The 56,621-nt window shown below is 51.2% G+C and carries 55 protein-coding genes, 2 tRNA genes, 4 other RNA genes, 1 pseudogene and 1 other annotated feature (1 of these 63 running past the window's edge); of the genes and pseudogenes, 25 read left to right on the top strand and 37 right to left on the bottom strand.

Going from position 1 to position 56,621, the window contains the following annotated elements; genetic code table 11:
* The 5 genes in view from sufS to sufA are tightly spaced (at most 16 nt apart) and all read right to left on the bottom strand, a layout consistent with a single transcriptional unit that may run on beyond the window.
* Window positions 1-1,135, bottom strand: the 5' portion of a protein-coding gene (sufS, locus tag FN082_RS05330; RefSeq protein ID WP_139537518.1) for a cysteine desulfurase SufS. 86 nt of this gene lie to the left of the window's left edge; the window shows 1,135 of its 1,221 coding nt (coding positions 1-1,135); its start codon is at window positions 1,133-1,135; the stop codon falls past the left edge of the window.
* A complete protein-coding gene (gene sufD, locus FN082_RS05325; protein ID WP_142981241.1) occupies window positions 1,132-2,406 on the bottom strand; it encodes a Fe-S cluster assembly protein SufD in 1,275 nt (424 codons plus the stop codon). Before sufD ends, sufS begins: the two co-directional genes overlap by 4 nt.
* Complete coding sequence (sufC, locus tag FN082_RS05320; protein WP_142981240.1) at window positions 2,381-3,127, bottom strand: Fe-S cluster assembly ATPase SufC; 747 nt, start codon at window positions 3,125-3,127, stop codon at window positions 2,381-2,383. Before sufC ends, sufD begins: the two co-directional genes overlap by 26 nt.
* A 16-nt stretch (window positions 3,128-3,143) precedes the next feature.
* Window positions 3,144-4,631 carry a Fe-S cluster assembly protein SufB gene (gene sufB / locus FN082_RS05315; RefSeq protein WP_142981239.1) on the bottom strand — a complete coding sequence of 496 codons (1,488 nt, stop codon included), beginning with the start codon at window positions 4,629-4,631 and terminating at the stop codon, window positions 3,144-3,146.
* Between the two features lie 2 nt (window positions 4,632-4,633).
* Entirely contained in the window at window positions 4,634-5,011 is a 378-nt protein-coding gene (gene sufA, locus FN082_RS05310; protein ID WP_112213424.1) for a Fe-S cluster assembly scaffold SufA, read from the bottom strand.
* Window positions 5,012-5,904: 893 nt separating this feature from the next.
* Here sufA and FN082_RS05300 point away from each other — a divergent pair.
* Window positions 5,905-6,222, top strand: coding sequence for a hypothetical protein (locus FN082_RS05300; protein ID WP_142981238.1), 318 nt, complete (start codon window positions 5,905-5,907; stop codon window positions 6,220-6,222).
* Window positions 6,223-6,350: 128 nt separating this feature from the next.
* On the opposite strand, the gene FN082_RS05295 is transcribed toward FN082_RS05300, so the two are convergent.
* Entirely contained in the window at window positions 6,351-6,599 is a 249-nt protein-coding gene (locus tag FN082_RS05295; protein WP_004851762.1) for a GlsB/YeaQ/YmgE family stress response membrane protein, read from the bottom strand.
* A gap of 166 nt (window positions 6,600-6,765) precedes the next feature.
* On the opposite strand from FN082_RS05295, the gene FN082_RS05290 reads away from it, so the two are divergent.
* Entirely contained in the window at window positions 6,766-6,954 is a 189-nt protein-coding gene (locus FN082_RS05290; protein WP_139537522.1) for a YegP family protein, read from the top strand.
* Window positions 6,955-6,987: 33 nt separating this feature from the next.
* On the opposite strand, the gene menI is transcribed toward FN082_RS05290, so the two are convergent.
* Entirely contained in the window at window positions 6,988-7,398 is a 411-nt protein-coding gene (menI, locus tag FN082_RS05285; protein ID WP_139537523.1) for a 1,4-dihydroxy-2-naphthoyl-CoA hydrolase, read from the bottom strand.
* Window positions 7,395-10,451 (bottom strand): D-2-hydroxyglutarate dehydrogenase YdiJ, encoded by a 3,057-nt coding sequence (ydiJ, locus tag FN082_RS05280; protein ID WP_142981237.1) that lies wholly within the window; start codon window positions 10,449-10,451, stop codon window positions 7,395-7,397. The genes menI and ydiJ overlap by 4 nt, the downstream gene beginning before the upstream one ends.
* A 203-nt stretch (window positions 10,452-10,654) precedes the next feature.
* On the opposite strand from ydiJ, the gene ydiK reads away from it, so the two are divergent.
* Together ydiK and rprA are read left to right on the top strand one after the other, a co-directional pair.
* Window positions 10,655-11,776 carry an AI-2E family transporter YdiK gene (ydiK, locus tag FN082_RS05275; RefSeq protein ID WP_139537525.1) on the top strand — a complete coding sequence of 374 codons (1,122 nt, stop codon included), beginning with the start codon at window positions 10,655-10,657 and terminating at the stop codon, window positions 11,774-11,776.
* Window positions 11,777-11,975: 199 nt separating this feature from the next.
* An RNA gene (gene rprA, locus FN082_RS05270) (antisense sRNA RprA) lies at window positions 11,976-12,083 on the top strand.
* Window positions 12,084-12,154: 71 nt separating this feature from the next.
* Here the strand turns inward: rprA and ppsA are convergent.
* Window positions 12,155-14,533: a phosphoenolpyruvate synthase gene (gene ppsA / locus FN082_RS05265; protein WP_139537526.1), complete on the bottom strand. Its 2,379-nt coding sequence runs from the start codon at window positions 14,531-14,533 to the stop codon at window positions 12,155-12,157.
* A gap of 76 nt (window positions 14,534-14,609) precedes the next feature.
* On the opposite strand from ppsA, the pseudogene FN082_RS30460 reads away from it, so the two are divergent.
* The 4 genes and pseudogenes from FN082_RS30460 (at window position 14,610) to hemP (ending at window position 17,252) form a co-directional block, all read left to right on the top strand.
* Window positions 14,610-14,720, top strand: a pseudogene (locus FN082_RS30460) (hypothetical protein).
* Between the two features lie 155 nt (window positions 14,721-14,875).
* Window positions 14,876-15,709: a posphoenolpyruvate synthetase regulatory kinase/phosphorylase PpsR gene (gene ppsR, locus FN082_RS05260; protein WP_139537527.1), complete on the top strand. Its 834-nt coding sequence runs from the start codon at window positions 14,876-14,878 to the stop codon at window positions 15,707-15,709.
* 154 nt (window positions 15,710-15,863) lie between these two features.
* Window positions 15,864-16,910, top strand: coding sequence for a 3-deoxy-7-phosphoheptulonate synthase AroH (aroH, locus tag FN082_RS05255; RefSeq protein WP_142465257.1), 1,047 nt, complete (start codon window positions 15,864-15,866; stop codon window positions 16,908-16,910).
* A gap of 162 nt (window positions 16,911-17,072) precedes the next feature.
* Window positions 17,073-17,252, top strand: a complete 180-nt coding sequence (gene hemP / locus FN082_RS05250) for a hemin uptake protein HemP (protein ID WP_180349524.1) — start codon at window positions 17,073-17,075, stop codon at window positions 17,250-17,252.
* A gap of 34 nt (window positions 17,253-17,286) precedes the next feature.
* Here hemP and selO read toward each other — a convergent pair whose 3' ends face one another.
* The 4 genes from selO to FN082_RS05230 form a co-directional block, all read right to left on the bottom strand.
* Window positions 17,287-18,729 (bottom strand): protein adenylyltransferase SelO, encoded by a 1,443-nt coding sequence (gene selO / locus FN082_RS05245; RefSeq protein WP_142981236.1) that lies wholly within the window; start codon window positions 18,727-18,729, stop codon window positions 17,287-17,289.
* A gap of 175 nt (window positions 18,730-18,904) precedes the next feature.
* Window positions 18,905-19,369 carry an NlpC/P60 family protein gene (locus FN082_RS05240; protein WP_112213414.1) on the bottom strand — a complete coding sequence of 155 codons (465 nt, stop codon included), beginning with the start codon at window positions 19,367-19,369 and terminating at the stop codon, window positions 18,905-18,907.
* Between the two features lie 81 nt (window positions 19,370-19,450).
* Window positions 19,451-20,200: a vitamin B12 ABC transporter ATP-binding protein BtuD gene (gene btuD, locus FN082_RS05235; protein ID WP_139537531.1), complete on the bottom strand. Its 750-nt coding sequence runs from the start codon at window positions 20,198-20,200 to the stop codon at window positions 19,451-19,453.
* Window positions 20,200-20,751, bottom strand: a complete 552-nt coding sequence (locus FN082_RS05230) for a glutathione peroxidase (RefSeq protein WP_139537532.1) — start codon at window positions 20,749-20,751, stop codon at window positions 20,200-20,202. The genes btuD and FN082_RS05230 overlap by 1 nt, the downstream gene beginning before the upstream one ends.
* 225 nt (window positions 20,752-20,976) lie before the next feature.
* Here FN082_RS05230 and FN082_RS05225 point away from each other — a divergent pair, with 225 nt between their 5' ends.
* Window positions 20,977-21,777: a MetQ/NlpA family ABC transporter substrate-binding protein gene (locus FN082_RS05225; protein WP_139537533.1), complete on the top strand. Its 801-nt coding sequence runs from the start codon at window positions 20,977-20,979 to the stop codon at window positions 21,775-21,777.
* A 57-nt stretch (window positions 21,778-21,834) separates the two neighbouring features.
* Here the strand turns inward: FN082_RS05225 and btuC are convergent, their stop codons facing one another.
* From btuC to thrS, 9 genes are all read right to left on the bottom strand, one after another.
* Complete coding sequence (gene btuC / locus FN082_RS05220; RefSeq protein ID WP_142981235.1) at window positions 21,835-22,821, bottom strand: vitamin B12 ABC transporter permease BtuC; 987 nt, start codon at window positions 22,819-22,821, stop codon at window positions 21,835-21,837.
* Between the two features lie 96 nt (window positions 22,822-22,917).
* Complete coding sequence (gene ihfA, locus FN082_RS05215; protein WP_004102960.1) at window positions 22,918-23,217, bottom strand: integration host factor subunit alpha; 300 nt, start codon at window positions 23,215-23,217, stop codon at window positions 22,918-22,920.
* Between the two features lie 4 nt (window positions 23,218-23,221).
* Window positions 23,222-25,609, bottom strand: coding sequence for a phenylalanine--tRNA ligase subunit beta (pheT, locus tag FN082_RS05210; RefSeq protein ID WP_142462958.1), 2,388 nt, complete (start codon window positions 25,607-25,609; stop codon window positions 23,222-23,224).
* A 15-nt stretch (window positions 25,610-25,624) separates the two neighbouring features.
* Window positions 25,625-26,608: a phenylalanine--tRNA ligase subunit alpha gene (pheS, locus tag FN082_RS05205; RefSeq protein WP_142465261.1), complete on the bottom strand. Its 984-nt coding sequence runs from the start codon at window positions 26,606-26,608 to the stop codon at window positions 25,625-25,627.
* 165 nt (window positions 26,609-26,773) lie between these two features.
* Window positions 26,774-26,898 (bottom strand) — a sequence feature (Phe leader region).
* On the bottom strand, window positions 26,849-26,893 hold the full coding sequence (gene pheM, locus FN082_RS29945) for a pheST operon leader peptide PheM (protein WP_001386830.1): 45 nt from the start codon (window positions 26,891-26,893) through the stop codon (window positions 26,849-26,851). It overlaps the preceding feature by 45 nt.
* 118 nt (window positions 26,899-27,016) lie before the next feature.
* Window positions 27,017-27,373 carry a 50S ribosomal protein L20 gene (gene rplT, locus FN082_RS05190; protein WP_004102963.1) on the bottom strand — a complete coding sequence of 119 codons (357 nt, stop codon included), beginning with the start codon at window positions 27,371-27,373 and terminating at the stop codon, window positions 27,017-27,019.
* 50 nt (window positions 27,374-27,423) lie between these two features.
* Window positions 27,424-27,621, bottom strand: coding sequence for a 50S ribosomal protein L35 (gene rpmI / locus FN082_RS05185; RefSeq protein WP_001124225.1), 198 nt, complete (start codon window positions 27,619-27,621; stop codon window positions 27,424-27,426).
* Window positions 27,622-27,717: 96 nt separating this feature from the next.
* The gene (gene infC / locus FN082_RS05180; protein WP_052746887.1) at window positions 27,718-28,260 is read right to left on the bottom strand and encodes a translation initiation factor IF-3; all 543 of its coding nucleotides are present in this window, start codon (window positions 28,258-28,260) and stop codon (window positions 27,718-27,720) included.
* Window positions 28,261-28,263: 3 nt separating this feature from the next.
* Window positions 28,264-30,192 carry a threonine--tRNA ligase gene (gene thrS / locus FN082_RS05175; protein WP_139537541.1) on the bottom strand — a complete coding sequence of 643 codons (1,929 nt, stop codon included), beginning with the start codon at window positions 30,190-30,192 and terminating at the stop codon, window positions 28,264-28,266.
* Between the two features lie 215 nt (window positions 30,193-30,407).
* Between thrS and FN082_RS29940 the strand changes: the two genes are divergently transcribed.
* On the top strand, window positions 30,408-30,554 hold the full coding sequence (locus tag FN082_RS29940) for a hypothetical protein (protein WP_185932106.1): 147 nt from the start codon (window positions 30,408-30,410) through the stop codon (window positions 30,552-30,554).
* Between the two features lie 91 nt (window positions 30,555-30,645).
* Here the strand turns inward: FN082_RS29940 and FN082_RS05170 are convergent, their stop codons facing one another.
* Both FN082_RS05170 and FN082_RS05165 read right to left on the bottom strand, forming a co-directional pair.
* Complete coding sequence (locus FN082_RS05170) at window positions 30,646-30,879, bottom strand: hypothetical protein (protein WP_139537542.1); 234 nt, start codon at window positions 30,877-30,879, stop codon at window positions 30,646-30,648.
* Between the two features lie 271 nt (window positions 30,880-31,150).
* Window positions 31,151-31,909, bottom strand: a complete 759-nt coding sequence (locus FN082_RS05165) for a DUF481 domain-containing protein (protein WP_139537543.1) — start codon at window positions 31,907-31,909, stop codon at window positions 31,151-31,153.
* A gap of 291 nt (window positions 31,910-32,200) precedes the next feature.
* Between FN082_RS05165 and pfkB the strand changes: the two genes are divergently transcribed.
* The 3 genes from pfkB to FN082_RS05150 all read left to right on the top strand — a co-directional run bounded on the left by pfkB (window position 32,201) and on the right by FN082_RS05150 (window position 34,486).
* The gene (gene pfkB, locus FN082_RS05160; RefSeq protein WP_139537544.1) at window positions 32,201-33,133 is read left to right on the top strand and encodes a 6-phosphofructokinase II; all 933 of its coding nucleotides are present in this window, start codon (window positions 32,201-32,203) and stop codon (window positions 33,131-33,133) included.
* Window positions 33,134-33,223: 90 nt separating this feature from the next.
* A complete protein-coding gene (ghoS, locus tag FN082_RS05155; protein ID WP_142981234.1) occupies window positions 33,224-33,508 on the top strand; it encodes a type V toxin-antitoxin system endoribonuclease antitoxin GhoS in 285 nt (94 codons plus the stop codon).
* 105 nt (window positions 33,509-33,613) lie between these two features.
* Window positions 33,614-34,486 carry a fructosamine kinase family protein gene (locus FN082_RS05150; protein WP_142462963.1) on the top strand — a complete coding sequence of 291 codons (873 nt, stop codon included), beginning with the start codon at window positions 33,614-33,616 and terminating at the stop codon, window positions 34,484-34,486.
* A gap of 19 nt (window positions 34,487-34,505) precedes the next feature.
* Here the strand turns inward: FN082_RS05150 and tonB are convergent, their stop codons facing one another.
* A complete protein-coding gene (tonB, locus tag FN082_RS05145; RefSeq protein ID WP_139537547.1) occupies window positions 34,506-35,231 on the bottom strand; it encodes a TonB system transport protein TonB in 726 nt (241 codons plus the stop codon).
* 211 nt (window positions 35,232-35,442) lie between these two features.
* Here tonB and FN082_RS05140 point away from each other — a divergent pair, with 211 nt between their 5' ends.
* Window positions 35,443-35,739 (top strand): YciI family protein, encoded by a 297-nt coding sequence (locus tag FN082_RS05140; RefSeq protein WP_142462964.1) that lies wholly within the window; start codon window positions 35,443-35,445, stop codon window positions 35,737-35,739.
* Between the two features lie 57 nt (window positions 35,740-35,796).
* Here the strand turns inward: FN082_RS05140 and FN082_RS05135 are convergent, their stop codons facing one another.
* Window positions 35,797-35,970: a YciY family protein gene (locus tag FN082_RS05135; RefSeq protein WP_004103093.1), complete on the bottom strand. Its 174-nt coding sequence runs from the start codon at window positions 35,968-35,970 to the stop codon at window positions 35,797-35,799.
* Window positions 35,971-36,113: 143 nt separating this feature from the next.
* Between FN082_RS05135 and cls the strand changes: the two genes are divergently transcribed.
* Window positions 36,114-37,574, top strand: coding sequence for a cardiolipin synthase (cls, locus tag FN082_RS05130; protein ID WP_139537549.1), 1,461 nt, complete (start codon window positions 36,114-36,116; stop codon window positions 37,572-37,574).
* A 34-nt stretch (window positions 37,575-37,608) separates the two neighbouring features.
* Entirely contained in the window at window positions 37,609-37,938 is a 330-nt protein-coding gene (locus FN082_RS05125; protein ID WP_004103097.1) for an HI1450 family dsDNA-mimic protein, read from the top strand.
* A gap of 65 nt (window positions 37,939-38,003) precedes the next feature.
* On the opposite strand, the gene FN082_RS05120 is transcribed toward FN082_RS05125, so the two are convergent.
* The 7 genes from FN082_RS05120 to FN082_RS05090 all read right to left on the bottom strand — a co-directional run bounded on the left by FN082_RS05120 (window position 38,004) and on the right by FN082_RS05090 (window position 45,871).
* Complete coding sequence (locus tag FN082_RS05120) at window positions 38,004-38,840, bottom strand: ion transporter (RefSeq protein ID WP_142981233.1); 837 nt, start codon at window positions 38,838-38,840, stop codon at window positions 38,004-38,006.
* 44 nt (window positions 38,841-38,884) lie between these two features.
* Window positions 38,885-39,889: a murein tripeptide/oligopeptide ABC transporter ATP-binding protein OppF gene (gene oppF, locus FN082_RS05115; RefSeq protein WP_139537552.1), complete on the bottom strand. Its 1,005-nt coding sequence runs from the start codon at window positions 39,887-39,889 to the stop codon at window positions 38,885-38,887.
* The gene (oppD, locus tag FN082_RS05110) at window positions 39,886-40,899 is read right to left on the bottom strand and encodes an ABC transporter ATP-binding protein (protein ID WP_139537553.1); all 1,014 of its coding nucleotides are present in this window, start codon (window positions 40,897-40,899) and stop codon (window positions 39,886-39,888) included. The genes oppF and oppD overlap by 4 nt, the downstream gene beginning before the upstream one ends.
* A gap of 11 nt (window positions 40,900-40,910) precedes the next feature.
* Window positions 40,911-41,819: an oligopeptide ABC transporter permease OppC gene (oppC, locus tag FN082_RS05105; protein WP_139537554.1), complete on the bottom strand. Its 909-nt coding sequence runs from the start codon at window positions 41,817-41,819 to the stop codon at window positions 40,911-40,913.
* 14 nt (window positions 41,820-41,833) lie between these two features.
* Window positions 41,834-42,754: an oligopeptide ABC transporter permease OppB gene (gene oppB / locus FN082_RS05100; RefSeq protein WP_139537556.1), complete on the bottom strand. Its 921-nt coding sequence runs from the start codon at window positions 42,752-42,754 to the stop codon at window positions 41,834-41,836.
* Window positions 42,755-42,841: 87 nt separating this feature from the next.
* A complete protein-coding gene (oppA, locus tag FN082_RS05095; protein WP_139537557.1) occupies window positions 42,842-44,473 on the bottom strand; it encodes an oligopeptide ABC transporter substrate-binding protein OppA in 1,632 nt (543 codons plus the stop codon).
* A gap of 750 nt (window positions 44,474-45,223) precedes the next feature.
* The gene (locus FN082_RS05090) at window positions 45,224-45,871 is read right to left on the bottom strand and encodes a YchE family NAAT transporter (RefSeq protein ID WP_139537559.1); all 648 of its coding nucleotides are present in this window, start codon (window positions 45,869-45,871) and stop codon (window positions 45,224-45,226) included.
* A gap of 478 nt (window positions 45,872-46,349) precedes the next feature.
* On the opposite strand from FN082_RS05090, the gene adhE reads away from it, so the two are divergent.
* Window positions 46,350-49,025, top strand: coding sequence for a bifunctional acetaldehyde-CoA/alcohol dehydrogenase (gene adhE, locus FN082_RS05085; RefSeq protein ID WP_139537561.1), 2,676 nt, complete (start codon window positions 46,350-46,352; stop codon window positions 49,023-49,025).
* 191 nt (window positions 49,026-49,216) lie between these two features.
* On the opposite strand, the gene tdk is transcribed toward adhE, so the two are convergent.
* Window positions 49,217-49,822, bottom strand: a complete 606-nt coding sequence (gene tdk / locus FN082_RS05080) for a thymidine kinase (protein ID WP_139537563.1) — start codon at window positions 49,820-49,822, stop codon at window positions 49,217-49,219.
* 673 nt (window positions 49,823-50,495) lie between these two features.
* Here tdk and hns point away from each other — a divergent pair.
* On the top strand, window positions 50,496-50,903 hold the full coding sequence (hns, locus tag FN082_RS05070; protein ID WP_041146073.1) for a histone-like nucleoid-structuring protein H-NS: 408 nt from the start codon (window positions 50,496-50,498) through the stop codon (window positions 50,901-50,903).
* 134 nt (window positions 50,904-51,037) lie between these two features.
* On the opposite strand, the gene galU is transcribed toward hns, so the two are convergent.
* The 3 genes from galU to rssA all read right to left on the bottom strand — a co-directional run bounded on the left by galU (window position 51,038) and on the right by rssA (window position 54,140).
* Complete coding sequence (gene galU, locus FN082_RS05065; protein WP_139537564.1) at window positions 51,038-51,940, bottom strand: UTP--glucose-1-phosphate uridylyltransferase GalU; 903 nt, start codon at window positions 51,938-51,940, stop codon at window positions 51,038-51,040.
* 197 nt (window positions 51,941-52,137) lie between these two features.
* Complete coding sequence (gene rssB / locus FN082_RS05060) at window positions 52,138-53,151, bottom strand: two-component system response regulator RssB (RefSeq protein ID WP_139537566.1); 1,014 nt, start codon at window positions 53,149-53,151, stop codon at window positions 52,138-52,140.
* 89 nt (window positions 53,152-53,240) lie between these two features.
* A complete protein-coding gene (rssA, locus tag FN082_RS05055) occupies window positions 53,241-54,140 on the bottom strand; it encodes a patatin-like phospholipase RssA (RefSeq protein WP_139537567.1) in 900 nt (299 codons plus the stop codon).
* A 112-nt stretch (window positions 54,141-54,252) separates the two neighbouring features.
* Here rssA and FN082_RS05050 point away from each other — a divergent pair, with 112 nt between their 5' ends.
* The 7 genes from FN082_RS05050 to FN082_RS05020 all read left to right on the top strand — a co-directional run bounded on the left by FN082_RS05050 (window position 54,253) and on the right by FN082_RS05020 (window position 56,484).
* Window positions 54,253-54,711 (top strand): YchJ family protein, encoded by a 459-nt coding sequence (locus FN082_RS05050; protein WP_139537569.1) that lies wholly within the window; start codon window positions 54,253-54,255, stop codon window positions 54,709-54,711.
* 42 nt (window positions 54,712-54,753) lie between these two features.
* A complete protein-coding gene (gene purU, locus FN082_RS05045) occupies window positions 54,754-55,596 on the top strand; it encodes a formyltetrahydrofolate deformylase (protein WP_139537571.1) in 843 nt (280 codons plus the stop codon).
* Between the two features lie 159 nt (window positions 55,597-55,755).
* Window positions 55,756-55,840 (top strand) — tRNA-Tyr (locus FN082_RS05040).
* Between the two features lie 43 nt (window positions 55,841-55,883).
* Window positions 55,884-56,015, top strand: a non-coding RNA gene (locus FN082_RS05035) — RtT sRNA.
* 34 nt (window positions 56,016-56,049) lie between these two features.
* Window positions 56,050-56,134 (top strand) — tRNA-Tyr (locus tag FN082_RS05030).
* A gap of 46 nt (window positions 56,135-56,180) precedes the next feature.
* Window positions 56,181-56,311: non-coding RNA, RtT sRNA (locus FN082_RS05025), on the top strand.
* Window positions 56,312-56,357: 46 nt separating this feature from the next.
* Window positions 56,358-56,484, top strand: a non-coding RNA gene (locus tag FN082_RS05020) — RtT sRNA.
* Window positions 56,485-56,621: the final 137 nt, after the last annotated feature.

Raw genomic sequence — 56,621 nt, 5'->3', positions numbered from 1 at the left:
GACACATGGCCGGAACCCCGTAAAATTCCATCAACGGCATCGCGCAATGGTGGCCAGTCCGCACCGCAATCCCATAGTTATCGAGGAAACTGCCGACGTCGTAGGCGTGATGTTTACCGAGATTAAAAGCAATTACCCCCAGACGGTTTTGCGGGCCATAAAGCGTTAAATCCGGTACGTTATCCAGAGCCTGCAACGCGTAGCGCATCAGGGTTTGTTCATATTCAGCTATATGCATCAGACCCAGCGCGCTGACATAATCGAGAGCCGCCCCAAAGCCAATAATACCGCCAGTGTTTGGCGTTCCCGCCTCGAAGCGCCATGGCGCTTTTGCCCAGGTGGTGCCTTCTGTCAGGCTCACGGTGGCGATCATCGAACCGCCGCCTTCCCACGGCGGCATCTCCTGCAATATGTCCTGCTTAACATAGAGCACGCCTATCCCGGTTGGACCGTACAGCTTGTGCGCGGAAAACGCGTAGAAATCGCAGTCAAGAACCTGTACGTCCACCGAATGATGCATCACTGCCTGTGCGCCATCGACCAGCACTTTTGCGCCATGCTGATGGGCTAGAGTGATCAGCGCTGAGACCGGGTTTTCTGTCCCCAGCACATTGGAAACCTGGGTGATAGCCAGCAGGCGGGTCCGCTCATCAAACAGACCCGGGATCGCATCCAGTTGCAGAGTACCGTCCTGGTTCAGCGGGATCACCCGCAGCTCTGCCCCAACTCTGGCGCACAACATTTGCCACGGGACGATATTGGCGTGGTGTTCCATGGCGCTGACGATGATATTGTCGCCAGCGCCAACGTTGGCACTCCCCCAACTGTTCGCCACCAGGTTAATCCCTTCCGTCGTGCCGCGGACAAACACCAGTTCTTCCGCCGAGCGGGCATGCAGGAAGGTTGCTGCCTGCTGGCGCACCTGCTCCATGCGCGCCGTGGCTTCCGCACTGAGGGTGTGAATGCCGCGATGTACCGCCGCATAGCCGTGGCGGTAAAATTCCGCCTCGGCATTAATCACCGCTTCCGGTTTCTGCGCGCTGGCGGCGCTATCGAGATAGGCCAAAGGCTGGCCATTAACCTCGCGATTGAGCAGCGGAAAATCCGCGCGTACGCGTTCCACAGAAAATGTCATGCATTACCTCCCGGCAAACGCTGGCCAATACGCGCCAGGATCTGTTGCCTGAGCGCCTCATCACCGATAGCTTCCGTAAGCTCCGCGGCAAAGGCATAAAGAATCATCTGCTGCGCCGCCTGCTGCGTAATGCCGCGCGAGCGCAGATAAAACAGCTGTTCATCATCGATCCGTCCGATAGTCGCGCCGTGGCTGCACTTAACGTCATCGGCGTAAATCTCCAGCTGCGGTTTAGTATCAACTTCGGATAAACGCCCGAGCAGCAGGTTGTTATTGGTCATCTGACCATCGGTTTTAATGGCATGCTGCGCAACATTAATCAGGCCATTAAACACCGCGCGTCCTTTGTCGTTGACGATGGTTTTATGCAGTTGGCGGCTATTACAGTATCCGACTTTGTGATCGAGCCAGGTGCGGCTATCGCAGACTTCATTGTTGACCGGCATCGCCAGCGAATTAATGCGCAGATTACTGTTTTCACCGTTCAACTGCGTGCTGGTGTGGTGGCGTAGCACCGAACCACCGAGCAGGAAACTGCTGCTAAAAGCAGAGGCATCGCGCCCCAGCGCCAGATCGTTATGGGCAAAGTGGTAGCCCTGCGCATTTTCAAACGCCAGCTTGATATGTTGCAGGTGCGCGTTGTCTGCCACCGTCATCGTCAATCTTGCGCCGGTAAAGTGGCGTTCGTCGTTCAGGCTCAGGTAGTGTTCGATGATCGTCGCTTCCGCCCCGCTTTCCAGTTCCAGATGGTGGCGATAGTGAGCGGTATTCATTTCATCCCCCGCCAGCCCGCGCGTCAGGTGCATAATGAGCAGCGGTTTTTCCGGGCGCTGGTTGCGTTTAACGCGAATGTGGGTGACGGTCGCTGCCAGGCTTTCGGTCAGATGCAAAAACACTTCAGGCTGCGCGGCCTCGGGCAGTGCCTGGCGGTCATTGTTCACCTGTACCTCGAAGCCGCTGGCGGCCAGGTCGTCGCTAAGCTTTTCGCTAAATTGACCGTCGACAAAAACCAGGCGCCAGGCATCAATCGTCAGCGCCAGCGCATCGCGTTGTGCCGCCGTCAGCGTCTGCGGCTGCGCGCTGACAAAGGTTTGGTTGAGCAAAGCGTCCAGCGGCGTATATTTCCAGTTCTCATGTTTACGCGTCGGTAGCCCCAACCGCAGCAGTTGCTGCAGATGTTGATGCGCCTGCGGGCTGCGCTGTTCGCTCTGCGCTTCAAACAGATGATGCCACTGCTGCAGCGCGTTACTGCTGTTCGGTAAGCCAGCCATAGCCCTGCTCCTCCAGTTGTTTGACCAGAGTAAAATCGCCGGATTTCACAATCCGTCCCTGGTACAGCACGTGGACGTAATCAGGTTTGATATAGTCGAGAATGCGCTGATAGTGGGTGACGATAATGAACGAACGCTTGCCGTCGCGCAGGGAGTTAACGCCGTCGGAAACAATCTTCAGGGCATCAATGTCCAGCCCGGAGTCAGACTCATCCAGAATGCACAGTTCAGGTTCCAGCACCGCCATTTGCAGGATATCGTTGCGCTTTTTCTCGCCGCCGGAGAAGCCGACGTTAACCGAGCGGGTCAGCAGATCTTCCGGCATCTTCAGCAGCTTAATTTTGTCTTCCATCAGATCCTGGAAGTCAAAACGATCAAGCTGCTCCTGCCCGCGATAGCTGCGTACGGCGTTAAGCGCGGTTTGCAGGAAGAATTGATTACTGACGCCGGGAATTTCCACCGGATACTGAAAGGCCATGAAGATGCCTTCGCCCGCGCGATCTTCAGGAGCAAGCTCCAGCAGATCTTTGCCTTTAAACTCCACTCTGCCACCAGTGACTTCATAGTCTTCACGTCCAGCGAGGGTCGCCGAGAGCGTACTTTTACCGGAACCGTTCGGGCCCATAATGGCATGCACTTCGCCAGGGCGAACGTCCAGATTCAGTCCGCGCAGGATCTCTTTATCTTCAACGGCGACCTGCAAATTTTTAATACTTAACATCTTATTTCCTTTGTTATCAGCCGACGCTGTGTTCAAGACTAATCGCCAGCAATTTCTGCGCTTCAACGGCAAATTCCAGCGGTAGCTCTGAGAAGACGTCCTTACAGAAACCATTGACGATCATTGAAATCGCATCGTCTTCGCTGATCCCGCGCTGTAGACAGTAGAACAGCTGGTCTTCACCAATACGCGACGTGGTGGCTTCATGCTCTAACTGAGCGCTGTTGTTGCGACATTCCACATACGGGAAAGTATGCGCCCCGCTATCCGGACCAATCAGCATGGAGTCGCATTGGGTAAAGTTGCGCGCGTTGGTCGCCGTCGGCATGATTTTCACCAGGCCGCGATAACTATTCTGACTATGACCGGCGGAAATCCCCTTCGAGATAATCGTCGAACGCGTGTTTTTGCCGATATGGATCATTTTGGTGCCGGTATCCGCTTGCTGGTGACCGCTGGTCAGCGCTACCGAGAAGAATTCACCGATGGAGTTGTCACCGCGCAGAATGCAGCTCGGGTACTTCCAGGTGATCGCCGAGCCGGTTTCCGACTGGGTCCAGGACATTTTGCTGTTTTCGCCTTCGCACAAGGCACGCTTGGTGACGAAGTTAAGGATCCCGCCAGTGTTGTTGTCGCCGGGGAACCAGTTTTGCACCGTGGAGTATTTCACTTCGGCGTTTTTATGAATAATCACCTCAACCACCGCCGCGTGAAGCTGGTAGCTATCGCGTACCGGTGCAGAGCATCCCTCTATATAGCTGACGTAGCTGCCTTCGTCGGCGACCAGAATCGTACGCTCAAACTGCCCGGTTTTTTCGGCGTTAATGCGGAAATAGGTCGACAGTTCCATCGGGCAGCGCACGCCTTTCGGCACATAGATAAAGGTGCCATCGGAAGCGACCGCCGCGTTGAGGGCGGCAAAGAAATTATCATTGCCTGGCACCACGGTGCCGAGATACTTTTTCACCAGCTCAGGGTGATCGTGGATCGCCTCACCGAACGAACAGAAAATAATCCCCTGCTCCGCCAGCTTTTCGCGATAGGTGGTCGCCACGGAAACCGAGTCAAAAATGGCGTCGACGGCCACTTCTCGCCCTTCACGTACCGGCACGCCGAGCAGGTTAAACGCCTCTTCCACTTCATTGGTCAGAAATGCGCTGGGACCGGTTTGTTGCTGAGCCCCGGGTTCAGATGCGCAGGTGTCATCGCAGTTGCCGCAGGATGGCGCTGAGTAATAGCTGTAATCCTGATAATTTAGTTTATCGTAATGCGCTTTTAGCCAGTGCGGCTCTTCCATTGCCTGCCAGGCCTTAAACGCATTGAGACGAAACTCCAGCATCCATTCAGGTTCATTGCGGCGTGCAGAAATCGCCCGAACCACCTCTTCATTTATGCCTTTCGCCAGCTCATCGGTCTGTAGCTGGGTGAAAAAGCCTTCTTTATAGTTGAGTGGCCCGCCGCTCCAGGTTTTGACATCGTCAGTTGCTTCAGTATTACGAGACATAGTTACTCCGCCTGAACGCCAAAACTTTCACCGCAGCCGCATTCGTGCTGGGCTTTTGGGTTATGGAATTTAAAGATCTGATTTAGGCCTTCGCGAACGTAATCAAGCTCGGTGCCATCGATAAACGGCATAGCCTGCAACGGCGCCCACAGCTTCGCACCGTCACGCTCAAACAACAGGTCGTCTTTCGCTGGTTCGGCGATCAATTCGAGGACGTAACCAAAACCGGCGCAGCCGCTGGTTTTGACGCCAAGACGCAATCCCTGCATCTCAGGTTGCTTGCGGACCAGATCGCAAATATGGGCGGCGGCGGCCGGGGTCATCTCCAGCCCGCGCCAGCTAAAATCGTCGGGATTAAAAGTTCCTGCTTGTAAGTCCATCGCTCTACCTCATAGGTTGACGCCATCAGGGCATACCCGCTATGTTAGTGATAATGATTATCACTTCAACCCATCCAGAGAAGGGGTATTCCCCTATCAGGCTCTTTTTTTGCGCTTTTTATAAGCATAGACCCTGCATGCTGCCTTTTCAGCACATCATTTTTTGTTTTAATAGATTGAAAAATAATAAGTTATTTACAGCGGAAGTGATGGGTCAGGCGCAATGGAAAAGATGTATCGAAAATACCGATTTTTGAAATAGAAAAAGTACCGTTCAGCAGATTACCATGGCGAGTCAAATCAGCAGGTTAGTCCACTCGGCCCCCCTGAGTGAGAGAAATGAACGATTTGTCCTCACCTTCAGACAAATACATTCATGTAATAAATTTTATTCGTTTTCATTATAAGTATTGTCATTTCACAGAAATAAAGATTTATTCGCTGCAGGCTGGCTCATGTAGAATACGCTGCTAAATTTTCTTCATCTTTGAATGCAATGTCGCAACGCCGACTTATCAGGAACATGTGTATACCCAAAATAATTCGAGTTGCAGGAAGGCGGCGACGCAGTGAATCCCCAGGAGCTTACTCTGGTAAGTGACTGGGGTGAGCGAGGAAAGCCAACGCACAAGCAACTTGAAGTATGAAGGGTATCGTACTGAATTATGGATATAGAAACAGATGTAATGTCGATGTGTATGGCCGTATTGTTAATTATAAGCATTTTGCTCGATTAACTTCTCCCCCTACAAAATCCATGAGCCTTGCCATCATTGGCCAGGCCTTCACATTCGTTATGAAATAAGGAGATTCATAGGATTCACCCGCCGTGGGATTGTTTGCTAAAAGCGTAGCCTTTAAGCTTTTATTCACAAACTCACGAGGTAACAAAAATGAAAAAAGCTATCATTACACTATTCGCAATTGTTTCGATTACAGCCGCCAGCGCGTTTGCCGCAGATAAAACCGAGGCACCGACCCCGACGGTCGATAATACCGGCCATCCCCCCTTTGAACTGATGCAAAATCACGGACCAATGCCGTTCTCACCGATGCCACCGAAAAAGCCGGTCATTTTCTCCGCCACCGTAGCGACGGATAACCCGGTCGAAACGATAAACAAACTGACCCCACTTATTCCCGCAAGCCAGGCAAAACATTATGAAGTTCACGTTGAAGTCGTACCGGTACCTGATATGCCTGGCCTCTAAGCCCATAGCTTCATGATGGGTTTAGATATACTGAATTAGCCCGTTCGGGTTATTTGAGGTGATTAAAAAGGCTGCCGACAATAGCGGCAGCCTCTTCGTTTTATGACTCAGGTCGTGTGCAGGAAGGATTAGCTCTTAATTTTCCGGTAAATAAACAGCACTACCAGCGCGCCAATCACCGCCACGACAAAGCTACCGAAGTTAAACCCGTCCACTCTGCCAAAGCCGAAGAAGGTACTAATCCATCCCCCAACGACTGCACCGATGACACCAAGAATAACGGTAACGATGAACCCACCGCCGTCTTTCCCCGGCATAATCCATTTGGCTAAAATACCCGCAATAAGACCAAAAATGATCCATGAAATGATACCCATGATTAACTCCGTCCTCTTTGTTACCTTGTAAATCTTTGGTACTTAAAATATTAGCATAAATATTGCGAATGATTTGTGAATTTATATTTATCATGCAAATACTTGCCATAGAAGAAATGATGGTCTAGAGATCATGACGAGGCTAAATCAACAGAGGGAGTAAAGCGTGGGTTATTACGTTATTAAAAAATCAGAAAAAAGCGTCTCACAACCGTGGTATTTCGTGCTAAAGGCGGATAACCACGAAACTATCGCTAGTAGTGAAATGTATTCATCAAAAGAGGCGGCGAAAAAGGGTATTGCCTCAGTACAGAAGAATGGGCCAAGCGAGACGATTAAAGATGAGACGCAGTAAAGAATAAGGGGGATAATTCCCCCCTTAATCAGTTTAGATCACCGCTGTCGTCAGCCGTGACGAACAGCAAAGACGCCCTTGCTCATCAGAAATTTCGATTTGCCAGACCTGGTGACGAGAGCCAGTGTGCAGCGCCCGGCACACACCGCGAACTCTGCCGCTACGCACCGAGCGAATGTGATTGGCATTGACCTCCAGCCCCACCACCTTCTGCTCGCCTTCGCTGCACAAATAGCCCGCCACCGAGCCTAACGTTTCCGCCAATACCACCGACGCGCCGCCGTGCAGTAGCCCAAATGGCTGATGGGTGCGACCGTCTACCGGCATCGTTGCCTCGAGCGAGTCATCGGTAATGGCCTCAAACTGAATATCCAGCAGGCCTACCATATTACCCTCACCCATAGCGTTCAGCTGTTCCAGCGTGCTGTGACGTTTCCAAATCATCCAATAATCTCCAGTAGCGCCTGCAGCGGATGACGCACGCCGCTGCCTTCAATACGCTTCACCTGGCTACGGCAGGAGTAGCCGGTCACCAGACAGCGGTTGCGCGGTAAGCGCTGCATCGCCTGCTGCCACGAGAGCGCGTAGATAGCCAGCGAGTTGGCGTGATTTTTCACTTCATGACCGTAGGTCCCGGCCATACCGCAGCAGCCCACGTTGACGTTCTCCAGCTTAGCGCCAAAACGCGCGAAGATATCCGCCCATTGTTTGGTCGAAGCGGGAAGCGCCGTCACCTCAGTACAGTGACCAAACAGATACCACGCCTCACCGCCGCTATCCTGCACAGAGGTTTCCGCCAGCGCCTGCGGCAGCCATTCATGTACCAGCATCACGCGAAAATCACCGCGTTTATCACCCAAAACCTGGTTATATTCATCACGATAGCAGAGGACCAGGGCAGGGTCGACACCCACCATCGGCATACCGAGCTGGGCCACGCGGTTGAGGAAATCTGCGGTTTTCTGCGCGGTGCGCGCAAATCGCGTCAGGAATCCTTTTATGTGCTGTGCCTTACCATTTGGTGAGAACGGCAGCAGTACCGGTTGGTATCCAACCTTTTCGACCAGGCGCACAAAATCGGCTACCACTTGGGCATCGTAATAGCTGGTAAACGGATCCTGGACCACCAGCACCATCTTCGCTTTCTGCTCGGCGCTCAGTCCTTCCAACTGCTCCAGAGTGGTATTTGCTGAACGATGACCGACCATCTGCTGTTTCAGCGATGGTGTAGAGAGCAGCGGCAAATCAACCATGCCGATATGCTTTTCCGACAGCTTGCGTATCCACGGCTGATTAATAAAAAAGTTGAAGGTCTTTGGCGCATGCGCCATCAGCGGCGCATAAGATTCAACCGTCGCCACCAGGTGATCGCGAACCGGGCGCAGATAGCGGCTGTGGTAAAGCTGCAGGAAGCGCGAACGGAACTCCGGAACGTCGATTTTAATCGGGCACTGTGTCGAACAGGCTTTACAGGCCAGACAGCCGGACATTGCCTCCTTGACCTCATGGGAGAAATCGTACTCCCCTTTGCGTGCATGCCAGCTATTACGAGTACGTTCCACCAGCGTACGCAGACTGGCGCGCTTTTCCGGCAGATCTTTTTCTAACTGATTAGGATCGATGCCACGATCCGCCAGCAGGCGTAACCATTCGCGCACCAGCGTGGCCCGACCTTTCGGCGAGTGAATACGGTGATTGCTGACTTTCATTGAAGGGCACATCGGGCTTTTGGCATCAAAGTTGAAGCACAGACCGTTGCCGTTGCACTCCATCGCGCCACGCCATGAGCTGCGCACCGCAATAGGGATCTGCCTGTCGAAAGTCCCGCGTTTAACCGCGTCCACTTTCATCATTGGCGCATCAACGCCTTCCGGTGGGCAAATTTTCCCTGGGTTCAGGCGGTTGTCCGGGTCAAACGCAGCTTTAATCTTACGTAACTCACCAAACAGCTCCTCGCCGAAGAACGCCGGGCTGTATTCGGCGCGGAAACCTTTGCCGTGTTCACCCCATAGCAGGCCGCCGTACTTAGCGGTTAACGCCACGACATCATCCGAGATCCGTTTCATCAGCATCTCCTGCTGCGGATCGCACATGTCCAGCGCCGGGCGTACGTGCAACACCCCGGCATCGACATGGCCAAACATACCGTAGCTCAGGCCGTGGCCATCAAGCAGCGCTCGGAACTCAACAATATAGTCTGCAAGGTGTTCCGGCGGCACGCAGGTATCTTCGGCGAAAGGTATCGGTTTAGCGGCCCCTTTGGCATTACCCAGCAGCCCGACGGCTTTTTTACGCATCGCGTAAATACGCTCAACGCCGTCCAGTTCATGACAAACCTGCCAGCCGATAACGCCCGCTTCGTTGCGCGACATCAGCTCATCCAGACGCTGACACAACGTCGTCACCTGGCGGTCAATCAGCTCGACATCATCCCCGGCAAACTCGACGATGTTCAGTCCCAACATCTCTTTATCCGGCACGTCGGTAATAAGCTCGCAGACCGAATGCCAGACAATATCTTCCCGCGCCAGATTCAGCACTTTCGAATCGACGGTTTCGACCGATAGCGCCTTCGCTTCAACCATAAACGGCGCGTTGCGCAGCGCGGAATTAAAAGAATCGTACTTAATATTCACCAGTCGGCGCACTTTCGGCAGACGGGTAATATCCAGCCGCGCTTCGGTAATAAATGCCAGCGTTCCTTCCGAGCCTGTCAAAATGCGGGTCAGATCGAATTCGCTCATCTCATCGTTAAAGACGTGGCGCAGATCGTAGCCGGTCAGGAAACGGTTAAGTTTCGGGAACTTGTCGATAACCAGCTGCCGCTGCGCTTTGCAGCGCTGATAGACCGTACGATAAATACGCCCGATCGCCGACTGTTCAGCACTGAGCGTTTCCGCAAGGGAGACCGGGATTGGCTGAGTATCCAGAATGTCGCCGCCAATCAGCACCGAGCGCACGCCCAGGACATGATCGGAGGTTTTACCGTAGACCAGCGAGCCCTGCCCGGAGGCGTCGGTGTTGATCATCCCGCCGAGCGTGGCGCGGTTGCTGGTCGACAGCTCCGGCGCAAAAAAGTAACCATAAGGCTTAAGAAATTGATTGAGCTGGTCTTTAATGACCCCGGCTTCCACCCGCACCCACCCCTCTTCCGGGTTGATTTCAATAATGCGGTTCATATAGCGGGACATATCGACAATGATGCCAGCGTTCAGCGCCTGGCCATTAGTTCCGGTGCCGCCGCCGCGCGGGGTAAAAATAAGCGTTTTAAAACGCTCTTCCGCCGCCAGTCTCGCCAGCAGAGCGACGTCTGCCGTCGAGCGGGGGAATAAAATCGCATCCGGCAACAGTTGATATACACTGTTATCAGTCGCCATCGTTAGCCTGTCGGCGTAGCTGGTGGCGGTATCGCCGGTAAAACCTTGTTGCTCCAGTACCTGCAAAAAATTCAGCACCAGTTGAACGACACCTGGCGCTTGAGAAATCTGTGGGATCATGACGCTCGACCCTGCCTGACTATGTTGTGTTGTAAGTGATTAAACGTTTGCGTTGTGCACTCAACTTTTTATCACATTTTTTTCATATGCGCCCGCCAGAATTAAGCGCAAAATCAGGCGCGCGAACTTATTGATATTATTATCAGTACATGGAATTACGCTGCGTCAGCCTTTTGACGCGACTGCAAAGGTAAAATTTCACTATGATTAACCCCAATCAGCCCCGGGACATACCGCAAGTTCTGCTATCGGTGCTGTTTTTGTCCCTGATTATTATTTCCTGCCTGTGGGTTGTGCAGCCATTTATCCTGTCATTTGCCTGGGCCGGTACCGTGGTCATCGCGACCTGGCCGGTACTATTGCGCCTGCAGCGCCTGCTTTTTGGCAAACGTTCTCTGGCCGTACTGGTCATGACGCTACTGCTCTTTTTGCTGTTCGTCATCCCTATCGCACTGCTGGTCAACAGCCTGGTGGATAACAGCGCGCCGCTTATTAAAGTGGTCACCAGCGGCAACTTTACCCCGCCGGATCTGGCGTGGTTGAACAGTGTTCCGCTGATTGGCGATAAGCTGTACACCGGCTGGCATAATTTGCTGGAAATGGGGGGGACGGCGATTATGACCAAAATTCGCCCGTACCTCGGCACCACTACAACCTGGTTTGTTGGTCAGGCGGCGCATATCGGCAAGCTGCTGGTCTACTGCGGGCTGATGCTGCTATTTAGCGCCCTGCTGTACTGGCGCGGTGAACAGGTGGCCTATGGATTCCGCCACTTTGCTACTCGTCTGGCGGCGAAACGCGGCGATGCTGCGGTGATCCTTGCCGGTCAGGCGATTCGCGCCGTCGCGCTGGGGGTGGTCGTCACGGCCCTGGCTCAGGCGGTACTCGGCGGTATTGGTCTCGCGGTCAGCGGCGTGCCTTACGCGGCGTTGCTCACCGTAGTGATGATCTTCACCTGCCTGGTGCAGCTGGGGCCTTTGCTGGTTCTGGTGCCATCAATTATTTGGTTGTACTGGACCGGTGATACCACCTGGGGCACCGTACTGCTGGTATGGAGCTGCGTGGTGGGCACCATGGATAACTTTATCCGCCCGCTGCTCATTCGCATGGGCGCAGACCTGCCGATGATTCTCATCCTGTCCGGCGTTATCGGTGGTCTGGTGGCGTTTGGTATGATTGGCCTGTTTATTGGCCCGGTGTTGCTGGCCGTCTCCTGGCGTCTGTACGATGCATGGGTCAACGAAGCACCGCCTCCACCGAAAGATCCCGACCTGGTTCTGGAAGAACTCAGCGAACTTAATACGCGAGCCGCGCAGGACAAATAAACGAAAAGGCGGGGAAACCCGCCTTTCGCTATTATGCAGGTGAAACAATCAAAAAACTTAAGAAAAACTGATGTATCTGCTACAGATCCCCTCTTCCATCAGACCCGTAGCCACATTTACCTCGCAGATTCTTTACCTCAATTTAACTATTGAGAGGAATCCGATCGACGCAAAAAGCTGCAATGCCTAGTATTAGCTCACGGTTATAAATCAACATCTTGATTTATAAGCATGGAAATCCCCTGAGTGAAACAACGAATTGCTGTGTGTAGTCTTTGCCCATCTCCCACGATGGGCTTTTTTTTGTCCGAAGACTTACACCCCAAAAACAAAAAATCCCCGCCATTGCTGACGAGGATTGCGTATTTTAGCGAAAACTTACTTATTCAGTTCAGCCAGGCCAAGCCAGGTTTGCACCACGGTATCCGGGTTCAGGGAAAGGCTATCAATCCCCTCTTCCATCAGCCAGGCAGCAAAGTCTTCGTGGTCAGACGGGCCCTGCCCGCAGATACCCACGTATTTACCCTGTTTCTTCGCTGCGCGAATCGCCATCGACAGCAGCGCTTTCACCGCGTCGTTACGCTCATCGAACAGTTCTGAGACCACGCCGGAGTCGCGGTCCAGTCCCAGCGCCAGCTGCGTCATATCGTTGGAACCGATAGAGAAGCCGTCAAAGTATTCAAGGAACTGGTCAGCCAGCAACGCATTCGATGGGATTTCACACATCATAATCAGCTTCAGGCCGTTCTCGCCGCGCTTGAGGCCCTGGCGTTCCAGCTCTTCAACCACCGCTTTTGCCTGCGCAACGGTACGGACAAAGGGCACCATAATCTCAACGTTAGTCAGGCCCATGTCGTTACGCACCCGTTTAACCGCTTCACACTCCAGGGCAAAGCAATCGCGGAAGCTTTCCGAAACATAGCGACCGGCACCGCGGAAGCCCAGCATCGGGTTCTCCTCTTCCGGCTCATAACGCTCACCGCCGACCAGGTTGGCGTATTCGTTAGATTTAAAGTCGGAGAGGCGCACAATCACCCTTTTCGGGAAGAATGCCGCGCCCAGCGTCGAGATCCCTTCCGTCAGGCGACCGACGTAAAACTCTCTCGGCGAGTCATAGCCTTTCATCAATTCACGAATTTCATTCTGCAAGCCCGGCTCCTGGTCATCAAACTCCAGCAGCGCGCGCGGGTGCACGCCAATCATGCGGTTAATGATGAACTCCAGACGCGCTAAACCCACACCTTCGTTCGGCAGACAAGCAAAGTCAAAAGCCCTGTCAGGGTTACCAACGTTCATCATGATCTTCAGCGGCAGATCCGGCATATCGCCGACGCTTGAACTCTTGATGCTGAAGTCGAGAATTTCGGCATAGACGTAGCCGGTATCGCCTTCCGCACAGGAGACGGTCACGTTCTGGTTTTCCTGGATACGATCGGTTGCATTGCCGCAACCCACCACCGCCGGGATCCCCAGCTCACGGGCGATAATTGCCGCATGACAAGTACGTCCGCCCCGGTTAGTCACAATCGCCGCCGCTTTCTTCATGATCGGTTCCCAATCCGGGTCGGTCATGTCGGTAACCAGTACGTCGCCGGGCTCGATGCGGTTCATTTCACTAATATCATGAATGACTTTTACCGGACCCGCGCCGATGCGATGGCCGATAGCGCGCCCTTCAGAAATAATCTGCCCTTGCGCATGGAGGGTATAACGCTCCATCACCTGGCCGCGTGAACGTACGGTTTCCGGACGCGCCTGCACGATAAATAGCTTACCGGTGTGGCCATCTTTCGCCCATTCGATATCCATCGGCCGGTTGTAGTGTTTCTCGATTTGTACCGCCTGCTTCGCCAGCTCCTGCACTTCCTCGTCGGTCAACGAGAAAATATCGCGCTGAGCCTGCGGAACATCTTCGATACGCACCTGTTTTCCGTGTTCCTGGGTCGGGGCGTAAATCATGCGGATCTTTTTCGACCCCATGGTGCGACGCACGATAGCCGGGCGACCCGCTTCCAGCGTCGGCTTATGCACATAGAATTCATCCGGGTTCACCGCGCCCTGTACGACCATTTCGCCGAGGCCCCAGGCGGAGGTGATAAACACCACCTGATCAAAGCCGGACTCGGTATCAATGGAGAACATCACGCCGGAGGAGGCGAGATCGGAACGCACCATCCTCTGTACCCCGGCGGAGAGCGCTACGCCTCGATGATCGTAACCCTGATGCACGCGGTAGGAAATGGCGCGATCGTTAAACAGCGAAGCAAACACGTGCTTCACCGCGACGAGCACGGCGTCAAAGCCCTGCACGTTAAGGAATGTCTCTTGCTGACCGGCGAAGGAAGCATCCGGCATATCTTCCGCCGTCGCAGAGGAACGCACAGCAAAAGAGGCCTCAGCATCATCGGCGGAGAGCTGGGTATACGCGTCGCGAATCGCATTTTCCAGTTCGCTCTGGAACGGCGTATCAATGATCCACTGACGGATCTGTGCGCCCGCTTTCGCTAATGCGGAAACGTCGTCAATGTCGGTTTCATCCAGCAGCTCATAAATGCGCTGGTTAACACCGCTTTGGTCCAAAAACTGATTAAAAGCATCAGCGGTGGTGGCGAACCCGTTCGGTACGGAAACGCCCATACCCGACAGATTCGTAATCATTTCACCAAGGGAGGCATTTTTGCCCCCAACCCTGTCTACATCATTCATGCCGAGTTGGTTATACCAAAGCACCAGCGGTGACGAGCCATTGTTGGACATCGAGACAATCCTTTTGTGATTTAATACCAGTGATAAATAATTCACGATCGACTACAGGATTTATCCTGACATATTTATGCGCCTGAAAAAAACGGTGAATCGTTCAAGCAAATTATTTTTTCGTTTTTAGGATTCTTTTCCAGATATAGCTAAGCTAATGATTCTTCTGAAATCTGATGAAATTTGATACAAAAGATACGCAGTTGCGAAAAATGAACTCACCTTTTCATTAAAAATAAAAATAGCGTTTCACTTTTTAAATTTGAGACAAAGCCTGGAGCGATATGCTTAAATTTAATATCAGCTTTCAGACAATTAAACTCATTATACCGGATGGTCAAAATGGAAAGTGCTGTAGATCGCCATGTGTTTTATATTTCCGACGGTACCGCTATTACGGCAGAAGTTCTGGGGCACGCAGTCATGTCGCAATTCCCGGTCGCCACCAGCAGCGTAACTCTGCCGTTTGTCGAAAATATCAGCCGCGCGCGTGCCGTAAAGGAACAAATCGATGCGATTTTCCAGCAAACCGGTATCCGCCCGCTGGTCTTTTACTCCATCGTTATTCCTGAGATCCGCGATATCATCGTGCAAAGCGAAGGCTTTTGTCAGGATATCGTCCAGGCGCTGGTGGCTCCTCTGCAGCAGGAATTACGCCTTGATCCATCGCCAATCGCTCATCGTACCCACGGCCTGACGCCGGGCAACCTGAACAAATACGATGCGCGCATCGCCGCTATTGATTACACCCTTGCCCACGATGATGGGATCTCGCTGCGTAATCTCGATCAGGCCCAGGTCATCCTTCTTGGCGTGTCGCGCTGCGGGAAAACCCCCACTAGCCTGTACCTGGCGATGCAGTATGGTATCCGCGCCGCCAACTACCCATTTATCGCCGATGATATGGACAATCTTATTCTTCCTGCATCGCTAAAACCGCTCCAGCACAAACTATTCGGCTTAACTATCAATCCAGAGCGTCTGGCGGCCATCCGCGAAGAGCGACGGGAAAATAGCCGCTATGCATCCATGCGCCAATGCCGTATGGAAGTGACCGAAGTTGAAGCGCTTTACCGCAAAAATAAGATACCTTGCCTGAACAGTACTAATTATTCTGTGGAAGAGATCGCCACCAAAATTATGGATATTATGGGGCTAAGCCGCAGGATGTACTAACACACTAGTGCATTATCAAAAATTTGTTTATGCTATCACCCGTGGCCTATACAGGATCATGCCCTGCTCTTGCAATAAGCAGGGATTGGTTTATCGTGATGCGCATCACTTCCCGGCATTTTCGCCGCGGAAGAAACAGATTTTTGAGACCCCAATGAATAAAACAGACGAATTGCGTACCGCGCGCATTGAAAGCCTGGTAACGCCCGCGGAACTGGCGCAACGGCACCCTGTGTCTGCCGATGTTGCAGCACACGTCTCCGCCTCACGCCGCCGAATTGAGAAAATCCTCAATGGTGAAGATCGCCGCCTGCTGGTGGTGATCGGTCCATGTTCCATTCACGATACTGATGCGGCAATGGAATATGCGCGTCGCCTGCAAGGCATGCGCGAACGCTATCAACCGCAGCTGGAAATCGTGATGCGCACCTACTTTGAGAAACCGCGTACCGTAGTCGGCTGGAAAGGTCTGATCTCCGATCCGGACCTGAACGGCAGCTATCGGGTTAATCATGGTATTGAACTGGCGCGAAGCCTGCTGTTGCAGGTGAACGAGCTGGGCGTACCGACCGCTACCGAGTTCCTCGATATGGTGACCGGGCAGTTTATTGCCGACCTCATAAGCTGGGGCGCTATCGGCGCGCGCACCACCGAAAGCCAAATTCACCGCGAAATGGCCTCCGCGCTCTCCTGTCCGGTTGGTTTTAAGAACGGAACGGACGGCAATACCCGTATCGCTGTCGACGCTATCCGCGCTTCTCGCGCCAGCCATATGTTCCTGTCGCCGGACAAACAGGGACAAATGACCATCTACCAGACCAGCGGTAATCCGTATGGCCATATCATCATGCGCGGTGGCAAAAGGCCGAATTACCATGCTGCTGACATTACCGCCGCCGGGGAAGCGCTGGCTGAATTCGACCTGCCGGAACAGCTGGTGGTTGATTTTAGCCACGGCAATTGTCAGAAACAGCATCGCCGTCAGCTGGAAGTTTGCGCCGATATTTGCCAGCAGATCCGTGCAGGATCAACCGCTATCGCCGGGATCATGGCCGAGAGTTTCCTTCAGGAAGGGACACAGAAGGTCGTTTCGGGCCAACCGCTGACCTGGGGACAATCAATTACCGACCCCTGCCTGAGCTGGGAAGATAGCGAACGGCTACTGGACGAATTAGCCGCCGCGACCGCGACTCGCCTGTAGTTTTGCCCCCACCGCACTCGTGGTGGGGCTTTTGCCCGCGATCGTCGGGCCATTCACCTGCCAAATCTGGTATTTCGATAAATAACGCTTGCCGTAAAAAACAACATTATTGATAATGATTATCATTGTTGCCTTGATTTTTATTTTAGTGCTATGACGCGTATGGATAACACTGCCACAGCAGAAAAAACAAAAGACAATGCCCCGTATCCTGTTTCAACGGACAAAGAGATAAGCAGCCGAACATTATTAGGCAGTGAAGGACGGGTCGTGATTGAACATGGCGGTCAGCGCTATTTGCTGCGCCAGACCAACTCAGGCAAGCTGATCCTGACCAAATAATTATCCCCGCCGATTAAGGCAGGGATAACGTTGGCTAGCTGGAACAGCTCACTTCAAGACGCCGTCCCCAGTCCGGCGGGCGATTGATATAATCATCCGTCCTGTCGATAAAGGGCTGAGATAATGCGTTGTGCAGGCGTTCCAGTTCGCTCATATCGCCCTGTTCAGCCTGCTCAATTGCCCGCTGGGCGAGCCAGTTGCGCAGCACGATTGCCGGATTCACGCTCCTCATATGGACCTGCCGCCGCGCATCGTCAATCTGCTCATCGCGCAGGCGTGCACGATAATCAGCAAACCAGCGATCGAACGTCTCGCGGTCGATAAACTCATCGCGCAGCGGCGAAGCTGCGCTCGCCTGTTCGCTCGCGCAAAGCATACGGAAAGTTCGCGTGTAGTCGCTGCCTTCGCGCTCCATCAGCGTAAACAGCCCATCCAGCAGTTCGTTATCTCCTTTTTGCTGAGTAAACAGCCCCAGCTTGTCGCGCATACGGCGACCATATGCCGTTAACAGCGCATGCTGATAGCCATCCAGTGCGCTATTCAATGCCTCAGCGCTGATAAACGGCGAGAGCGTTTGCGCCAGCCGTTGCAGATTCCATAGTCCTACCGCTGGCTGGTTATCAAAGCTGTAGCGCCCCTGATAGTCGGAATGATTGCAGATTAATCCAGTCTGGAAATCATCGAGGAAGCCGTACGGACCGTAGTCCATCGTTAGCCCCAAGATCGACATATTATCGGTATTCATCACCCCATGAGCAAAGCCAACGGTCTGCCAGTTGGCGATCATTTCTGCCGTTCGCATGACAACGTCGCGGAACCACTGAATGTATTTGTCTTCTTCATTTTGCAAATGCGGCCAGTGATGGCGAATCACATAATCCGCGAGCTGCTGTACTTTTAGCGGCTCGCGACGGTAATAAAAGTGCTCAAAATGGCCAAACCGTACGTGGCTCTCCGCCAGACGCATCAGCATCGCCCCGCGTTCGACGGTTTCACGATACACTAGAGTATCACTGGCGACGATCGCCAGCGCACGGGTGGTGGGGATGCCCAGCGCATGCATCGCTTCCGAGGCCAGCCCTTCGCGGATCGTCGAACGCAGCACCGCCCGTCCATCACCCATTCGCGAATAGGGCGTCAGCCCGGCACCTTTAAGATGCCAGTCAAAGCGGCGACCGTCGGGTAGCTGCTGTTCGCCAAGCAGGATCCCTCGCCCATCGCCGAGCTGCCCGGCCCAGGAGCCGAACTGATGGCCGCTGTAAACCTGCGCTAGCGGCGACATTCCCGGCAGCAGCGTTTCACCGCCCCATACGCCAGCACCCTTTTCCGGGCTAAATAACGCATCAGGAATACCCAATGTTTGCGCCAGCGGCGCGTTATGCCAGGCAAGTCGCGCATTCTCCAACGGAGTTGGGGCTAAGGCAGTGTAAAAATCCGGCAGTTCATCACGCCAGTGGGTAGTAAAAGACAGGGTCATGGTTCCTCCTGTCTTCAGTGTAGTGCTTTCAACAAATTATTAACACGGGGGAACAGAGGGGTTATTGCGATAAATAACAAGCTGGAGATAGCGTGCGTCAGGTATCACCCGGTGGCGGCTAACACCTTACCGGGTCTACGAGGGATCTATGATCAGATTTAGAAATGATCCAGCGTTAGATCCTCCGCGCCTGCCAGAATTTTTTATGCCAGTACACATTATCCAGCGATGAGCGCGTCACGCCCTGACTGGTTGAGGCGTGGATAAACTGGTTATCCGTATCGTAAATACCGACGTGCAAACCGCTCTCTCCTGAGCCGGTTTTGAAAAAGACCAGATCGCCGGGCAGCAATTCGCTCTTATCAATTTTAGTACCGATTTCCGCCTGTTCACGGGTTTCACGCGGCAGCTGCAACGCAAACTTATCGCGGAAGGTCATCAGCACAAATCCGGAGCAATCAACGCCGCGCGGCGACATTCCGCCATAGCGATACGGTGCCCCGCGCCAGTTTCTCAACTGCTCATTCAGGTTAGCAACAACGGTAATTGAATCAGCAAGTCGTGGATTTGGCGGCGGTGCCCGGTGGCTGCTACAGCCCGCCAGAAATAACGCAACAAACAAAACGAACCAGAAACGCATCTCAGACGAATCCTCTGTTCCCTATCCTATTAGCAGAATAATTTAGCTTGTTTATCAATTCGCTGGCAAGGTGACTGCGTGCTACTGTGACGCAACGAGCATAAGATGACCAGCCACCTCGACTCTCTGAAAGTTCATCGCATAAGCGGCGGTTAAATTCTCTTCGCTCAGAACCGCTGAGGTACTGCCGCAGGCGATAGTTTTCCCCTGGCAGATAAGCCAGGAGCAATGGGCATGCCGGAGGGTATGATTAAGATCGTGGCTGCTCATCACAATAGCGATCCCTGATGTGCAGAGTTCGTTTAACAGCCTGTCTAGCGCGGCCTGCTGCGCTACATCAAGGCTGTTCATCGGTTCATCCAGCAGTAACAATTGCCCGGAAGGGTTAGCCTGGCGATGAATCTGTAATATTACCGCCGCCAGGCGTACGCGCTGCCACTCCCCACCCGAGATGTGATTCACCTGGCGTCCAAGCTTATCGCTTAAGCCCAGTTTCTCTGCAATAGCCGTGAGTAGTTCGTTTTGCGCTTCGTTCTGGAGATGCAGCGACAGGTAGTGCCAGACCGGCATAGCGAAAGGCGGCATCTGATGCTGGCTTAAATACGCGCGATGCCGCGCCAGCTCCTGAGCCGGCCAGTCATTCAGCTCACGTTCATTAAGCTTTACCCGCCCAGGTCCGCCAGAAAGGCCCGCCATGCGCGCCAGCAGCGTGCTTTTCCCCGCCCCGTTTGGCCCCACCAGATGAATGATTTCTCCCGGTCGGACATCGGCTGAAAAGGGAGCCAGCCTCCCTGCTTCTTCTACATCCTGTAGCTGCATCAAAAACGGCATTATTTGGCTAATGCTCCTTTAATGGCGGCCATCAGCTGCGGGTCGTCCGGCGTCATATCCGGGGAGAATCGGCCAATAACCTGGCCGTCGCGGCCAATCAGGAATTTTTCAAAATTCCACAGAATATCATCCACGTATAGCGGCGCTCTGCCTTTACTGGCCATCCGCTCATAAAAACCGCTCCCTTCCGGCGCGACGGCCTGCGGAGCCGCATCAACCAGCTTTTGATACAAAGGCGCGCGATGTTCGCCATTAACGTCAATTTTGCTGAACATAGGGAAAGTCACACCATAAGTGGTGCTACAGAACGTTTTTATCTCTTCTTCGCTGCCCGGCTCCTGCCCCAGGAACTGATTACACGGGAAGCCCAGCACGCTAAAACCTTCGTTTTCGAGATCTTTTTGCAGCGCTTCAAGCTGTTCATACTGCGGCGTCAGTCCACATTTTGAAGCAACGTTAACGATCAACAGCACTTTGCCTGCCCAGGGAGCAAGCGTTGTTTTCTCACCCTCTATGGTGGTGACTTCAGTATTCAGAATATCGTGTTGCATAGCCTTCCCTCAGTGAATAAAACCGGTTTCTGCCTCAGGTGATCCCTATCTACTGTAGCGGATTCACGCCGGGTCATTCTACTTTGAATCGCCCTGGAGTGTCTCTTGATGTAACAGGCCGCACAACATGAATTCATCTCAACATGGGGACGGAGCAATTCAGTGTACAGTGATAAATGGATGTAATAGTATTTCGCTAATTGTTAATTTAAGAGAGTTTTATTGATGAAGAAGATGTTTAGCACGGTGTTAATCGCGGCCTCCGTCGCGCTGTTATCGGCCTGTTCACCGGATGAAGATAATAAAGTTAAAGTGGCGATTAACACCGGCCCGGATGAAGCTATCTGGAAAGTCGTGGAACAAGTTGCCAAAGACAAATACAACCTCGATGTTGAAGTTATCTCGTTCAATGATTATGTCCTGCCTAATGAAGCCCTCAACAATAAGGACGTCGATGCTAACGCGTTTCAGACGCTACCTTACCTTGAGGCACAATCAAAAGAGCGCGGCTATAAGTTTGCGATTGTCGGTAAAACCTTCGTCTTCCCGATTGCCGCCTACTCTAAGAAAATTAAAAACATCAGCGAGCTACCTGACGGCGCGACGGTTTCTATCTCTAACGAAACCACCACTCTGGGCCGCAGCCTGCTGCTGTTACAGGCGCAAGGCTTAATCAAGCTGAAAGACGGTGTTGGTTACCTGCCAACGACGCTGGATATTATCGACAATCCAAAACAGCTGAAAATTGTCGAGGTTGATACGCCGCAATTGACCCGCACGCTGGATGACCCGAACGTCGCGCTGTCGATTATTAACACCAACTTCTCCGCGCAGGCCGGTTTGTCTGCTGCCCGCGACGGTCTATTTATGGAAGGTCCGGATTCTCCGTACGTCAACGCTATAGTTTCGCGCGAAGATAATAAAGACAGTAAAAAGGTTCAGGAGCTGAAAGAAGCCTTCCAGACCAAAGAGGTCGCGGATAAAGCGGCGGAAGTCTATAAAGGCGATGCCATTAAGGGCTGGTAATATTTCTACTACTTACAGATGCAGCGATAATGCTGCATCTGTACTTAAAGCCTTCTATTATTGCGGACGACCAGATTTCAGCAATAACCAGATAAACACCGGCGCCCCCAACGTGGCGGTAACCACGCCAATAGGCAACTCCGCCGCAGAAAGCGCCAGACGCGCGACAATATCCGCCCCCAGCAGAGCACTGGCTCCGGCCAGCAGACAGGCAGGAAGCAGCACGCGATGATCGGTCAGACCGCATAAACGCAGAATATGCGGAATCACCAGGCCAATAAAACCAATCGCCCCAGCCAGCGCCACGCTGACGCCAACCAGCCAACCTGTAGCCACCACCAGCACTTTACGCCATAACCACAGCGGCAACCCGAGCTGGCGTGCTGAAACCTCCCCCAGCGCTAACAGATTGAGCGGCTGCGATTGCAGGCATACCCAGGCCAGCACTGGCAACAGCGCTAGCATCAACCATAATTGCTGCCAGTCTACGCCACCAAAGCCACCCATCATCCAGTACATTAGCTGACGGAGATCGAAAGAGGTCGAGAAATAAACCGCCCAGGTCATTAATGCGCTACAGATAATACCGAGGGCTACCCCCGCCAACAGCAGACGGCTGGTCGACAGGTGTCTTCTGGCGAAACGCAGCAAAATAAAGGTAATGACCAGTGCGCCAAGAATCGCGCATAGTCCCAGCACCCAACCGGGAAGTAAGCCTTTACCCAGCAAAACGGCGGTAATCAGGCCAACCCCGGCCCCGTTGGAAACTCCCAGCAGCCCCGGCTCCGCCAGAGGGTTTTCAAACAACGCCTGCATAATCGCCCCTGAAAGCGCCAGCGCCGCTCCCACAAGCAGGACGGCCAGAGTGCGAGGCAGGCGGATCTGCCAGATAAAAAGCTCACCTTTGGCGCTCAACCACTCGCCTGGGCCAATCCACTGGTCTCCAGCACACAGGCTGATGGTCGATGTGACCAGCAGCAACAAGGTTAATACCGCAAGCCAGTGCCGGCTGCGGCGCTGTTGAATTTGAGCAAAGGTCAGCATAGATTCCTAAATCCAGGAGTGGGATGTGATTGATTTTACGGTATTCGGAAAAGAAAAGAAAAAAGGCCGCTATGCGGCCTTTTTAGTTAGTTCAGATTATTTGTCTCTGGGTGACGCATTTTCGACACGGCTTTTTAGCTTCTGGCCTGGTCTGAAGGTCACCACTCGCCGGGCTGTAATAGGGATATCCTCTCCCGTTTTCGGGTTACGGCCCGGGCGTTGGTTCTTATCACGCAAATCGAAGTTGCCGAACCCGGAGAGTTTTACCTGTTCTCCGTTTTCCAGAGCGCGACGGACCTCTTCGAAAAACAACTCTACCAGCTCTTTGGCATCCCGCTTGCTAAGCCCAAGCTTATCAAACAGATATTCTGACATTTCAGCTTTTGTAAGCGCCATAGGTTCAATCCCTCAATGATGCCTGGAATCGCTCTTTCAATGCCTCTACACATTTGGCGACGGTAGCGGCAATCTCCTCTTCTTCGAGTGTACGGCTGGTATCCTGAAGGATTAGACTAATCGCAAGGCTCTTAAAGCCTTCCGCCACGCCTTTACCGCGGTACACGTCAAATAAGTTTACGCCAACTACCTGATTTACGCCAACTTTCTTACACTCGGCTAAAACATCGGCAGCGGGAACGTTTTCCGCCACTACGACAGCAATATCACGACGGTTCGCCGGGAAGCGCGAAACTTCACGCGCCTGAGGCACCACGCGGTCTGCAAGCTTGTTCCACTCCAGTTCGAAGACCAAAGTGCGACCGTTCAGATCCAGTTTACGTTCCAGCTCCGGGTGAACAACCCCAATGAAACCAATACGTTCACCTTTCAGATAAATCGCTGCGGACTGCCCAGGATGAAGCGCAGTATTGGCTTCGATACGGAATTCGATATCGGAAAGCTTACCGGTCAGGTCAAGAACGGACTCAAGGTCACCTTTTAAATCATAAAAATCAACGGTTTCTTTTGCCAGATTCCAGTGTTCTTCGTAGCGGTTACCGCAAATAACGCCAGCCAGCATCACATCCTGGCGAATACCCAGCGGAGCCTGAGTATCTGGAACAAAGCGTAAGCCGCTCTCAAAGATACGTACACGGTTCTGCTGGCGGTTTTGGTTATACACCACAGTTCCCAGCAAGCCTGTCCACAATGACAGGCGCATCGCCGACATTTCGCTGGAGATTGGGCTCGGCAAAATCAGCGCTTCTTCACCAGCATGAATCCATTGCTGTACTTTTGGGTCGACGAAGCTATAGGTAATAACTTCCTGGTAGCCTTTATCATTGAGCAAGGTTTTCACGCGCTTAAGCGACAGATCTGCTTCGCGATGGGTACCCATGATCAGACCTGCTTGTACCGGCTCATCGGGAATATTGTTATAGCCATAAACGCGAGCGACTTCTTCGACCAGATCCTCTTCGATCTCCATGTCGAAACGCCAGCTCGGCGCAACGGCTTTCCACTCGTCCTGACCTTCTGTCACTTCGCAGCCCAGACGACGCAAAATATCGCTCACCTGCGCATCATCAACGTGGTGACCAATCAGGCGATCCAGCTTGCTACGACGAAGCTGGATGGTCGCAGGTTTCGGCAGAGTCGCTTCATTAGTGACATCAATGACAGGACCCGCTTCACCGCCGCAAATATCCATCAGCAGGCGGGTTGCACGTTCCATTGCCTTATATTGCAGTGCGGAGTCCACACCACGCTCATAGCGGTGAGAGGCATCCGTGTGCAGGCCATGACGACGCGCGCGACCAGTAATAGAGAGTGGGCTGAAGAAGGCACACTCCAGCAAAACGTTTTGCGTTTCGTCATTCACGCCAGAGTGTTCACCACCGAAAATGCCGCCCATTGCCAGCGCTTTCTGGTGGTCAGCAATAACCAGAGTATCGGTGTCCAGCTTAGCTTCAGAGCCATCCAGCAGAACTAAGGTCTCCCCTTCGTGCGCCATACGCACGACAATCCCACCTTCAATGCGATCTTTGTCGAAGGCGTGCATTGGCTGACCCAGTTCAAGCAGCACATAGTTGGTCACATCAACCACGGCATCGATGGAACGAATACCGCAACGACGCAGCTTCTCTTTCATCCACAACGGAGTCGGCGCTTTAACATTAATGCCTTTCACCACGCGCCCCAGATAGCGCGGGCACGCATCCGGCGCTTCAACCTGGATTGGTAGCACATCGTCAACGGTCGCGGCAACCGGGGTCATCTCTGGAACATTCAGCGGCGCTTTGTTGAGCACAGCCACGTCGCGAGCAACACCGATAATACCCAGGCAGTCAGCACGGTTAGGCGTGACGCTGATTTCGATGGTGTTGTCGTCCAGCTTCAGATATTCACGGATATCGGTACCCAGCGGCGCATCAGCAGGCAGTTCAATAATGCCGCTGTGATCGTCGGAGATACCCAGCTCGGAGAAGGAGCACAGCATGCCTTCTGAAGGCTCACCGCGCAGCTTCGCCGCTTTAATTTTAAAATCGCCCGGCAGAACGGCACCGATGGTTGCAACCGCGACCTTCAGACCTTGACGGCAGTTCGGCGCGCCGCAAACGATGTCCAGCAGGCGCTCACCACCAACGTTGATTTTTGTTACGCGCAGTTTGTCTGCATTCGGGTGCTGAGCGCATTCAACCACTTCGCCTACAACAACGCCGTTAAAGCTGCCCGCGACCGGCTCAACGCCGTCGACTTCAAGGCCAGCCATGGTTATCTGGTCCGATAGCGCTTCGCTGTCGATAGCCGGGTTAACCCATTCGCGTAACCACAGTTCACTGAATTTCATTGTTCTGTCCTGCCCTTATTTAAACTGTTTGAGGAAACGCAGATCGTTTTCAAAGAACGCGCGTAAGTCGGTCACGCCGTAGCGCAGCATGGTCAGACGCTCCATACCCATGCCGAAAGCGAAGCCGGAATAGATTTCCGGATCGATACCAACGTTGCGCAGTACGTTTGGATGCACCATGCCGCAACCGAGGACTTCCAGCCATTTACCGTTTTTGCCCATGACGTCAACTTCTGCTGACGGCTCGGTGAATGGGAAATAAGACGGACGAAAACGAATCTGCAAGTCTTCTTCAAAGAAGTTGCGCAGGAAATCGTGCAGCGTTCCCTTCAGGTTGGTAAAGCTGATGTTGGTATCAACAATCAGACCTTCCATCTGATGGAACATTGGGGTGTGAGTCTGATCGTAGTCGTTACGATATACGCGCCCCGGTGCAATGATGCGGATTGGCGGTTGCTGATTCGCCATGGTGCGAATCTGCACACCGGAGGTTTGAGTACGCAGGAGGCGTGTAGCATCAAACCAGAAAGTGTCGTGGTCAGCACGTGCCGGGTGGTGGCCAGGAATATTCAGCGCATCGAAGTTATGATAATCATCTTCGATTTCCGGGCCAGTCGCGACGGTAAAGCCGAGCTCACCGAAGAAACTTTCAATACGGTCGATAGTACGGGTAACAGGATGCAAACCACCATTCTCAATGCGACGCCCAGGCAGAGAGACATCAATCGTCTCTGCGGCCAGACGCGCGTTGAGCGCTGCGCCTTCAAGGTCAGCTTTGCGTGCATTAAGCGCTTGCTGTACCTGCTCCTTAGCTTCGTTGATAACCGCACCGGCTGCCGGGCGCTCTTCAGCAGGCAGCTCACGCAGGGTCGTCATCTGAAGGGTCAGCTGCCCTTTTTTACCCAGGTATTCCACGCGGACGTTGTCCAGCGCAGTAACATCTGATGCCTCGTTAATAGCTGCCTTCGCACTGGCAACCAGCTCTGCGAGATGTGACATGGTTTTCCTCGTTATGTTGCGATATTCACTAGTCGCTCGTATATACGCAAAATCATTCAAGTTGTATCAAGGCGGCAAAAGAGCGAATCCTCAGGAGCGTACATCAGTACGTGACTGGGGTGAGCGAATGCAGCCAACACAGAGACAACTTGAAGGATGACACGTATAAAAAAAGCCTCCACCAGGGAGGCTTTTAGGCGCTGTTTTCCGTTTCTTCTTTCACGCGCTAGCCTCCTGAGTTCAGGTGCTAAAGTAAAAAAAGAAGCGGAAAATAGCAGCATTCATGCTTGCATTACCTTGTCTACTAAGAAACGTAAGACCATTATTGAAAGACTTAAACGAATAAAAGTCAATGTATTGATAGTCTTGAAACGAAAAGAGGGAGACTAGCTCCCTCTTTCAACTGGCTTATGCCAGAGCTGCTTTCGCTTTTTCGACCAGCGCGGTGAACGCTAATTTGTCGAATACTGCGATGTCAGCCAGGATCTTACGGTCGATTTCAACAGAGGCTTTTTTCAGGCCGTTGATGAATTTGCTGTAAGAAATACCGTTCTGACGTGCTGCTGCGTTGATACGCGCAATCCACAGTTGACGGAACTGACGCTTTTTCTGACGACGGTCACGATAAGCGTACTGACCAGCTTTGATAACAGCCTGGAAGGCAACGCGGTATACGCGAGAACGCGCACCGTAGTAGCCTTTAGCTTGTTTCAAAATTTTCTTGTGACGTGCACGGGCAACTACACCACGTTTTACGCGAGCCATATGTGCTCTCCTGTATCTATTCTAATTAAAAAGTTAAAAGGGTTAACGACTTATGCGTACGGCAGGCACGCGATTACCAGGCCCAGATCGCCTTTGGAAACCATGGCTTTCGGACGCAGGTGACGTTTACGCTTGGTAGCTTTTTTGGTCAGAATGTGACGCAGGTTAGCGTGCTTGTGCTTAAAACCACCTTTACCGGTTTTTTTGAAGCGCTTAGCAGCACCGCGTACGGTCTTAATTTTTGGCATTTTAATAACTTCCACTTCGCATTGTTAATAAACGAAACATAGGCGAACAACGGCTATAGAGCCCGCAGGCTCCATAGACATTGCTACTTGAAGGCCTTACTGTTTCTTCTTAGGAGCGAGCACCATGATCATCTGGCGGCCTTCGATCTTCGTTGGGAAGGATTCGACAACTGCCAGTTCACTCAGATCGTCACGAACGCGCGTAAGCACTTCCATACCGATCTGTTGGTGGGCCATCTCACGACCGCGGAAACGCAGCGTGATCTTGGCCTTATCGCCATCTTCCAGAAAGCGAATCAGGCTGCGGAGTTTTACCTGATAATCGCCATCGTCGGTACCAGGGCGGAATTTAATTTCCTTAACCTGGATAACTTTTTGCTTTTTCTTCTGTTCCTTAGAAGACTTACTCTTTTCATAAAGGAACTTGCCGTAGTCCATGATACGACAAACTGGCGGTTCGGCGTTAGGGCTGATTTCAACTAAATCTACTCCAGCTTCTTCAGCCTTTTCGATTGCTTCTCTCAGACTCACAATACCCAAAGCTTCGCCTTCCAGACCTGTTAAGCGAACTTCCAGGGCGCGAATCTCGCCATTGATACGATTCGGACGTGCCGTTTGAACTCGTTTTCCGCCTTTAATACCTTATTCCTCCAGTTGTTTTAGACTGCGGCTGCGAATCTCTTGTTGCAGCTTCTCGATAACTTCATTTACGTCCAGGCTGCCCAAGTCTTTGCCACGACGGGTACGCACGGCAACTTTGCCTGCTTCTACCTCTTTGTCGCCACAGACCAACATGTAAGGGACACGACGTAAAGTGTGCTCGCGGATTTTAAAGCCTATCTTCTCATTTCTCAAGTCTGCTTTTACGCGAATGCCCGCATTTTGTAGTTTACGCGTCAATTCGTTAACGTATTCAGCCTGAGAATCGGTAATATTCATGACCACAACCTGCACAGGTGCAATCCAGGTTGGGAAGAAACCGGCAAACTCTTCGGTCAGGATGCCAATAAAGCGCTCCAGTGAACCAAGAATCGCACGGTGGATCATTACCGGAACCTGTCGTTCGTTATTTTCGCCAACATAAGAGGCGCTTAAACGCTGCGGCAGAGAGAAGTCCAGCTGTACAGTACCGCACTGCCATGCACGATCGAGGCAGTCATATAGGGTAAATTCAATTTTCGGACCGTAGAACGCACCTTCACCCAGTTGATACTCAAACGGGATGTTGTTCTCTTCCAGCGCGACCGCCAGATCTGCTTCAGCACGATCCCAGGTCTCATCGCTACCGATACGTTTTTCCGGGCGAGTTGACAGTTTGACGACGATCTTTTCGAAGCCGAAGGTGCTGTACATATCGTAGACCATACGAATACAGGCGTTAACTTCATCACGAACCTGCTCTTCCGTACAGAAGATATGCGCATCATCCTGAGTAAAACCACGTACGCGCATCAGACCATGCAACGCGCCTGATGGCTCGTTACGGTGGCAGCTACCGAACTCAGCCATACGTAATGGCAGATCGCGATAGGATTTCAGACCCTGATTGAAGATCTGAACGTGACCTGGACAGTTCATCGGTTTGATGCAGTATTCACGATTCTCGGAAGACGTGGTAAACATCGCATCTTTATAGTTGTCCCAGTGGCCCGTTTTTTCCCACAGCACACGGTCCATCATAAACGGACCTTTAACTTCCTGATACTGATACTCTTTCAGCTTAGAACGCACGAAAGTTTCCAGTTCACGGAAGACAGTCCAGCCGTCATTGTGCCAGAACACCATGCCTGGCGCTTCTTCCTGCATGTGATACAGGTCGAGCTGCTTACCGATTTTACGATGGTCACGCTTAGCGGCTTCTTCCAGACGCAGCAAATAAGCATTCAGCGCTTTTTTATCTGCCCATGCGGTTCCGTAGATACGCTGCAGCATTTTATTGTTACTGTCACCGCGCCAGTAAGCACCGGCGGTCTTCATCAGTTTGAAGTGATGGCAGAACCGCATGTTCGGCACGTGCGGTCCACGGCACATGTCGACATATTCTTCGTGATGATACAAGCCAGGCTTGTCATCATGAGCAATGTTTTCATCAAGAATGGAAACTTTGTAGCTTTCACCACGCTTCACGAAGGTTTCACGCGCTTCATGCCAGCTGACTTTCTTCTTGATAACGTCGTAGTTTTTCTCGGCGAGCTCGTGCATACGTTTTTCGAGCGCGTCGATATCTTCCTGGGTCAGGGTGTGGTCCAGATCGACATCATAGTAGAAACCATTGTCGACAACCGGGCCGATCGCCATCTTGGTATTTGGCCACAGCTGTTTAATCGCATGCCCCAAAAGGTGCGCACAGGAGTGACGAATAATCTCAAGACCATCTTCATCTTTAGCAGTGATGATGGAGAGATTTGCATCGTTTTCAATAGGATCGCAGGCATCAACCAGCTCGCCGTTGACACGGCCAGCAATTGTGGCTTTCGCCAAACCTGGGCCGATATCCAGAGCAACATCCATCGGGCTCACAGCGTGATCAAAATGGCGTTGGCTGCCATCAGGAAGCGTAATTACAGGCATTTCATGTCCTTATTTGCAGTGGTGCCCCACACGAAAGAGCACATACAAAACAATATAATCATAATTATCAACAGGTTCAGTCCCAGTTCCCGCTTCACTCTGCGAAATATGGACACGACCGTTTACCGAATCGAACCCACCTGCAGCCGCCTGTAGATAACACCGACAGTCAGTTTACACATCATTACTGCGTGATTAAAGTCACATGAGACTAAATGGTTCTGGTTGATGGGAAAACAAGAGGTGGCAACCCAAAAAAACGCACCCTATTTGATTTGATGATATGCGAAAAAAGAAACGGTATTGGTATGATAAAAACCAAGTGTGATAATGAGAATTTAACACAACAAATGGATGTTTAACAAAAAATGCGGAAAGCAAAACCGGTACATCATTACCCGGCTTGCCGCTTTACGAAATAGTTAAATATAAATTGTGAATAATGAGGAAATATCAGGACCATTCACCGGCAACAAGTTTATGCACATCAAAAGCATCATTCATTGATTGCCCGGTTGATTGCGAACCTGGAGCAATATTGGAGCCCGCTTCAACGTCAGTCGCTTTAGCAATGCCAACCTGAGTATGGTCGTTGTTGGCTGGCTGTGGAGCCGTGTTAGCAGCAAATGCGCCAAAGGATAGCGTGCACAGCATCACAGTCGCGAGTGCGATTTTGCTATTTTTCATGATAGTCATTCTCTTAATTTGTTTTAGCTAATAGAACGGATGCGTTATCTCCGCCTGTGTTAACCAGTATAGATCCAGATCACATTTTTGTCCGACAAAATATTTATCTTTTCGTGTCAAATTAACTGCATATTTGTCAGCAAAATAGCAATTATGAGGAAATTATGAAGGCTATTTCTTTTTATAAAAAACAAAACAAGAGACCAAAAATAATAATGTCACTTATTGCTAAATTTAAAACATTCAGGCCGGAATAACCGGCCTGAGAATATTACATTTTATAACCGAGCGACAGAGTAGTACGTCTATCGGTGTGCGCTGGCGCCGAGGACGGCGGTTCAGAGTTCCAGGTCAGGTTATAGGCAACTTTAAGCGCAAAATGTGCATTGATAGCAACATTTAACGCGCTTTCCGTGTTGAGCGTCGTATCTTCAGAGCCGAAAACTGAAACACCTTGTGTAAATTTGGTGGTATCGGTCATCTGCCACGCATAGGTACCAGAAGCATAGCCCAGCGGCTGAGTGTCGTTGTCACCATCGGTATACTCGTCATAACGTACGCCAGGACCAAATTCAAAACGCAGGCTATGTACCGGGCCATTGAGGATTTGCCGACCATAACCTGCGGTGAGCACATCGCGTTGCTGATAACCGTTGTAACGGTCAGTCAGCCAGCTTGCCTGGCCAAAAATGTAATTCTGGTCGGTCAGGTTATAACGGCTACGTCCACCCACTGCATACTTTTCAGAAGAGCGCTGATCGTTTGACGATGTGTTACTGGCATTCCCCCAAAGCGACCATGCGGTGGTATTACCATACCAGGTCAGAGTGGAATCCGCGGTCATCGAGGAACTTTTCGTATTGCCGGACTGCGCCAGATAACCGGCGTTAACAGTACCTTCGAAAGGTTTTTTGGCAGTGGAAGGGTCATCCATGACAGTAAAAACGGAATCATCGGCCATTGCGCACGCAGACGCAAAGAGCCCTCCCGCCAGCATTGCCGCTGCGGGTACTGTCTTCAAAAGCTTCATTTAATTTAAAGTCCGTACAACATAAAAGGAGACCAGGATGGTCCCGGGAACTTTCGCGAGGATCGCTGATTGTCGGTCCTAAGAAAGGCAACAAATTATAAAAAAGCACGATTAACTTAGCAATCAATTACTATTTCATTTTTTGTATAAGACGGTTCCCAAAACAATTTTTATTTCATAAAGATAAAAATAGAGGCATTTCCACTAATTCTTAACATCGGCTTTCAATGGTTCTGTTTAAGTGCCATGCTTAAAAACCGTGCAGCTCACCCGTATTATGGAGGAAACCGGATGACCAAAATTTATACGCTCACGCTCGCCCCCTCACTTGATAGCGCAACGCAGACCCCGCAAATTTACCCGGAAGGCAAACTACGCTGTAGCGCCCCCGTGTTTGAACCTGGAGGCGGAGGAATTAACGTGGCGCGCGCTATTACCTTTCTTGGCGGCAGTGCTACGGCAATATTTCCCGTCGGAGGTGCTACCGGGGAACATCTCACCACCCTGCTGACCGACGAGCATGTTCCGGTAGAGGCAGTAGAAACGCATGACTGGACGCGGCAAAACCTTCATGTGCATGTGAATACCAGCGGTGAACAGTATCGCTTCGTCATGCCAGGAGCCGCGTTAACCCTGGAAGAGTTTCATCGTCTGGAAGAGAAAGTTCTCTCCATTTCCCCCGGTTCCCTACTGGTTATCAGCGGCAGTCTGCCACCAGGCATCAGCGTCGAGAGCCTGACAAAATTAGTCAAAAACGCTCAACAGCATGGACTGCGTTGTATTATCGATAGCTCTGGCGAAGCCCTCGCCGCCGCACTCAACGTTGGCAATATTGAACTGGTTAAACCGAACCAGAAAGAACTCAGCGCCCTTGTCCAGCGCGATCTTAGCCAACCGGATGATGTGCGCAAGGCAGCCCTGGAGCTCATTCGTACCGGCAAGGCCCTTCGCGTTGTGGTCTCTCTGGGACCCCAGGGAGCTTTAGGTGTCGATACCAGCGGCAGCGTACAGGTCGTACCGCCACCGATGAAGAGTCAGAGTACCGTCGGTGCTGGTGACAGTATGGTCGGCGCGATGACTCTTCGGCTGGCGGAGAATGCTTCCCTTGAAGATATGGTGCGCTTTGGCGTTGCGGCGGGGAGCGCTGCAACAATAAACCAGGGAACTCGTCTTTGCTCTCTGGAAAATACGCAAAAAATCTACGATTACCTGCGCGGTTGTTAATCCCCTACTCCCTCTGTCTCTCCAGAGGGAGTCGCCAAATCACCGTGATGGTCTATGCTGAAAATGCCATGGATAACAATGAGGTGAAAAATGAGTAGCGAAATTACTGCCTGGGTCGTCACGGCTCGCTTTCATGAAGAAACGTTAACAGAAATTAACGAGCTCAGTAACCATCTCATTCGTGCCGGCTTTACCCTTGTTTTAAATGATGATGAAGGAAATGCCCACGAGCTCGGAACCAATTCATTTGGCCTGCTTTCCACTCAGGATGCCGCCGATGTGAAAACCCTGAGCGCGGGTTTAGCCGAAACGGCGCTGGGAAGGCCCGTTGAGATAATTGTCTCCACCTTTACTGAGTGGCTGAAAGCTCAATAAGTGCGATTAACGACGCGAAAAACGCCAGTTGTGCGTTAGTTCGAATTTTACGCCGGAGTTATGCGCTAACCTTATGAAATGGTGGAAAACATGGGGAGAGACAGCATGTGGCAAGCTATCAGCAATTTGTTAAGCGATTGGCATACCGAAGCAGCTGAAATCGAACTGCGAAACGAACTACCTGGTGGAGAAATCCACGCGGCCTGGCATTTACGCTTCGGCGGGCGGGATTACTTTGTAAAATGCGATGAGCGGGAGCTTCTGCCTATTTTTACCGCTGAGGCAGATCAGCTGGAGCTACTGTCGCGAAGTAAAACCGTTAACGTACCGCAGGTTTTTGCCGTAGGCAGCGACCGGGATTACAGTTTCCTGGTCATGGAATATCTTCCCCCTCGCCCGCTGGATGCGCATAACGCTTTCCTGTTAGGCCAGCAAATCGCGCATTTGCATCAATGGAGCGATCAACCACAGTTCGGTCTGGATTTTGACAACGATCTTTCCACCACGCCCCAGCCCAATGCCTGGCAGCGCCGCTGGTCCACGTTCTTTGCCGAACAGCGTATAGGCTGGCAACTGGAACTGGCTGCCGAGAAGGGCCTGCATTTTGGCAACATAGATAGCCTCGTCGAGACCGTACAGCAGCGGCTGAGCAATCATCAACCGCAGCCGTCATTGCTCCACGGTGATTTATGGTCCGGTAACTGTGCGCTTGGGCCAAACGGGCCGTACATTTTCGACCCGGCCTGCTATTGGGGGGATCGCGAGTGCGATCTGGCGATGCTGCCGCTGCATCCGGAACAGCCTCCGCAAATCTATGACGGCTATCAATCCGTTTCACCGCTACCGTCCGGATTCCTCGAACGTCAACCCGTCTACCAGCTGTATACTTTGCTGAATCGGGCCATTCTTTTTGGCGGGCAACATCTGGTGGTGGCGCAGAAAGCGCTTGATGATGTATTAATGGAGAAGGCCCCATGAGGGGCCTTGTTTTACGAAATTAGCTAATTTTCACGCCTTTCAGACGGAACTGAATGGTCATGGTGATCCCGGTTCCCGGTTTACCCGCTTCATAACGCCATTTACGTAAGGCGCTTTTCACTTCACGCTCAAACATATTGGCTGGCTGGGCGGAGAGAATTTGGACGTTATCTACGCGTCCGTCTGGCGTGACATCAAACCTAACCCGAACATCACCTTCAATGCGCAGTGCCTGAGCACGAGCCGGGTAGGTCGGTTCCCCTCGGCTTAACGCCCGCGGACCGGTAGGCGCAGTGACGGTAGGCTTAGCGGTAGCGGTTGATGTGCTTGGTGCGGTGCGCGCAGGTGCCGTATTTGAGTTTTCAAACGGTGAGGCCGGACGCGTTTCCGCCGGTTTCACATCACGCTTCGGCTGTTCAACCTTTTTTTCCGGTTTCGGCTTAGGTTTTGGCTTCGGCTTAGGTTTATGAATAACTACCGGCGCTTCTTTTGGCGGTTCCGGAACCACTTCAGGTTCCGGTTCTGGCTCAACAACGGGTTCAACTACCGGCTGCGCTGCCTGAGGCGGCTCCAGATCGGCAGGGGCCACCATCGTAATCTCAATGGGCTGTGAGGGTGAAGGCCGTTCAATAACCTGATGTACCGAAGTATAAAGCAACGCCGCGACAACACCGCCGTGGATAACAACGGACAGTAGCGTAGGCCATGGAAAGCGGCGAGGTAAATCAAGGGTCATTGCGCTCATAGTCGTTTCTGTTGAAAAATGATGCCCCGATTTTAAATGCAAATAGCAATCATATTCAACTAGGGTTGTTAGCTTGTATCAAAATTTGCCCTGTTTTCTGACAAAAACACTCGGGGACATGGCATTCTAAGGCTCGTGCGCATCTTTGCATTGCAGTCAACGACGGTTTCACTTAACGTGATTCGCCAATTTATTGATAAGGAGCCATGCCGTGCTTTACGTTATCTACGCCGAAGATATTGCCGACTCTCTGGAAAAACGCTCGTCGGTACGTCCCGCCCACCTGGCACGTTTGCAATTATTACATGATGAAGGTCGTTTACTAACCGCAGGCCCAATGCCTGCTGTAGACAGTAATGAGCCTGGCGCGGCTGGCTTTACCGGCTCAACGGTTATTGCGGAATTTGAATCGCTGGAAGCGGCACAATCATGGGCCAATGATGACCCGTATATCGCCGCAGGGGTTTATCAGAAAGTATCTGTAAAACCTTTCAAAAAAGTATTCTAAAAACAAAATGTTGGCAAAAAACAGAGGCACCGCTAGCGGTGCCTTTTGTTTCGACTCTCAAAACTCAGAGAAGGTGAACAGCAGAGAATGACGTTGCCGTTTAACCAGCTCTTTTCTGATGGAGAGGATGCGCATGTTGCGACGCGACTGGCCTTCCAGCCAGCGCGCTTTGCGGCGACTCACTTGTCTAAGCATACGCCAGCGCCCTACTTCCGTTCTACTACGCTTCATTGCTACTACTCTACGAGTGAAAACAGCCTGCATTATAGACCGATGAAACTGGCTGACCAACGCTTTCGCTGCGTTTTTATTTGCCAGATTGATGTTGATGCGTAAACTCATGACATAAAGTCATTCAAAAGGATTTTTCATCTATGACAACCTTTTACACGGTGGTTAACTGGCTGGTCATACTCGGTTACTGGCTACTGATCGCAGGTGTAACATTACGCATATTAATGAAAAGACGCGCAGTCCCGTCAGCGATGGCGTGGTTGCTTATCATTTATATTCTTCCTCTGGTAGGGATTATTGCCTATCTCTCATTCGGTGAACTGCATTTGGGCAAACGCCGAGCCGAGCGCGCACGCGCCATGTGGCCTTCAACGGCCAAGTGGCTAAAAGATCTCAAAGCCTGCAAACATATCTTTGCCGATGACAATAGCCCGGTCGCAGAATCGTTGTTCAAACTCTGCGAACGCCGCCAGGGCATTGGCGGCGTCAAAGGCAATCAGCTTCAGCTACTCACTGAATCCGATGACGTCATGCAGGCGTTGATCCGCGACATCCAACTCGCTCGCCATAACATCGAGATGGTGTTCTATATCTGGCAGCCCGGCGGTATGGCCGATAAAGTCGCAGAGTCATTAATGGCAGCGGCCAGGCGCGGCGTACACTGCCGCTTAATGCTCGACTCAGCCGGAAGCGTGGCCTTTTTCCGCAGCCCATGGGCCGCCATGATGCGTAACGCCGGAATTGAGGTTGTTGAAGCGCTGAAAGTGAACCTGATGCGTGTCTTCCTGCGCCGCATGGACCTGCGTCAGCATCGCAAAATGGTCATGATCGATAACTATATTGCCTATACCGGCAGTATGAATCTGGTCGATCCACGTTTCTTTAAACAAGACTCTGGCGTTGGTCAGTGGATCGATTTGATGGCGCGAATGGAAGGCCCTGTCGCGACTGCCATGGGTATTGTTTATTCCTGCGACTGGGAGATTGAAACCGGGAAACGTATTTTACCACCGCCGCCGGACGCCAATATCATGCCGTTCGAAGAAGCCAGCGGGCATACGATTCACACCATCGCCTCTGGCCCGGGGTTCCCGGAAGACTTGATCCATCAGGCTCTGCTCACTGCCGCTTATGCAGCCAAAGAGCATTTGATCATGACGACCCCCTACTTTGTGCCCAGTGACGATTTGCTGCATGCTATCTGCACCGCTGCCCAGCGAGGCGTCGATGTCAGCATTATTTTGCCGCGCAAGAACGACTCACTGCTGGTTGGTTGGGCCAGCCGCGCCTTCTTTACCGAACTTCTGGCTGCCGGGGTTAAAATCTATCAATTTGAAGGTGGCCTGCTGCATACCAAGAGCGTGCTTGTTGACGGCGAACTTAGCCTGGTGGGAACCGTGAACCTCGATATGCGTAGCCTGTGGCTCAATTTCGAAATCACGCTGGTGATTGACGATGCCGGGTTTGGTAGCGATCTGGCCGCGGTGCAGGACGACTATATATCTCGGTCGCGCCTGCTGGACGCCCGCTTGTGGTTAAAACGTCCCCTGTGGCAGCGGATCGCCGAGCGACTGTTTTACTTCTTCAGTCCGTTGCTGTAAAACGTGCCAATCAGATATTTAGTGGGTAGCAATCATGGATATGGATTTAAACAATCGCCTGACCGAAGATGAAACGCTCGAACAGGCTTACGATATCTTCCTGGAACTGGCCGTCGACAACCTCGATCCGGCGGACGTCATTCTGTTCAACCTGCAGTTTGAAGAGCGCGGTGGCGCAGAGCTGTTTGACCCGGCTCCTGACTGGGAAGAGCACGTTGATTTCGATCTCAACCCTGACTTTTTTGCTGAAGTCGTTATTGGCCTGGCCGATGAAGATGGCGGCGAAATTAACGATATTTTTGCCCGTGTGCTGCTATGCCGTGAAAAAGACCACAAGCTCTGCCATATCCTGTGGCGAGAATAAGCTCTTTCTCAAGCCAATAGCTAAACAGAAGAAGCCTGCCTGATTTACCGAGGCAGGCTTTTTATTTACTTAGGCAGTTCGCTTCCGCATACCTTACAGTAGTGTGCATCTTTCTCATGCGTATCATGCTCGCAATTGGGACATACGCGCTGAGTTCGGCGATTCTGTAATGCCGTGGTCATGTGGGTGGTAATTAAACCGGTCGGGATCGCAATAATCGAGTAGCCGATTAAGATAAGTATGGAGGCCAGAATACGCCCCAACGGCGTATGCGGCGTGATATCGCCATAACCCACCGTCGTTATCGTCACTATCGCCCAGTAAACTGACGCATTTAGCGTGGTAAATCCGTATTTCGGCCCCTCAACCAGATACATTAGCGCACCAAAAATCACCATCACGATAGCAATAAAAGAATAGAAAAGGATTAGCTGGTGGCGGGCGCTGACGATGGCGGCCCAGAAAATATTCAGCGATGGCATAAAACGCAGCAGCTTAAGAATGCGTAACGCGCGGATAGCGCGCATGGCCCGCCAGGCAAAGACGTAATCGAGGCTAATCTCCGGCCACAGCCACATCACATACAGCGGTAAGATAGTGGCAAGGTCAATGATTCCCCAAAAGCTGAAAATATACTTAAGCGGATTCGGCCAACTGATGAGCCGCAGAAGATATTCGAGGGTAAAAACCGCAGTAACGATAAGCTCAAGCCAGACGAAAATATGCCATTCATCTAATGTCAGATGATATTGAGTTCCTAGCCCGGACTCGATAAATATGACCAACACCGATAGCAACGCAAAAACGCCGCAAAGACCTTCAAAATGGCGACCAGAGCGTCGGTTTTGATCGAAGAGTAAATGATACAGCCGCAGACGAGCGGCATGAATATGAAAAGCCACGTTAACCTCGCTAAAAAAGGGCTGACTTACGTCAGCCCCAGAGATTATAACGGGTCTACCTTCAGGCAGGAAACCGCATGTCGGAAGCTGCCCTCCAGTACCGGTCGCGTTTTCGCACACTCCGGGCCGGCAATAGGGCATCGCGTGCGGAATACGCATCCCGACGGTGGGTTAATCGGCGATGGTAATTCTCCCTCCAGCAACTGGATAGTTTTATTTCTTTCCAGGTCAGGATCTGGAACCGGAACCGCCGACATCAACGCTTTGGTATAAGGATGCAGCGGATTATGGTACACCTCATCGTAAGTGCCCAGCTCCACGGCATGACCCAGATACATCACCAGCACGCGGTCAGAAATATGCTTCACGACCGCCAGGTCGTGGGCGATAAAAATCAGCGACAGGCCCATTTCACGCTGCAGCTGCTGTAGCAAGTTCACCACCTGCGCCTGAATCGACACGTCCAGCGCTGAAACCGGTTCATCACAGATAATCAGCTTGGGTTCAAGGATTAGCGCGCGCGCAATACCAATACGCTGGCACTGACCACCGGAAAACTCGTGCGGATAGCGATTTATCAAATTTGGCAGCAGCCCTACTTTCATCATCATCGCTTTAACCCGGTCGCGAACTTCCTGACGCGGCATTTTCGGATGATAAGTCCGCAGCGGCTCGGCAATGATTTCCCCGATAGTCATTCGCGGGTTCAGCGACGCCAGCGGATCCTGGAAGATCATCTGAATATCGCTGCGCACATCGCGCCACTCATCAGGTTTCATTCCCAGCAGGTCTTTGCCCAGCCAGGCAACCTTACCGTCAGTGGCTTTTACCAGGCCAATGATCGCCCGCGCAAATGTCGACTTTCCGCAGCCGGACTCTCCGACTACGCCCAGCGTTTCACCTTCATAAAGACGCAGCGTCACGCCATCAACCGCTTTCAACGTTTTCGACGGCTGCCAGAACCACTGTTTACCGTCTTTAATGTCAAAGTGCACTTTCAGATCGGCGATTTCGAGCAGGACTTTTCTTTGTTCCGTTACGGCGTTCATAGCAAATCCCCCACCGGTTGAAAGCAGGCGCGCAGGCGGCCTGGCGCAAACGCCTCCAGAGGCGGAGCACTATTGCAAATCTCCATCGCATGCGGACACCGCGGCTGGAACGGACAGCCCTTCGGCAAGCGCAACAAATTTGGCGGATTGCCCGGGATGGTTAGCAGAGCATCGCCTTCCGCGTCCAGACGCGGTACCGCGTTGAGCAGGCCAATAGAATAAGGGTGTGACGGGTGATAAAAGACGTCGCGCGCCTGGCCATATTCCATAGTACGTCCGGCATACATCACCAGTACCTTATCGCAGATACCGGCAACCACGCCGAGATCGTGGGTAATCATAATAATAGCCGTATTGAACTCACGCTTGAGTTCATTCAGCAGCGTCATGATTTGCGCCTGTACGGTTACATCAAGCGCCGTAGTCGGTTCATCGGCAATCAGCAGTTTAGGCCGACACAGCAGCGCCATAGCAATCATCACGCGCTGGCGCATCCCGCCGGAAAATTCGTGCGGATACATTTTCATCCGTTTACGTGCTTCCGGCATTTTGACCGCATCCAGCATTTTGACCGACTCTTCAAACGCTTCGGCTTTGTTCATCGCTTTATGCAGCATCAAGACTTCCATTAACTGTTCGCCTACCCGCATATACGGATTGAGCGACGTCATCGGGTCCTGAAAAATCATTGAGATCTGCTCGGCGCGTAGCTTATTCAGCTCACGTTCCGGAAGGTTCAGGATCTGCTTACCGTTAAAGGTCGCTGAACCCCCAATACGACCATTTGCCGCCAGCAGGCCCATCAACGCAAAAGCGGTTTGCGACTTACCTGAACCGGACTCACCCACGATGCCTAAGGTTTCCCCTGCCCGCAGAGTAAAGTTGAGATCGTTGACCGCAGTAACATCGCCATCGGGAGTACCAAAGGTGACGCGGAGATCTTTCACATCCAGAAGCAGCCCGGATTGTTGTGCTGCCTGCGGCGCTTTTGCCGTTTCAATCGTGCTCATGACGGCGCTCCTTAGCGGTCTTTCGGGTCGAGGGCATCACGCAGGCCATCGCCGATAAAGTTAAAACAAAATAGAGTTACCACCAGGAAACCGGCAGGGAACAGCAGCAGCCACGGCGATACTTCCATCGAGTTCGCGCCATCGCTGAGCAACGCACCCCAGCTACTCAGCGGCTCCTGGGTACCCAGGCCGAGGAAACTCAAGAAAGATTCAAACAGAATCATGCTTGGAACCAGCAGTGAGGCATACACCACCACCACACCAAGCACGTTTGGTACGATATGGCGGATAACAATATTACCCGTTGAAACGCCGCCAACCTGCGCAGCTTCAATAAACTCTTTGCGCTTCAGGCTCAGGGTCTGGCCGCGAACGATACGCGCCATATCCAGCCAGGAGACCATCCCAATAGCGACAAAAATCAGCAAGATGTTCTGGCCAAAGAAGGTCACCAGCAGGATGACAAAGAACATAAACGGGAAGGAGTTGAGGATTTCCAGCAGACGCATCATCACTGAGTCTACTTTGCCACCCAGATAGCCGGAAAGAGAGCCGTAAAGCGTCCCCAGAATCACCGCCACCAGCGCCGCGGCGACGCCGACCATTAATGAGATACGCCCACCGATCGCCACACGCACCAGCAGATCGCGGCCGGAAGAGTCGGTACCAAAGTAGTGAGCTGATTCCATATCAGGCGCGCTGGACATCATGCCCCAGTCGGTATCGTAATAGGAGAACTGCGATACCATTGGCGCGATGGTGACAAAGAGCGCAATGATCACTAGCACAACCAGGCTGGCAACGGCGGCACGGTTATGCATAAAGCGACGGCGGGCGTCCTGCCAGAGGCTACGCCCCTCAACTTCCAGCTTTTCACTGAAGTTTTCCAGCGCCTCGTTGTTTTTCTTACTTAACATCATGGCGAACCCCAGCGTCAGTAACGGATTTTCGGATCGATAACGGCATACAGCACGTCAACAATCGCGTTAAACAGAATGGTCAATGCGCCGACCAGAATGGTCAGGCTGAGTACCAGCGAGTAGTCGCGGTTCAGCGCGCCGTTGACAAACAGTTGACCGATTCCCGGCAGACCATAAATGGTTTCGATAACCATCGAGCCGGTAATAATGCCGACGAAGGCGGGTCCCATATAGGAAAGTACGGGCAACAGCGCGGGTTTTAAGGCGTGGCGCAGAATAATGCGGCGCATCGGCAAACCTTTTGCCCGGGCTGTACGAATAAAGTTAGAGTGCAGAACTTCAATCATCGAACCACGAGTGATACGCGCGATGCTGGCGATATAGGCCAGCGACAGCGCCACCATTGGCAGAATCATGTATTGCAGCGCCCCGCCGTTCCAGCCACCACCCGGCAGCCAGTGCAGAGTAATCGCAAATATCATGACCAGTAAGGGAGCGACCACAAAACTGGGTATCACGACCCCGGTCATTGCGACTCCCATCACGGCAAAATCCCACTTTGTATTTTGCTTCAGTGCAGCAATAACCCCTGCAGTTACGCCGAGCACAACCGCCAGAAAAAACGCAGCGAAGCCTAATTTGGCTGACACCGGAAAACTGGAAGCGACCAGATCGTTTACCGAATAATCTTTATATTTAAAGGAAGGACCGAAATCACCGTGCGCCAGCTGCTTCAGGTAATTGAAGTACTGGGTCATGATGGGGTCGTTTAAATGGTATTTTGCTTCAATATTCGCCATCACTTCCGGCGGCAGCGTGCGTTCACCGGTAAAAGGGCTACCCGGTGCAAGACGCATCATGAAGAAAGAGATTGTAATTAGAATAAATAGCGTCGGAATCGCTTCCAGACAGCGACGTAAGATAAATTTTAACATTGCCCGTACCTTCTGGCGTGTGCCTTCAATAGTGCGATGAAATAAGACACCGTGAGGCAAGCGATATGCCTGCCCCACGTATTGCCATTAGTGCTTCACAATGTACATATTTCTTGTGTAGGTATTATCCAGCGGATCTTTACCGGTATACCCGCCGACCCACGGTTTAACCAGACGGGCGTTTACGTAATAGAAGACCGGTACGATCACGGAATCTTTATCCAGTTGCTGCTCAGACTGCGCATAAAGGTCAGCGCGTTTGCCTTCATCGCTGGTTTTCAGGGTTTCCGCAATGATCTTATCGAAAGCCGGGCTCTTATAATGCGAGGTGTTGTTTGAGCTATCGCTCAGCATGGTATTCAGGAAAGAAGTCGGTTCGTTATAGTCCGCACACCAGCCAGCACGAGCAATATCAAAGGTGCCCTGATGGCGATTATCCAGGAACGTTTTCCATTCCTGATTTTCCAGCTTCACGTTTGCACCCAGGTTTTTCTTCCAGATAGACGCCACAGCGATAGCCAGTTTTTTATGCAGATCGGAAGTGTTATAGAGCAGGTTGAAGGTTAGCGGTTTATCAGCGGAATAACCGGCTTCGGTCAGTAATTTTTTTGCTTCTTCATTACGTTTTTCTTGTGACCACTTGAACCACTCTGGCTCAACCAGCTTCATACCATCAGTGTACGGCGGGGTGTAGCTATAGGCAGGCAAGTCACCCTGATTTTTTACTTTATTGACAATAATGTCACGGTCCAGTGCCATCTTCAGCGCGGTACGCACACGCACATCAGTGAACGGCGCTTTCTGGTTATTGATTTCGTAGTAATAAGTGCAGAGATACGGATCGACGTGAACTTCTTGCGGGATCTCTTTTTTCAGTTTCTGGAACAGTTCGATCGGCATATTGTTATAGGTCATATCGATTTCACCGCTGCGGTAACGGTTTACATCGGTGACTTCAGACGAAATCGGCAGATAGGTGACCTGATTAATCACGGTTTTGCCGTTATCCCAGTAATTGGTATTACGTTCAAGAACAATACGTTCGTTGACCACCCAGTCTTTTAATTTATACGCGCCGTTGCTGACGATATTGGCTGGCTGGGTCCATTTCTCACCAAATTTTTCAATAGCGGATTTAGGTACTGGAGAAACGGACGGGTGAACGAGGAGTTTATAGAAGTACGGTACCGGCTCGCTGAGAGTAACTTCAAAAGTATGATCGTCTAGCGCTTTTACACCCAGGTCGGTTGCTGGTTTTTTCCCGGCGATAATGTCATCAACGTTAGCCACATGGCCATATTGCAGATAGCTTGCATAAGGAGAAGCAGTTTTAGGGTCAGCCAGACGCTGCCAGCTATAAACGAAGTCTTGTGCAGTGACAGGGGAACCGTCTGACCATTTAGCATCTTTACGCAGATGGAAGGTCCAGACTTTAAAGTCTTTGTTGTCCCATTTTTCCGCCACACCCGCAACCGGATGACCATCAAGGTCGCTCACGAGCAGACCTTCAAACAAATCGCGGCTAATATTGGACTCCGGCACGCCTTCAATTTTGTGCGGGTCAAGGGACTGAACTTCAGAGCCATTGTTACGAACCAGCGTTTGCTTATCCGCCAGCTGTACTCCTGCGGGTACATCTGCCGCTATGGCAGCGTTAACGGTAATTAGCGCAGAGAATACGCCTGCGGCTATCAGGCTTTTTTTCGTGATGATGGTCATTGTGTTATTACTCCACTCATTATAATTACTGGCTATTTAACCAGCCTGTTTTCTATTTTCTGGATTCTGATCAGTGCAGGAGTTTATGCTGCTGTCAGAGAGTACTGCTTGCTATCACCGACTTATTTATTACGACCGCTCAAACGGCAGCCTTGACGTCGATTCTTCCCCCCCCCCTGTCCGGAGGTGATGTTAAATCGCAACGAGCTATTTAATAAAGATTCTCATTTGCGTATGTATTCCACTACAGATCACGCCGGAAAGTACCAAAAGGCCTTCTCGTCCGCCAATGCAATTTGCAAATATGTTACCGGATTCTCTTTTATGATCTCCCGGAAGGCAGAGCATAAAATTACCCCTGTAAAGAAAAAGTTATAAAATCATTATCTATCATGTGCATACAAAAAATTACTGTTTTACATACCGAGCAATACTGAGAAGGTGCTTTTTTGTACGAAAAATTAACAATTGTTTATTATTTAGCACATTCATCTGCCTCATCGGTGAATTTACTAATATCATTTCAATTATCTGACGGCAAGCGCCAGAGAATGATGTGACGAAAATAACAGTAACTAATGTGAGTGGATAGCGAGGGGAATGGCAGAATAAGTTCGTAACAGACTGATAAAAAACAAAAATACGATTATATTAAAAAAAGTTATTTTACGTGTTCATATAACGTTTTTTGATATGCTTTGCTAATAATTAAGCAACCGCGGGGGTTTGCCCCGCGTGCAGAAGCGCAGATTAATTCACTAGTCCAGGAAAGAGAGCTTTTATCCCGGTAACAATGAACTCAATTCCTAAAGCCATGAGCAGCAGCCCCATAATTCGGGTAATGACGTTAATTCCCGTTTGCCCAAGCAGGCGAACCAGCCAGGGAGCCATACGAAAAATCCCCCAGCAGCAAAGAGCAAAAAGAGCGATGGCAATCGAAAAGCCCAGAAAATGGGCGGCGGTATGATAGCGCGTACCCCAGACGATGGTTGAACTGATGGCGCCAGGCCCCGCCATTAAAGGTAACGCCAGCGGTACTACGCCAATACTCTCGCGGATTGCCGTTTCTGATTTCTCCTGTTTATTCTGCTTATCCTCACCCAGCTTGCCGCTAATCATCGACATGGCAATGGTGACGACCAGAATCCCGCCAGCGATACGGAAGGAATCGATAGAAATACCGAATACCTGAAGAATACCATCGCCCAAAAAGAGAGACGTTAGCAGGATAATGGCCACCGACAGGTTGGCTGTCAGATTGGTTTTGTTACGCACAACTGCCGTCTGGTAGCTGGTCATACTAATAAAGACAGGGATAATGCCTACCGGGTTTACCAGTGCGAATAGGCCGATGAAAAATTTGAAGTAAGCTGAAAAATCAAACAACGGTTGAATCACAGTACGCTCCGCAGCATCATTAAAAATGGCTGTTGACAGTTACCAGCATAAAATATCCGCGAGAAGATACGCTGTTTGATAGCACAATTCATCTCTATTCATGCATAAGTTCATAATAAAGCTCGGATGTTATTTATTTGTTTCGATAATGCTATTTAGTCATTTAATTAGCATACCGAATCATTACACTTGATCAAATAGGTCAAAAAACGACCTGCTGAAAGGTATCAGCTTCGCCGATTATTGATTTGGATCACATAAATTGTACTCAGAAGTGAGTAACCTTGTTTACACACAGCGAGGAGGGAAAGCAGCGTTACCTGAACGGAAAAACAAAAGCTTTTTTAGTCAATCGGTGAAGTCAGAAGCACAAAATTCTTTACGTTAACATTTACATGCAAGCCGTTAACACTCTGTCTATACTGTCGAATCGAGCTACTGATTCACTAAAAAAGTTTAACATTATCAGGAGAGCATTATGGCTGTTACTAATGTCGCTGAACTTAACGCACTCGTAGAGCGCGTAAAAAAAGCCCAGCGTGAATATGCCAGTTTCACTCAAGAACAAGTCGATAAAATCTTCCGCGCCGCCGCTCTGGCTGCTGCCGATGCTCGAATCCCTCTCGCGAAGATGGCCGTTGCCGAATCTGGCATGGGTATCGTCGAAGATAAAGTGATCAAGAACCACTTTGCTTCTGAATACATCTATAACGCATATAAAGATGAAAAGACCTGTGGCGTCCTGTCTGAAGACGACACCTTTGGTACTATCACTATCGCCGAACCTATCGGTATCATCTGCGGCATCGTCCCGACGACTAACCCGACTTCAACCGCTATCTTTAAATCTCTGATTAGCCTGAAGACCCGTAACGCCATCATCTTCTCTCCGCATCCGCGTGCTAAAGAAGCGACTAACAAAGCCGCTGATATCGTACTGCAGGCCGCTATCGCTGCCGGTGCGCCGAAAGATCTGATCGGCTGGATCGACCAACCGTCCGTTGAACTGTCAAATGCGCTGATGCATCACCCTGACATTAACCTGATCCTTGCGACCGGTGGTCCGGGCATGGTTAAAGCAGCATACAGCTCCGGTAAACCGGCAATCGGCGTAGGTGCAGGTAACACCCCTGTTGTTATCGACGAAACCGCTGATATCAAACGTGCTGTTGCATCCGTGCTGATGTCTAAAACCTTCGATAACGGAGTTATCTGTGCCTCTGAACAGTCCGTTGTTGTTGTTGATTCCGTATATGACGCTGTTCGCGAACGTTTCGCCAGCCATGGCGGCTACCTGCTGCAGGGTAAAGAGCTGAAAGCGGTCCAGGATGTCATTCTGAAGAATGGCGCGCTGAATGCCGCTATCGTTGGTCAACCAGCGTATAAAATCGCTGAACTGGCTGGCTTCACCGTACCGGTTGCCACCAAAATTCTGATTGGTGAAGTCACTGACGTAGATGAAAGCGAACCGTTTGCACACGAAAAACTGTCTCCGACGCTGGCAATGTATCGTGCGAAGAGTTTCGAAGACGCTGTTGATAAAGCTGAAAAACTGGTTGCGATGGGCGGTATCGGTCATACCTCTTGCCTGTATACCGACCAGGACAACCAGCCAGAACGTGTTGCTTACTTCGGTCAGTTGATGAAAACTGCACGTATCCTGATCAACACCCCTGCTTCTCAGGGTGGTATCGGTGACCTGTATAACTTCAAACTCGCACCTTCCCTGACTCTGGGTTGTGGTTCATGGGGTGGTAACTCCATCTCTGAAAACGTTGGTCCTAAGCACCTGATCAACAAGAAAACCGTTGCTAAGCGAGCTGAAAACATGTTGTGGCATAAACTTCCGAAATCTATCTACTTCCGTCGTGGCTCACTGCCAATCGCACTGGATGAAGTGATTACTGATGGTCACAAACGCGCGCTGATCGTGACCGACCGCTTCCTGTTCAACAACGGCTACGCAGACCAGATCACCTCTGTGCTGAAAGCGGCTGGTGTTGAAACTGAAGTTTTCTTTGAAGTAGAAGCTGACCCGACTCTGACCATCGTGCGTAAAGGCGCTGAGCTGGCTAACTCCTTCAAACCAGACGTGATTATCGCGCTGGGCGGCGGTTCCCCGATGGATGCTGCGAAAATTATGTGGGTTATGTACGAGCACCCGGAAACCCACTTCGAAGAACTGGCGCTGCGCTTTATGGATATCCGTAAACGTATCTACAAGTTCCCGAAAATGGGCGTCAAAGCCAAAATGGTGGCGATCACCACCACTTCCGGTACCGGTTCTGAAGTCACCCCGTTTGCGGTCGTAACCGACGATGCTACCGGTCAGAAATACCCGCTGGCAGACTATGCGCTGACTCCAGATATGGCGATTGTTGATGCCAACCTGGTTATGGAAATGCCGAAGTCTCTGTGTGCATTCGGTGGTCTGGATGCGGTAACTCACGCCTTGGAAGCTTATGTTTCCGTACTGGCTTCTGAGTTCTCCGACGGTCAGGCTCTGCAGGCTCTGAAACTGCTGAAAGAAAACCTGCCGGCGTCCTACCATGAAGGTTCTAAGAACCCGGTAGCACGTGAGCGTGTGCACAGTGCAGCGACCATCGCTGGTATCGCGTTTGCAAACGCCTTCCTGGGCGTATGCCACTCTATGGCGCACAAACTGGGCTCTCAGTTCCACATTCCTCACGGTCTGGCGAACGCCCTGCTGATCAGCAACGTTATTCGTTATAACGCCAACGACAACCCGACTAAACAGACTGCATTCAGCCAGTACGACCGTCCGCAGGCTCGTCGTCGCTACGCTGAAATCGCTGACCATCTGGGTCTGACCGCTCCGGGCGACCGCACTGCGGCGAAAATCGAAAAACTGCTTGGCTGGCTGGAAGAAATCAAAGCTGAACTGGGTATTCCGAAGTCTATCCGTGAAGCTGGCGTGCAGGAAGCTGACTTCCTGGCCAACGTTGACAAACTGTCTGAAGATGCGTTTGACGACCAGTGCACCGGCGCTAACCCACGCTACCCGCTGATTTCTGAACTGAAACAAATCCTGCTGGATACTTTCTACGGTCGTGAATTTGTAGAAGGCGCAGCAGAAGAGAAGAAAGAAGCTGCACCTGCCAAAGCTGAGAAAAAAGCGAAAAAATCCGCTTAATTTAACGGCAATAAAGCAAGTCAATCTGAGCCCCATCTTCTGATGGGGCTTTTTTATGTCCGCCATCAACAGCCCAGCGAACGCCCGCTGGCTGCCTGAACGTCAAACGAAGGTAAGTGTACTACCTGAAGCAAAAAGGCGCTGAGAGAGCGCCTGAGAGGAATTATCTGAGGGTTGAACTCACTGGGACGCTATTTACTCTGCGCAAAAGTTAAAGAACCTTCACTTAACGCCTCTTTATAATGTTTCCGACAGACGGAAACATAGCGCTCATTACCACCAATCACCACCTGCTCGCCTTCATTGTATGGCCGCCCTTCCTGATCGAGGCGCAACACCATACTCGCCTTGCGGCCACAGAAACAGATAGTTTTTAATTCAACCAGCTTATCGGACCACGCCAGCAAATATTGGCTGCCGACAAACAATTCGCCACGAAAATCAGTACGCAGGCCGTAGCACAACACGGGAATATCAAGCTGATCGACGACTTCAGACAACTCATGTACCTGTTCGCGCGTCAAAAACTGGCTTTCATCCACCAGCACACAGTGAATTGGCTGACGCGCGTGTTCGCCGGCAATGTCAGCAAATAATGAGGTTTGGGTATTATACAATCGCGCAGGCGATGAGAGCCCAATCCTTGAGCTTACCTTCCCGGAACCAAAGCGGTTATCAATCTCCGCCGTATAAACCACGGTACGCATCCCGCGCTCCTGGTAATTGTAGGAAGACTGTAACAGAGCGGTCGACTTACCTGCGTTCATTGCAGAATAGTAGAAATAAAGTTGTGCCATCGGCTGCGTAACCCCAATCAATGTGTTTTATCGCGACAAAATTGTATCATATATTCCTTTGATATCTGCCCTTTCGCCGTGGGTATTGTGTTGAAGGTTCAAGCACGATGATATCTATACCCTAAATATTTAGAGTTGCTTAAAGGCGGCAAGGGAGTAGGCCCCTGGTCACATAGATAACTGTGTGACTGGGGTAAGCGAGCGCAGCCAACACATAAGCAATTTGAAGTATGATGGGTATAAAAGATTAAGCATCTTAATTGAATGGATACGCCTGCAATTCGTACTGAGAAGGCGTCAATGCAAGTGTCGCGATTGTCCTTTTGTGCTTCTGCTCACGACTATAACGGACCTGGACAAGTGTTTTATATTAAACATCGTCACAACGGCTGCGCTAATACTGACGATGATATTTATCCATGCAAAGTATAATTTTTCTCCTTGAGGATCGGAAAAAGCATACTATCTCAGGGTTTTAGCTTATGATTCCGACTCCGCTATAAGTGAGAAAGATGTGAACTCACACGGAAAATTTAACTTAAATTAATTAATTCCCGCGACAAATAACAAGTTATTTTGACTTCCTTACATTCTCCCCTATTGCACATCTGATTTTATCGCTCTATTATTAGTCCAACAAACCACCCCACAATATAAGTTTGAGATTACTACAATGAGCGAAGCACTTAAAATTTTGAACAACATCCGTACTCTTCGTGCGCAGGCAAGAGAATGCACACTTGAAACGCTCGAAGAAATGCTGGAAAAATTAGAAGTTGTCGTTAACGAACGCCGTGAAGAAGAAAGCGCTGCTGCTGCTGAAATTGAAGAGCGTACTCGTAAACTGCAACAATACCGTGAAATGCTGATTGCTGACGGTATTGATCCTAATGAACTGCTGAGCACCATGGCAGCAGTAAAAGCAGGTACTAAAGCAAAACGCGCTGCTCGTCCGGCTAAATACAGCTACGTTGACGAAAATGGCGAAACCAAAACCTGGACTGGCCAGGGCCGTACTCCGGCAGTCATTAAGAAAGCAATGGACGAGCAGGGTAAATCCCTGGACGATTTCCTGCTGTAATAAGCTATCGTATCCTTTTAAAAATCCCGCTCCGGCGGGATTTTTTTTATCTTTTAATCTCCCCGAACGCCTGACGAGCATAAAAAAACGGGGAGCGAAACTCGCTCCCCGACCGATACTCATGTATATAGCGATTACCTGGCTATAGCTTTTTCCAGCCAAGCTTTAAATTCTTCACCCAGCGACTTATGACGCACGCCATATTCAACAAAAGCCTGCATATAACCCAATTTATTACCGCAGTCGTGGCTCTTGCCTTTCATATGATAGGCTTCAACCGTTTCTTTTTCGATCAGCATATCGATGGCATCGGTTAGCTGAATTTCGTCACCCGCTCCCGGAGGCGTCTTTGCCAGCAGTGGCCAAATATCTGCGCTCAGCACGTAACGACCAACAATCGCGAGGTTAGATGGCGCGACATCTGCTTTCGGTTTTTCAACAACGCCAACCATCGGAACGCTTTCACCCGGCTCAAGAGGTTGGCCTTTGCAATCAACAACGCCATACGCAGTAACATCGGCAACGGGTTCAACCATGATCTGGCTGGCTCCGGTATCATCAAAACGGGCGATCATTTCCGCCAGATTATCGCGAGACAGATCGGATTCATATTCATCCAGAATCACGTCAGGCAAAATAACCGCAACCGGTTCGTCACCCACAACCGGGTGTGCACATAGCACGGCATGACCCAGGCCTTTCGCCAGCCCCTGACGCACCTGCATAATAGTCACGTGCGGCGGGCAAATAGACTGAACTTCCTCAAGCAGCTGGCGTTTTACACGTTTTTCCAGCATGGCTTCCAGTTCGAAACTGGTATCAAAATGGTTTTCAATAGAGTTTTTAGAGGAATGCGTGACCAAAACAATTTCAGTAATACCGGCCGCGATACATTCGTTAACAACATATTGAATTAAAGGCTTGTCGACCAGCGGCAGCATCTCTTTCGGAATAGCCTTAGTGGCGGGCAACATCCTGGTGCCTAGTCCCGCTACCGGGATTACAGCTTTTGTTACTTTTGAATTAAGCGCAGCCATTGAAATCTCCTGGACTGTTCGTTTTTTAAACTTCTCGTTAATAATATGGTATCGAGTATATCAGCCTGCTCAGCCAAACCTGTTCCGAAAAGGATTAGATATCTTCGAATTAGGAATTTTACGCATTAAACCCGGCGATAGTACCACCACAAAAGATCGTGCGGTATTCCACCCGGCATCAAAATAAACACAATTGCTCATTCCGCAGACAACATAAGGCGCAAACGACCACCTGCCCCCCAAATTTGGCACTGCCATGAAGTACAGCGTTGACTTATTTGGTTCAGGTATGCATTACCTAATGTCCCGAGCGGAACGCCATTACTAATCTGAATTTGGTGCTCCCCCGTATTCAGTGTGCCATTCAAACCAGCAGAGACTAAAATCAAATTTTTCAAACCGCTATGGTAATAACCCACCAGCAACGGGAATTGTCCGGGTAAATTCGCCTGACGTAGCAGATGATTCACTTGTTTCAACAAACTGCCCATTTCTGGCAAACGCTGTCCCTGATGGGCAAGCTGCTCCTGCAATAGGCCATTGAACAACGCCCGAAGCAATAACGCTGCAAGAACCCCATTATCGCCCGCTCGTGTGACATCCAGACAATAAAACGCCAGATCGTTTTCTGATAGCGGTGCAATATCGAGAACGAGTCCGGGCTTCTCAGCTGAAACCAGTTGTCGGTAGTGAATACGACAACGGGATATCTCCTGCTTAACCGGAGGCTGGAGCTCTTGTAACAGCCTTGAGGCCGCTTTAGGGTCGCTTACCAGTGCATCCCAGTCTTCAAAAAGCCGCTCTTCCTCTTCAACGCGAGAATTGAACATATTGGGATAGAGGCAAGCATAAACCGTTTCCTTCAGGCGCTCGAAATCTTTTACCGGCTTCAGCAGGATGTCCTGCACCCCGAGGCGCAGAGCTTTAGCAATATCCGCCATATTCTCCGTCGCCGAAATCATCAAAATAGGTAGTTGCTCGCCTTGATTACGCAAATGTTCGACCAGTTGCAGGCCATTCATATGCGGCATCGAAATATCGCAAATCATCAAGTCAGGTTTTGACTCGGCCATATGCTGAAGCGCGGCCACACCATCTTCCGCCTGTACGGTTGTCGCCCCCAGCGAAGTTAGCCAGGTGTGCAAAAGAGAGCGGAAAACGGGTTCGTCTTCAACTATCAGAATCTGTTTTCCCGCCAATGGCTGCGTCATGATCTCTCCTCTGGCTGACGATAATGTAATAGTGGCATGCTATTCACGCTATCGCCTGTCAGAATTTACTTAAGTGTGCATCAGGTACGCTACGCAGAGGTCCGCACCAAAGGTAATAGTTCATCCATTTTCTTTTCAACCGCCAGATGTCCGGCTGCTATAGCCTCAGCGGCTCGATGAAAATCAAGGGTAGAAATTTGCGGGCAAAAAGGCTGAATCAGGATATCAGGCGGATCGCCCGCCATGCGATTTCGCTTGAGACGATTCTCCAGCACCTGAATAGAAGTAGACATGATTTCCATAGCCGTTGGAGTGACCGTTGCCCGGCGCGAAGTCATACGCATTAACCGGGAGCGGAGTCGCGAGTGCCAGGAGAAATCTTCATCCACTTCCGGACGCTGCGCCTCTATCGATAATAAATCCTGTTGCATCAGATGCGCATCGTGTTGCAAATCGACAGCAATAACGATATCAGCCCCCATCGCACGCGCCAGTGACACCGGGACGGGATTGACCACCGCGCCATCAACCAGCCAATAACCATTATGCATCACTGGCGACATCAGACCAGGCATACTACAAGATGCCCGTACCGCCAAATGCAGGTCTCCTTCAGTAAACCACAATTCACGACCAGTGCTTAAATTCGTCGTAACTGCAGCAAAGCGACGCTCGCAAGACTCAATTTCCGTCACGGGCAAAATCTGTCGGTATTGACTGAATACGCGCTCACCGCGCAACAACCCACCGCGCTGCCAGGAGAGATCCATTAATTTCAGAACATCCCAATTACTGAAGGAACAGACCCATTTCTCCAGTGCCGGAAGCCGATTACAGGCATAAGCTGCCCCCACCAGCGAGCCAATGGAACATCCGGCAATAACATCAATGTCTATGCCTGACCGCTGTAAAGCATTAATCACACCGATGTGCGACCACCCTCGCGCCGCTCCCGCCCCTAGTGCCAGACCAATCTTAAGCTTTCTCATTCGTACCGAAACATATCCTTCCACTCCGGGCATAGCATCATTGCCACACCTCAGTTAACATAATGCGCTTTGGCGGCGCAGCGCCGTCGTTCTTTATTTCACGGAGGCCATTTTGTCGCCATTATGCCCCTGTGGCAGCGCTCTGGAGTATAGCTCATGTTGTCAGCGTTATCTGGCTGGCGCACAGCTTGCGCCAGATCCGTCACAGCTGATGCGTTCCCGCTACAGCGCATTTGTTATGAAGGATGCCGACTATTTGATCAGAACCTGGCATCCCTCCTGTCAGGCGCAACAGTTTCGCGCAGACCTTGAGAACGGTTTCACCCGAACTCACTGGCTGGGTCTCACCGTTTTTGCCGCCGATGAGGGTCGGAACGCCGATGAAGGTTTCGTCAGTTTTATCGCACGTTTCACTGACGATAACCGCTCCGGGACTATTATTGAACGATCCAGATTCTTAAAAGAAAACGGACAGTGGTACTATATTGACGGTACACGACCACTAATTGGTCGTAACGACTCCTGCCCTTGTGGTTCAGGTAAAAAATTTAAAAAATGCTGCGGCCAGTAAGCCAGCAGCAGAAATAGCAAACACTACAGGATTTTCCCCGCGATGCATTCACTACAACGTAAAGTACTACGCACCATTTGCCCTGATCAGAAAGGCCTCATCGCGCGTATCACTAATATCTGCTACAAGCACGAACTGAACATCGTGCAAAACAATGAGTTTGTTGACCACCGGACCGGCCGCTTCTTTATGCGTACCGAGCTCGAAGGTATTTTCAATGATTCCATTCTGCTGGCTGACCTCGACAGCGCTCTGCCGGAAGGGTCTATTCGTGAACTCAATCCAGCAGGACGTCGTCGTGTCGTCATTCTGGTAACCAAAGAAGCCCACTGCCTTGGCGATCTTCTGATGAAAGCCAACTACGGCGGACTGGACGTAGAAATTGCCGCCGTTATCGGTAACCATGAAACGCTGCGCACTTTGGTTGAACGATTTGATATCCCCTTCCAACTGGTAAGTCATGAAGGTTTAACCCGCGAAGAGCACGATAAGCTGATGGGTGACGCAATAGCCGCTCTTGAGCCTGATTATGTCGTGCTGGCAAAATATATGCGCGTGCTGACCCCTGAGTTTGTCTCTCGCTTCCCGAACAAGATTATTAATATTCACCACTCGTTCCTGCCTGCCTTTATCGGGGCTCGCCCGTACCACCAGGCATACGATCGCGGCGTGAAGATTATTGGCGCAACAGCGCACTACGTAAACGATAATCTGGATGAAGGCCCAATCATCATGCAGGACGTCATTCATGTAGATCATACCTACACTGCGGAAGATATGATGCGCGCCGGTCGCGATGTCGAGAAAAACGTCCTGAGCCGCGCGCTGTATCAGGTTCTGGCGCAACGGGTATTTGTTTATGGTAATCGGACGATTATTCTTTAATCGATAATGAAATTAGCTGGTTAGCTTTGCGTCTTTACGCATAAAAATCAGGCAACCAGTTTATTTTTATCAAAGGAAGACTTTACAGTGGCGCGTCATTTGGTATGATGCGCCCCGCTTCCCGAGAAGGGAGCAGGCCAGTATTAAGTATTACCCCGTGGTGGGGTTCCCGAGCGGCCAAAGGGAGCAGACTGTAAATCTGCCGTCATCGACTTCGAAGGTTCGAATCCTTCCCCCACCACCATCATTCACTACAGCGATGTAGTTACCCCAATGAGACATGCTGAAGTTTGCGCTCACTGGGAAGGGTGAGAACCTTCGACCAAGGTTCGAGTCGAGCGAAAGCGAGACAATGTTGCCACAGGCAACGGCCCGAAGGGTGAGGAGCGAAGCGACGAATAATCCTTCCCCCACCACCATCTTCAAGCTTTATCTACAATTTGAATTACCCCTGGTGGGGTTCCCGAGCGGCCAAAGGGAGCAGACTGTAAATCTGCCGTCATCGACTTCGAAGGTTCGAATCCTTCCCCCACCACCATCACTTCCTGATAGCACTCCACTTAAGCAAAACACTGAAATTCTATAGTCTGCCCATGCGGGGAAGGATGAGAAGCTTCGACTAAGGTTCGATTCGAGCGTAGCGAGAAAGCGTTGCCGCAGGCAACGACCCGAAGGGCGAGGCGCGTAGCGCTGAGTAATCCTTCCCCCACCACCATCATTTCCTGATAGCACTCCACTTAAGCAAGACACTGAAATTCTATATTCTGCCCATGCGGGGAAGGATGAGAAGCTTCGACCAAGGTTCGATTCGAGCGTAGCGAGAAAGCGTTGCCGCAGGCAACGACCCGAAGGGCGAGGCGCAGCCGAGTCATCCTTCCCCCACCACCTTCACGTCATTGCCATCTCTCAACAAATTACATAAATCTAAGCTGTCTGAGTAATTCCCAGAGCTGATTCTGTATTTCTGCCACATGTGTCCCGGCGGCGCTGCGCTTGGCCGGGCTACAAATACGCGCCAGCCCTGT

The sequence above is a fragment of the Klebsiella spallanzanii genome, assembly GCF_902158555.1.
Taxonomy (GTDB): domain Bacteria; phylum Pseudomonadota; class Gammaproteobacteria; order Enterobacterales; family Enterobacteriaceae; genus Klebsiella; species Klebsiella spallanzanii.
The sequence above is the reverse complement of the archived record's forward strand: the minus strand, read 5'-3'. Positions and strand labels throughout refer to the sequence as shown.

Coding starts and splice junctions, on each gene's coding strand:
- sufD (WP_142981241.1), bottom strand. CDS start 2,406: ATGGCTGGCTTACCGAACAGCAGTAACGCGCTGCAGCAGTGGCATCAT.
- sufC (WP_142981240.1), bottom strand. CDS start 3,127: ATGTTAAGTATTAAAAATTTGCAGGTCGCCGTTGAAGATAAAGAGATC.
- sufB (WP_142981239.1), bottom strand. CDS start 4,631: ATGTCTCGTAATACTGAAGCAACTGACGATGTCAAAACCTGGAGCGGC.
- sufA (WP_112213424.1), bottom strand. CDS start 5,011: ATGGACTTACAAGCAGGAACTTTTAATCCCGACGATTTTAGCTGGCGC.
- FN082_RS05300 (WP_142981238.1), top strand. CDS start 5,905: ATGAAAAAAGCTATCATTACACTATTCGCAATTGTTTCGATTACAGCC.
- FN082_RS05295 (WP_004851762.1), bottom strand. CDS start 6,599: ATGGGTATCATTTCATGGATCATTTTTGGTCTTATTGCGGGTATTTTA.
- menI (WP_139537523.1), bottom strand. CDS start 7,398: ATGATTTGGAAACGTCACAGCACGCTGGAACAGCTGAACGCTATGGGT.
- ydiJ (WP_142981237.1), bottom strand. CDS start 10,451: ATGATCCCACAGATTTCTCAAGCGCCAGGTGTCGTTCAACTGGTGCTG.
- ydiK (WP_139537525.1), top strand. CDS start 10,655: ATGATTAACCCCAATCAGCCCCGGGACATACCGCAAGTTCTGCTATCG.
- ppsA (WP_139537526.1), bottom strand. CDS start 14,533: ATGTCCAACAATGGCTCGTCACCGCTGGTGCTTTGGTATAACCAACTC.
- ppsR (WP_139537527.1), top strand. CDS start 14,876: ATGGAAAGTGCTGTAGATCGCCATGTGTTTTATATTTCCGACGGTACC.
- aroH (WP_142465257.1), top strand. CDS start 15,864: ATGAATAAAACAGACGAATTGCGTACCGCGCGCATTGAAAGCCTGGTA.
- hemP (WP_180349524.1), top strand. CDS start 17,073: ATGGATAACACTGCCACAGCAGAAAAAACAAAAGACAATGCCCCGTAT.
- selO (WP_142981236.1), bottom strand. CDS start 18,729: ATGACCCTGTCTTTTACTACCCACTGGCGTGATGAACTGCCGGATTTT.
- FN082_RS05240 (WP_112213414.1), bottom strand. CDS start 19,369: ATGCGTTTCTGGTTCGTTTTGTTTGTTGCGTTATTTCTGGCGGGCTGT.
- btuD (WP_139537531.1), bottom strand. CDS start 20,200: ATGCCGTTTTTGATGCAGCTACAGGATGTAGAAGAAGCAGGGAGGCTG.
- FN082_RS05230 (WP_139537532.1), bottom strand. CDS start 20,751: ATGCAACACGATATTCTGAATACTGAAGTCACCACCATAGAGGGTGAG.
- FN082_RS05225 (WP_139537533.1), top strand. CDS start 20,977: ATGAAGAAGATGTTTAGCACGGTGTTAATCGCGGCCTCCGTCGCGCTG.
- btuC (WP_142981235.1), bottom strand. CDS start 22,821: ATGCTGACCTTTGCTCAAATTCAACAGCGCCGCAGCCGGCACTGGCTT.
- ihfA (WP_004102960.1), bottom strand. CDS start 23,217: ATGGCGCTTACAAAAGCTGAAATGTCAGAATATCTGTTTGATAAGCTT.
- pheT (WP_142462958.1), bottom strand. CDS start 25,609: ATGAAATTCAGTGAACTGTGGTTACGCGAATGGGTTAACCCGGCTATC.
- pheS (WP_142465261.1), bottom strand. CDS start 26,608: ATGTCACATCTCGCAGAGCTGGTTGCCAGTGCGAAGGCAGCTATTAAC.
- rplT (WP_004102963.1), bottom strand. CDS start 27,373: ATGGCTCGCGTAAAACGTGGTGTAGTTGCCCGTGCACGTCACAAGAAA.
- rpmI (WP_001124225.1), bottom strand. CDS start 27,621: ATGCCAAAAATTAAGACCGTACGCGGTGCTGCTAAGCGCTTCAAAAAA.
- thrS (WP_139537541.1), bottom strand. CDS start 30,192: ATGCCTGTAATTACGCTTCCTGATGGCAGCCAACGCCATTTTGATCAC.
- FN082_RS29940 (WP_185932106.1), top strand. CDS start 30,408: ATGGTTCTGGTTGATGGGAAAACAAGAGGTGGCAACCCAAAAAAACGC.
- FN082_RS05170 (WP_139537542.1), bottom strand. CDS start 30,879: ATGAAAAATAGCAAAATCGCACTCGCGACTGTGATGCTGTGCACGCTA.
- FN082_RS05165 (WP_139537543.1), bottom strand. CDS start 31,909: ATGAAGCTTTTGAAGACAGTACCCGCAGCGGCAATGCTGGCGGGAGGG.
- pfkB (WP_139537544.1), top strand. CDS start 32,201: ATGACCAAAATTTATACGCTCACGCTCGCCCCCTCACTTGATAGCGCA.
- ghoS (WP_142981234.1), top strand. CDS start 33,224: ATGAGTAGCGAAATTACTGCCTGGGTCGTCACGGCTCGCTTTCATGAA.
- FN082_RS05150 (WP_142462963.1), top strand. CDS start 33,614: ATGTGGCAAGCTATCAGCAATTTGTTAAGCGATTGGCATACCGAAGCA.
- tonB (WP_139537547.1), bottom strand. CDS start 35,231: ATGAGCGCAATGACCCTTGATTTACCTCGCCGCTTTCCATGGCCTACG.
- FN082_RS05135 (WP_004103093.1), bottom strand. CDS start 35,970: ATGAAGCGTAGTAGAACGGAAGTAGGGCGCTGGCGTATGCTTAGACAA.
- cls (WP_139537549.1), top strand. CDS start 36,114: ATGACAACCTTTTACACGGTGGTTAACTGGCTGGTCATACTCGGTTAC.
- FN082_RS05125 (WP_004103097.1), top strand. CDS start 37,609: ATGGATATGGATTTAAACAATCGCCTGACCGAAGATGAAACGCTCGAA.
- oppF (WP_139537552.1), bottom strand. CDS start 39,889: ATGAACGCCGTAACGGAACAAAGAAAAGTCCTGCTCGAAATCGCCGAT.
- oppD (WP_139537553.1), bottom strand. CDS start 40,899: ATGAGCACGATTGAAACGGCAAAAGCGCCGCAGGCAGCACAACAATCC.
- oppC (WP_139537554.1), bottom strand. CDS start 41,819: ATGATGTTAAGTAAGAAAAACAACGAGGCGCTGGAAAACTTCAGTGAA.
- oppB (WP_139537556.1), bottom strand. CDS start 42,754: ATGTTAAAATTTATCTTACGTCGCTGTCTGGAAGCGATTCCGACGCTA.
- oppA (WP_139537557.1), bottom strand. CDS start 44,473: ATGACCATCATCACGAAAAAAAGCCTGATAGCCGCAGGCGTATTCTCT.
- adhE (WP_139537561.1), top strand. CDS start 46,350: ATGGCTGTTACTAATGTCGCTGAACTTAACGCACTCGTAGAGCGCGTA.
- tdk (WP_139537563.1), bottom strand. CDS start 49,822: ATGGCACAACTTTATTTCTACTATTCTGCAATGAACGCAGGTAAGTCG.
- hns (WP_041146073.1), top strand. CDS start 50,496: ATGAGCGAAGCACTTAAAATTTTGAACAACATCCGTACTCTTCGTGCG.
- galU (WP_139537564.1), bottom strand. CDS start 51,940: ATGGCTGCGCTTAATTCAAAAGTAACAAAAGCTGTAATCCCGGTAGCG.
- rssB (WP_139537566.1), bottom strand. CDS start 53,151: ATGACGCAGCCATTGGCGGGAAAACAGATTCTGATAGTTGAAGACGAA.
- rssA (WP_139537567.1), bottom strand. CDS start 54,140: ATGAGAAAGCTTAAGATTGGTCTGGCACTAGGGGCGGGAGCGGCGCGA.
- purU (WP_139537571.1), top strand. CDS start 54,754: ATGCATTCACTACAACGTAAAGTACTACGCACCATTTGCCCTGATCAG.